Origin of the sequence: Lentzea sp. NPDC102401 (assembly GCF_044765805.1) — a bacterium.
GTDB lineage: Bacteria > Actinomycetota > Actinomycetes > Mycobacteriales > Pseudonocardiaceae > Lentzea > Lentzea sokolovensis.
This window is the reverse complement of sequence record NZ_JBIWKS010000021.1, coordinates 1-55,253: the sequence shown is the minus strand read 5'-3', so window position 1 is coordinate 55,253 and position 55,253 is coordinate 1. Positions and strand designations below refer to the sequence as shown.

Sequence of the window (55,253 nt, the reverse complement as noted above, 5' to 3'; positions counted from 1 at the left end):
AGGCGGGAAAGACGGCGGAGAGCTGCACGCGCCTGCTGATCCCGACCTTGCGGTAGACGCGGGTGAGGTGCAGCTCGACCGCCCGTTGCGTCACGCCGAACCGCGCGGCGATCGCCCGGTTCGTCTCCCCTTCCAGCACCAGCAAGACGATTCGGGACTCGTGCGGCGTCAGCTTGTCCCACGCCGGCCCGCGCGCCGGCCGGTGCCGTGGTTCCGCCAACGCCGCCCGTGCCCGGTCCGCCAGCTCGGTGGCCCCCGCCCGTTCAGCGTCGGCCAGGGCGGCCCGCGCGGCTCCGAGAGCGAGGTGCATGCGGGCGCGCTCGCGCAGCAGCAAGACGCACGCCCAGGCCGGTGACAACGCTCCCGTGTAACCGAGCCGCACCAACATCTCCCGCGCCTCACCCGGACATCCAGCGTCCACACAGGACGCCACGAACGCCGCCGCACCCAACGCCACACAGCCGCGCAACGGTGACGCCTGAGCGAGTTCCCGCATCAGCCGGGAGACTTCGGGGTGATCGCCGTTGGCCCGGTGCGCCCACATCTCCAGCGCCGTCAGCCAGTCCCGTTCCGCGCCGACGAGCCGAGCCCGAAGCTGCGGCGCGAGTTCCAGCACCACCTGCTCGGAACCCTGCCGCAGCAACCCGAGTCCGGCGAAAGCGAGCGACGGGACCACGAGCGGCCCGCTCTCCGGAAGATCGCGCAGCGCCTGTTCGGGATCCTCCGGAACGACCGGATCCCCGCCGGGCAGGTCCTCGTCGCACTGCCAGTCGAGCACCACCGCGTCGAACCAGTCCCCGGCGGCGGCCCGCTGCCGGGCGAGTTCGCCGGCCAGGGGCGCGATCCCGCAACGCAGGTGGAGATCCGCCATCGCCACGGCCACCTCCACGGCGACCTCGCCGGTCAGCGGTTCGCGCAGAGCAGCGCGCAGACACCTCGCCGCCTGCTCCGGCCGTCCCGCCGCCCGATGCAGGCGCGCCGCGGCGTGCAGCACCGGCGCCGTCCACCCCGCCCCGACGGGTTCCGCGCACGCCACCACGTGCTCGGCGACGACGACCGGTGAATCACACCGCCGCCGCAGGACCTGAGCGGCCGCGAGGTGCAGGTGTTCGCGCTCCTCGGGCACCATCTCGTGCCGGATCGCGTGGCTCAGCGCAGGCGTCTGGACGCGCATCGGTTCGTCGACGGCCAGGCGCTCGTCGACAAGCCGTTCGAACGCGGCCAGCGTGCGGAACGAGCCCATTCCGGCGACCTCGCACAGCACGTCCAGCGACGTGCTCCCCAGCACCGCAAGCGCTCGCGCGACCGCCACCGCGTCGGCGTCCAGCACCTGCCGGCTACGGCGTACGGCTCGCAACAGCCGCGGCACTCGCAAAACAGGGAACATGACGCGCAACGCAGAGACTGAAACGTCCGTTACAACCTCTAACACATCGCTCAGCACCCCCGGCGCACCGCCGCTGTACTCCAGGCACAGCGCGGCCAGTTCCGGCGAGACCTCGACGTCGAACCGCCGCCGGATCATTTCCGCCACGGCCTCGGCGCCGATCGGCCGCAACGGCACCCGCACGGCGTCGAAAACCGACAAATCGTCCGGATCGCAGTCACCCGCGAGCAGCACCGCGCCGCGGAAACGCGCCAGCCGGTCAGCCTCTTCCTCACTCAGGCGCTCGACGTCGTCGACTACCAGCACCGTGTGGCTGTCGACCCCGCTCAACGCCCGCAACCCGCGAACCGGCCGCAACCCGCTGCGCAACGCGATTGACGACGCAACGGTCAACAATGCACTTTTGCCCATACCAGTTGCACCATGCACAACGCACGATCGAGCGCCACTGCTCAACGCGTCCGTCAACAGGGCGATCTCCCGCTCACGGCCCACGAGCAGGCCACCTGCCTGGCGCACGGCGGTACCAACCAGACCGTCGAGGCCGGGGCGAAGTGGGGCAACCATGTCAGCCAGCAAATCGTGAGTGCCCCGGCAGGACCATGCAGAAGCACCGGCAGAAGTTCCGCAGGTCTGCCCCTTCGCACAGCATCCCCGGCCGACGCGCCGGCGGAGAACGCGAAAACCATTCAACCAATCAATTGGTAATGGCAACAGGACACGATGAACCAATTCGGTTCCCATTACGTGATGTCTTAAGTACCCATGGCGAACACTTCAGGGAGTCCCGATGCGGGTCGCGTCACGCACCGTCTTCGACTTCGTCCGGCCGAACGGTTCCACCGCCCCGGTCGAGACCGAGCTGCTCTACCGGTCGGAAGACCCCTTCGCGGTCACGATGAAGTTCCGCTCCGGCGGCTCCGTCACCACCTGGGTCATGGGCAGAGACCTGCTCGCCGAGGGCATCAGCAGGAGAGCGGGCGACGGCGACGTGCGGTTGCGGCCGCACTCGAGCCGCGTGCTGGTGCTGGAGCTGGTCTCGGACCGGCACATGACGGTGTTCCGGGTGCCCGCGGGCACACTGCGGAAGTTCCTCGACGCCACCTGGCGGCTCGTGCCGGCCGGGTCCGAGCGGTTCGACGCCGACGCGTTCCTGAGCACCGTCCTACGCTGACCGGATCCCGAGCGCGTCCGCCACGTCCTGCTGCAGCCTGGTCATGCCGGGCGACTCGTAGCCCTCGCACTCGGCCAGCGCGCGCACCCGGTGCCCGATCGCCGCGTCGCTCTCGCCCATGCGGTCGCAGAGCCCGGCGAGCTCCATCAGCACGGACACCCTGAGTTCCGGGTCGGACAGCGACTCCACGGCCCCGGCCAGTTGATCCCGCGCCTCGGCAAGCCGTCCGGCGGCGGCCAACGCGTGACCTCGGGTGTGCCGGGCCATCGACACCAGGTTGGCCGCTCCGCGACCGGTCAGTTCCTCGGCCAGCGCCACCACCCCGAGCGCCTCCGCGTGATCGCCCGCAGCGACCAGCGCGTCCGCCAGGCGCAGCACCAGCTGGGCGGCGTTCTCCAGGGCCACGCCACGCTCGTTGCCTCGCAACACGCGTTCTTCCTCGACGCATGCCCGGTGCGTCTCGACCGCCTCGGCGAAACGGCCCAGCCGTTGCAGCAGAACACCGGAGTAGGACAGCGCGAGCACCACGTTCATCGGCTGACCGGTCTCCCGGAACAGCTCGGCGGCCCGCCGGGCGTGGGTCACTCCGGCCTCGTGGTCGTCGAGCCGGGTCTCGACGGCCGACCGGTAGTAGTGCGCCCAGGCAGTCTCCTGCACCGAGCCGCAGTCCCGCGCGGCCCGCAACGCCTCCTCGTGCCACCGCAGGGCCAGCGGGATGTTGGTGTGGCGCGCGACGTAGACCCAGCAGACGAAGTTCAGCTGTTGCGCCTGCCGCCCCCGTTCGCCCAGTTCCCCCGCCGCGGCGACACCCGCCGTGTAGATCTCCAGCCACAGCTCGCCCGTGCCGCGGTGGTCGGAGTACCAGTGCATCGACGTCGCCAGCGCCAGCACCTGCTCGTGGGCGCCGTCGGCGACGGCCTGCCGGAACGCACCGCGCCAGTTCGCCAGTTCGTCCGACAACCAGCGGCCCGCGCTGACCAGGTCCGACGCGCCCTGGCCCGGCAGGAACGCCGACGCGGACCGGGTCGCGGCGGTCAGCAGCCAGTCGCGCGTGCGCAGGCGGTGCGTCTCCACGTCGGTTTCGTCGCTGTACAAGCGTTCGCGCGCGTAGTCGCGGATCAGGTCGTGGAACGAGTAACGGCCGGGAACATCCGGCCGGAGCAGGCTCGCGTCGACGAGTTCCTCCAGCACCGTCTCGGCGTCGTCGATCCCGGCGGCCACCGCGGCGAGCGCGACGGACGTGTCCGGGCCGGGGATCAGCGCGAGCCTGCGGAACAGCGTCGCGGTCTCGGGCGCGAGCAGCCGGTAGGACAGCTCGAACGCGGTGCGGACCTGGACGTCGCCGGTCGCGAGCACGTCGAGCCGTGCGCGTTCGTCGGAGAGCTGCTCGGCGAGGTGCCGCAACGACGACGTGGTGCGGCCCGCGATGGCGAGCGCCAGCGGAACACCTCCGCACAGGGTCGCGACCCGGTCCGCCGACTCGGGATCGGCCGCGATCCGATCGGTGCCGGCGGTCGCGGCGAGCAACTCGACGGCGCCGTCGTGCCGCAGTGGGCCGAGCTCGACGCGCGAGCGACTGTTCAGGCCCGCCAGGACGTTGCGGCTGGTCACGACCACGAGCGAACCGGGGCTGGCGGCGAGCAGCGGCCGGACCTGGGCCTCGTTGGCGGCGTTGTCGAGCACGAGCAGCACGGTCCGTTCGCGCAGCATCGACCGGTAGAGGCGGAGACCGTCGTTGGGATCGGACGGCATCTTGGCGTCCGGCACGCCGAACGCCCGCAGCAGCAGCGCGATCGCCCGTTCCGCCGACAACGGGAACGTGTCCATGCCGCGCAGGTCGAGATGCAGGCAGCCGTCGGTGAACCGGTCGGCGAACCGGTGCGCCGCGTCGACCGCGAGAGAGGTCTTCCCCACGCCAGGAGGTCCGTGCACGACAACGACGTCCAGCACGGACGACGCGGCCGCACGGCAGATGCACTCCGCCAACTGCTGCTGCTCTGCCTCACGGCCGATGAGCGGTTCAGCCGGAGGTGGCGCGCAGTCCGTGCGTTCGGGGCGTGCTCGCACGGCTTCCGACGACCGTGCGAGTGCCACGAACTCCTGGGCCTCGGCACCGTCCAGGCCGAGCCCGGACACCAGCAGATCGACGGTCTGGGCCTGCGGGGTGTGCACGCGGCCACGTTCGAGATCGCTCAGCGTGCGGACGCCCAGGCCGGCGCGCGCGGCGAGGTTCTCCTGGGTGAGGGCCGCCCGGCGCCGGTAGAACCGCAGGAACTCGCTGAAGGTGGTCGCCCGCATCCCTCACCCTCCGGACAAGCGCTTCCGCACCTCGGCGGCGATCTCGCGCGTGGCGTCGGTGTCCCATCGTTCACACGCCGCGAGCGAGTCTCGCAGATGATGTTGATACGCGCTGTGGTCGCCCCGTGACTCGGCGTTGTCGGCGAGCGCGCGCAGGATCTCGATCTCCCCGAGTCCGTCGCCGATCGCGCGGAACCCGGCGAGCGCCTGACCGAGGTCCTCGTCGGACTCGGTGAGCCGGCCCGCCGCGCGGTGGGCGAGGGCGCGGTGCCACAATGTCCGGGCGAGCCACGACGCCATCTGCGCGCGTTTGTAGACGTCCTCGGCCTCAGTCAGTGCTGCGACGGCGTCATCGGGCCTGTCGACGTCTATCAGGGCGAGGCCGAGCCATCCGAGCGTGCGGCCCAGCGCGGAGAGTTCGTAGATGGTGTTGGCGTAAGCGCGTTGTTCCTTCGCTACCTCTTCGTGTGCGGTCACGGCGGCGATGGGCCGATTCATCGACCGCCACAGCACGCCGAGCACGGACCGTGCGTAGTGCTCGTCCATGGGCTCGTGCATCGAGTCGATCGCTTTGAGGCACACGCGTTCGGCCTCGTCGAAGTGGCCGAGCCCGCTGTGCGCGGCCGACGCGATCAGCCACACCCAGCCGAGGTGCCCGGTCTCCCCCGACTCCTCGGCGACGCGGGCCGCGCGGGTCAGCACCTCCAGCGCCGGTCCTGGCCGGCCGGCGACGTCGAACAGCACCCAGCCGAGCTGGCCGAGCACGACGATCTCCTGCCACGGCTCGCGGGCGGAGGCGAGGGCGAGGCGGAAGACGCGTTCCCAGACGAGGCCCGGTTCGATGGCCGCGTAGTGCGAGAGTGCGATCACCGCGCGGGCCACCTCGTCGTGCAGGTCCCTGGCCTGCGCCCGTTCGACGATCTCGGGCAGCAGGTCGCGGTGCTCGTCCAGCCAGCGCCTTCCCGTTGCCACGTCGGGGAAAGTCCTGCCTCGCGGACGCACCCGCCGCGCGTCGCCCGTCTGTCCGAAGAGGACTCCGGCGGCCACGGTGGTCTCCAGCAGCCAGGCGAGCATCCTGCGGTCGGCGCCGTCGTCGGTGGCGTCGATCAGGCCGGTGGCGAACGTCCGGACGAGGCCGTGGATCGCGTAGCCGTGGTCGTCGGGGTCGAGCAGGCTGACGTCGGCGAGTTCCTCCAGCGCCAGTTCGGCCTCGGCGACCGGGAGGCCGGTCAGTTCGGCCGCGAGCGCCGGGGTGACGTGGGTGCCGACGAGCAGTCCGAGCCGCCGGAACACCAGCCGCGCGGTCTCGGGCAGGTGCGCCAGCGAGACCTCGAAGGCGCCACGCACGTCGAGATCGCCCGCGGTGAGCGCGGCCAGGCGGCGTTCCTCGATCTGCTCCACGAGATGACCGAGGGGCCAGCGCGGACGGCTGGCGAGCCGGTTGCCCGCGATCCTGAGCGCGAGCGGCGACATCCCGCACAGCCGGACGAGCTCCCGCGCGGTCTCGTGGTCCGCCTCGACGCGGTGCGCCCCGATGATCGACGCGAGCAACTCGAGGGCGCACGGCTCGGTGAGCCCGCCGAGCCGGATCCAGGTGGCGTCCGCCAGCCCGGCGAGCCTGCGCCGGGAGGTGACGATCGTGAGGCAGCCCGGATCGGCTTGGAGCGTGCGGATCTCCTCTTCCGTGCGCGCACCGTCGAGCACGAGCAGAAGGCGCTTGTCCGCGAGCAACGACCGGTAGAGCCGCGTCTGGCCGTTCACGTCCTCGGGCACGTGTTCTGCGGGCACTCCCAGGTCTTTGAGCAACCGCTGGAGCGGCTGTGCGGAGCCCTCCAGGTCGATGAGCAGCTGACCGTCCGGAAAGCCGCCCTCCAGCAGATGGGCGGCCCTCACCGCGAGGCTGGTCTTACCGGTTCCCGCGGCGCCGTGGACGACCACGAGTCCGTTGGGCTTGTTCGCGATGGCGTCGAGTTCGGCGTCCCGGCCGACGAGGTCCGCGACGTACATCGGCAACGACCAGACCGGGCTGCTCAACGCGACCCGGCCGGTCCTGGCGAGCCTGCGCAGTTCGGCGCGGCCGGCCTCGTCGAGGTCCAGCGCGTCGAGGAGGGCCTCGGTCGTGCGGCGCTGCGGGGAACGGGCGCGGCCGCGTTCCATGTCGCTGATGGCGCGGACGCTGACACCGGACCGTTCGCTGAGCTCTTCCTGACTGAGCCCGGCGTTCTTGCGGTGCTGCACGAGCCGGGCGCCGAACGTCATGTAACAGAAGTTAGTGGGTCAAACTCGTCAGCATCTGCGCACACACCCGAGAGAGGTGCCTGCGCATCACCGTCGACGCCTTGGCCGCGTCGCCGTCCGCGATCGCCCGCACGAGTTCGTCGTGGTCGTCCATCGACGCGTGCTGGTGCGGCGGGTCGTCCGCCAGCGCACTGCGCAGCAGCACCACGCGCTGCTGCACGAGCCGGACCTGCTCGGAGATGTACGGGCTGCGGGCGGCGTGCAGCAACGTCTGGTGGAACGCCAGATCCAACCGGTACGGGAACGGCTGCCCGGCCTTGTAGTTGCGCCTGCTCTCCGCGCAGACCTCCTGCAGCCGCACGAGATCCACATCGGTCCGGCGCGACGCCGCCAGTTCCGCCGCCGCGCACTCCAGCGCGGTGCGCAGCTCGAACAACGCCCTGACGTCGTCAGGACTGGCGTCGGGCACGAACGCGCCTCGGTGCGGGACCAGCGTCAGGAGGCCCTCGGAGGCCAGGTGCCGGATCGCCTCGCGCAACGGCCCGCGGCTGATGCCGAGCTTCTGCGCCACCTCGACCTCGTTGACCCGCGAGCCTGGAGGGATCTCCCCGGTGAGCACCTGCTCTCGCAGCACGTCCACGGCCTGCCCGGCCAGACTGAGGTGCAGGGGCGTCGGGGGTGTCACCTTCGTCTCCTGATCTGGACGGCACCGGCCGTCCTCCCGCTAAACTAGCGAACATGTCAACTGTCGACAGTTGGCAGTTTCGGATCTGAGCGCGGGAGGGGCGACATGGGACACGAAGTGGTGGCCGAGGTCTGGCGGGGCGACTTCCTGGAGTCCGTGCACCACGGCACCGTCGTCGCGACCGATCCGTCCGGTTCCCCGGTGCTGTCGGTCGGCCGCCCCGGCGACGTCGCGTTCCCGCGCTCGTCGAACAAGCCGCTCCAGGCCCTCGCGATGCTCCGCAGCGGCCTCGACCTCGACGGCGAACTGCTCGCCCTGGCCTGCGCCTCCCACTCGGGCGAGGACTTCCACGTCGACGGCGCCCTGCGGATCCTGGCCTCGGCCGGTCTGACCGAGGACGCGCTGCGGTGCACCCCGGACCTGCCGCTCGGCGAGCAGGCGCGTGCCCAGCACCTCGCGCAGGGCCTCGCCGCCGCCCCGAAGTACATGAACTGCTCCGGCAAGCACGCCGCGATGCTCGCCACCTGCGTCGCCAACGGCTGGCCCACTGACACCTACCTCGACCCGACGCACCCGCTGCAGGTCGCGACCCGTCAGACGATCGAGGACGTGGCCGGCGAGCCCGTCGCCCAGGTCGGTGTGGACGGCTGCGGCGCCCCGATCTTCGCCATCAGCCTCACCGGCCTCGCCCGCGCGTTCGGCCGTCTCGCCGCCGCTGCCCCCGGCACCCTCGAACACCGCGTCGCCACCGCCATGAACACCTTCCCCCAGTGGGTCGGTGGCACCGGCCGCGACGTCACCGTTCTCATGGCCGCCCTGCCCGGCGTCATCGCCAAGGACGGCGCCGAGGGCGTCTACGCGGTCGGCTTGCCCACCGGTGAGGGCGTGGCGCTGAAGATCGCCGACGGCTCGTCGCGCGCCCGTGCGGTCGTCATCGTCGCGGTGCTCAAGCGGCTCGGCGTGGACGTGAGCAAGGTCGAGGACCTCGCCACCGTGCCGGTTCTCGGGCACGGCCGCGCGGTCGGCGCCGTCAAGCCGTCCCTCGCGCTCGCGAGTTGACCGCCACTTCGGCGGTGAACGCCCAGCACACCGGAATCCCCTCCCCCAGCCACTAAGCTGGGAGTTATGGGCGATTCGAAGGACGAGAACGAGAAGTTCCAGGAGGAACTGATCGGCCTCGACCCACACGATCCCGAGACGAAGGCGTTCGCCGACCATCTCGACAAGATGAAGCGGCAACGCCCCGGCTTCACCGTCGAGGGCTACCTGGACGGCGTGCAGGACTTCGCCGACTCGGCGAACCGCACGACCGGGCACCAGCGGCTCGTCGCCGTGATCGTGGTGGGGCTCATCCTGCTGGGCGTGCTCCTCACGATCTGGTTCGCGCTGGGCGACATCCTCGCCATCATCTTCTGATTCCACACGAGGACGAGTCCTTAACGGGGCCTTACGGCGCCGCAGGCCACACCCTCGCCGGGAAGCCCCAGGGGCGCCGCGGAGTTATAAAGAGTCATGGAACCTGTTGTCGGCACCACCCCCAAGGTCGTGCGTTCCGAAGAGGAATGGCGCGCCCAGCTCAACCCCGCCGAGTTCGCGGTGCTGCGCCAGGCCGGCACCGAGCGCCCGTGGACCGGCGAGTACACCGAGACCAAGACCGAGGGCCTCTACGAGTGCCGTGCGTGCGGGGCCGAACTGTTCCGCAGCGACACCAAGTTCGACTCGCACTGCGGCTGGCCGTCGTTCTTCTCGCCGCTGGCCGGAGACTCGGTGATCCTGCGCGAGGACCGGGCGCTCGGCATGAAGCGCGTCGAGGTGCTCTGCGCCACGTGCCACAGCCACCTCGGGCATGTTTTCGAGGGTGAGGGGTATCCCACCCCCACGGACCAGCGCTACTGCATCAACTCCGTCTCCTTGAAACTCGTTCCGTCCGAATAGGAGACTGAGCCTCAGTCCGGTCACCAAGGCCCGGACAGACCTGGGAGGCCATCATGAACGTCCGCATCGTCCTGCGCGGCACCGACGGCGAAGGCTCCAGCGGTGTCGACGGCGGCTCGTCGAGCTAGCCAGAAGCGCGGAACAGTGACAGAAAGCGGCCAACCCTAAGGCTTCGTCAACAAGCCTTGTGAGGCTGTGGCGCGGACCACACCATTGACCCACCGAAGCACTTTCGGGGCAGTCAGGGGGTGGGTCGCATGCAGAGGCCTTGGGGATTGTCCGGACCGGAGTTCCTTCAGCTCTACTGGATCGGGCTGGCGCTCGCCGTGCTGGTCGCGATCGTCGTTCGGGTACGCGTGCGGGCGGGTCACAGCACCCAGCCCGTGCGCTCACTCGACATGGACGAGCTCGCATATCTTGCGGGCGGTCCAAGGCGCGTGGTCGAAACGGCCGTCGCGCGACTGCTCACCGCGGGTGAGCTCAGGACTTCACGGCGTGGCACCGTTCAGGTCACGTCCACCACGAAGTCGCTGAACCAGGTGGACCGCGCCGTCATCACCGACTGCCAGCGCTACACCAACCGCACCGTCAACCTGATGATCCCCGCCGTCGCGGCGGACGGCGTGGTCACGGCGATCGGGCAGCGCCTGCGGGACATGGGCCTCGTGGTCGACCCGGCCGTCGCGAAAAGCGCTCTGCGCAAGGGATCCATCGCTTTGTGGGTGCTGCTCGTGATCGGGTTCGCGCGCTGGATCAACGGCCTCGCGATCGGCGCGAACATCGGCTGGCTCACGCTTCAGCTCGTCCTCGCGGGCCTGCTGATCGTGCTTCTCACGCGGCGCGGCAAGCACGTCCGCACCAGCAAGGGCAACCGCGTGCTCGACGACGCTCGCACCACGAGCACCAGGGCGGCGGGAAGCGTGGACGAGGTCGTGTACGCGGGCGCGGCCGGCGCGGTTCTGTTCGGCGGCCTCCTCGTCTACCCGGATCTGGCGGTGCGCACCTCACTGCTCGCGTCGTCCGGTTCCGGCAGCTACAGCAGCAGCTCCGGCAACAGCACGTGTTCGGTCGGTTCTTCTTCGTGTTCGAGCGGAAGCAGCTGCGGTGGCGGTGGAGGCGGCGGCTGTGGTGGCGGGTGCGGCGGCGGAGGCGGCTGATTCACCATTCGGTCCTTTTCAGGTAACGACAGGAACCCAGGGGTAGATCTCACGTCGAAGATGCACTGACACCAGTGAGGGGAGTGCTGATGTCCAACTCTTCGACACCGCACCAGGCCACGTGGTCCGCGGAGGAGATCGGGTTCCTGGCAGGGGGACCGGGCAGGGCGGCGGAGGCCGTTCTCGCCCGGCTGCTGGACGGCGGTCTCGTGCGCATCTCCCGCGAGGGACTCGTGACCGCCGTCCACCAGAACGGTTACGGCGCCAGGACGGCGCTGGAGGCGTACGTCCTCGCCGGACTCCAGGGCACCGCTCGCCCCATCCAGCAGGTCGTGCAGGTCACGCGAGCGAGCCACGAGATGGGCGCGCTGCACCAGAGCCTCGTCGACCGCGGCATGGTGCACCGCCGGTTCGGCAGGCCCCGCGGCGGCAGGATCGCGTTGCGGGTGGTGCTGTTCGTGCTGGCGTTCGTCTCGGTGTTCGTCGCCTTCGCGATCGACCCGAGACTGTTCCTGCTGACGGCGCTGCTGGTGTTCCTCGCGATCCTGCTGCGGAACCCGGGCAGGCTCACGCGAAACGGCAAGACCGTGTGGATGTACGCGATGAGGACCCGCAGCAGTGCGGACTCGGTGGCGTTGTTCGGGCTGCGCCGGGGCAGGCAGCGCACGACGTCCTCCGCCCCGTACGTCGGCACCAGCGGTTGCAGCTCGTACGACTGGGACCACCACAGCTGCGGCGGCACGTCGAGTTGTGGCGGCAGCAGTTGTTCGACCAGCAGCTGCAACAGTTCCAGCAGCTGCGGCAGTTCCAGTAACTGCAGCAGTTCCAGCAGCAGTTGTTCCAGCAGCAGTTGTTCGAGCAGCAGTAGCAGCTGCAGCAGTTCGAGCAGCAGCTGCAGCAGTTCCAGCAGTTGAGGGGGAATCGATGACGAAACCGACAGACACGCAGGGGGCGTGGCTGTCCGCGGAGGAGGCCGGTTTTCTGACGGCCGGTCCCGGACGGGCCGCGGAGACCGTGCTGGCCCGGCTGATCGACCACGGCCTGCTGCGGGTGTCACGCGACGGACTGGTCTCCGCGGTGCACCAGGACGGCCAGGGCGCCACCACATCGGTCGAAGCGCGGATGCTGAGCTTCGCTCGGACCCCCATCCAGTTCGACGCGATCGTCCTGGCGACCAGGAACTGCACGGAGGTGGCGCAGCTGTACCGGCAGCTGCTCAGCCGCGAGCTCATGCGGGTGCCTCACCGCCGCTACGAAGGCCGGTGGTTCTCACTCGCGGTCGCGGGTGTCTCGGTGGTGCTCGGGTTCATCTCACCCGCGTTCCTCATCGCCGCCGTGATCGCACTGGGTTTCTTCGTCTGGCAGAACGGCAGCGGCCCGATCACCCCGGCAGGCAGAGAAGCCCTGAGCCAGGTGAAGGCGAGCGACCGGGTGCACGTGGTGGCGCTGTACGGGTTCGACGGCAAGGTCCGCGGGAAGGACGTCGGTGCGCTGTTCGACTTCCCGCGTCGTGTTGTGGGGACGGTCCCGCGCAGGCCCGCCAGGGCGAAGCGGAGGTCCATCTGGAACGGTGGCGGGTGCGGTTCGTCGTCGAGCTGCGGCAGTTCCGGTTGTGGCAGTTCCAGTTCCAGTTGTGGCGGCGGAAGCGGCTGCGGTGGCGGCGGAGGGGGAGACTGATGGCGGCACCAACGGCGGCAACGGGCACGCGAGTGTCCCCGGAACAGATCGGCTATCTGACGGAGGGCCCCGGCCGGGCCGCGGAGACCGCGCTGGCGAGGTTGCTGGACGCCGGTCTCGCGCGGGTGTCACGTGACGGGATCGTGTCCGCCGTGCACCAGAACGAGCTGGGCGCCACGACCGCGGTCGAGACGCTCATCCTCATCGGCCTGAGCAAGCCGGTGCGGTTCGACGCGGTCGTGCGGAACGCCGCGAAGAGCTCGGAGATGCGGGCGTTGCACCAGCAGTTGCGTGCACAGCGACTGACCCGGAACCCGCGTCCCCGCCTCGCGGCGTGGTGGGTCTTCCTCGCGATCGGCGTCGTTCTGGGCCTGGCCGCCTTCCTGGAGCCGTGGACGCTCTTCGGGGCAGTGGGGTTCTTGGGCTTCGCGTATTGGACATATGGCGCGAAACCGCTCACCAGGGCAGGGCAGGCGGCGTTGAAGGACGTGACCGCGAGCGACCGGGTTCTCGCCGTGGCGCTGGAAGGCTTCCGCGGCAGGATCGAGAACCGGAGCGTCGGCGAACTCTTCGGGCTGCCGCAGAGCGTCGTCAAGATGCTGCCGCGCAAGAGGAAGAACAAGGCCCGCCGGCGTGGCGGTCGTGCCGCTTCGAGTGCGGCGGCCTGCGGCAGCAGCGCCTGCGGCTCCAGCGGTTGTGGTAGCAGTAGCAGTTGTTCGTCGGGCAGCAGCTGCGGTGGTGGCGGCAGCAGCTGTGGCGGCGGTGGCGGAGGAGGCGGAGGAGGCGACTGATGGCGGGCATCAAGGACCTGGGTGTCGGCATCGGCTGGCGCTCGGAGATCGACCTGACGGTGGAACGGTTGCCCGGCGTGGACTTCGTCGAGGTCGTCGCCGAGAACCTCCACATCGGACACCTGCCGGAGTCGGTGACGCTGTTGCTGGAACGCGGCGTCCCGGTGCTCCCCCACGCCGTGTCGCTGTCACTGGGCGGCGCGGACCAGGTCGATCTGCACCGCGTCGAGCACCTGGGCGCGGTCGCCGAGGCGGTCGGCGCGCCGATGGTCAGCGACCACGTATGCTTCGTGCGGGCGGGCGGCCTCGACTCCGGGCACCTGATGCCGGTGCCGCGCACCAAGGACGCGCTCGACGTGCTCGTCGCGAACGTCAAGCTCGCCCAGCGGAACCTGCCCGTGCCGCTGGCGCTGGAGAACGTGGCCGCATTGCTGGAGTGGCCGGACGGCGAGCTGTCCGAGGGCCAGTTCCTCGCCGAGCTCGTCGAGCGCACGGACTGCTGGCTGCTCGTGGACGTCGCGAACCTCTACGCGAACGCCCGCAACATCGGCACGGACCCGGAGCGGTTCCTGGACGAGATCCCGCTGGAACGGCTGGCGTACGTGCACGTGGCCGGCGGCGAACAGCACGGCGACATCTACCACGACACGCACGCCCACGCGGTTCTGCCGGAAGTCCTGGAAGTGCTGGACGAACTGTGCTCGCGCGTCGCGCCGCCCGGCGTTCTGCTGGAACGCGACGACAACTATCCGTCCGACACCGAAATCGCGAGCGAACTGGCCGCGATCCGCGCCGTCGTGGACAAACACCGTGACTGAAATCGTGAACGAGAATGAAGTTTCGGCGGCACGCGAAAGGCTTGCCACCCAGCAGGCGGAGCTGCTAAACGCATTGCTCGGCAACGGTCCGGCACCGGCGGGATTCGACGAACAACGCCTGGCTGTCGAACGCCGCGCGCTGTTGTCGAAACGGCGCGGCATCGTGCGGATGCTGGGTCCGGCGGTCGCCGACGAGCTCGGCGACCGGTTCCGGCCGCTCTTCGACGCCTACGCCGTCGAACACCCACGTCGTGCGGGCTCACGCGCGCGCGAGGACGCCGCGGCGTTCGCGGAATGGTGCCGCGCTTCCGGAGAACTGTCAGCAAAACGCAAGGCTCGCTGGAAGTTCTGGCAGTCGAACTGACGGGCGAACGAAACGGGGGCCAGAATCGCCCGTTCGGCCCTGTGTTACCCGGTTGTTATATCGATACGTTCGAAGGGTCGGGGGACCTTTTTCGCATTGCCTTCGCATACCCGCGGAAGGCCTTCCGGCCTGCGCGGACCACAGCGCGCAGCAATTCGAACCACGAGGGGATTCGAATGCGCGGAAAATCGAAAGTGCTGGGCGCCGTCACGGCGCTCGCCCTGACAGCGGCCTCCGTGGCGACGGCCACGGCCGCACCACCGGACGACCACGCCCCGCGTCCCGGCCGGACCACCGACGAGGTCACCCTCGTCACCGGGGACAAGGTTCTGCTGGGGCAGGACAAGCAGGTCGTCGCGATCCAGCCCGGCGAGGGCCGCGAGAACATGATGTTCAAGACCGCCCGCACCGCGAACGGCCATACCCTGGTGGTGCCGAAGGACGCCTTCGAGCCCCTGGCGGCGGGCCGGCTCGACCGCAGGCTCTTCGACGTCACCACGTTGCTGGAGTTCGGCTACCGCGACCGCATGCCGTTGATCGTGGACGGCCACGCCAGAGTCGGCGCCAGGTCCTCCGGCGACTGGTCGGCACTCAGGTCGGAGGCCGCGACCGGCGACAAGATCTGGCTCGACGGCATCCGCAAGCCGAGCCTCGACCGCAGCGTCGCCCAGATCGGCGCGCCGGCCGCCCACCAGAAGGGCATCACCGGCAAGGGGGTCAAGGTCGCGATCGTCGACACGGGCGTCGACGAGAAGCACCCCGACCTCGCGGGTCAGCAGATCGCGGAGAAGAACTTCACGACCGACCCCGACAACACCGACAACGTCGGCCACGGCACACACGTCGGGTCGACCGTCGCGAGCCACGACTCGAAGTACGGCGGTGTCGCACCGGGTGCGCAGCTGATCGACGCGAAGGTCTGCGTCGAGTTCGGCTGCCAGGAGTCCTGGATCCTCGACGGCATGCGCTGGGCGGCGGAGCAGGGCGCCCAGGTCGTCAACATGAGCCTCGGCGGCGGTGACACCCCCGAGGTCGACCCGCTGGAGCAGGCCGTCGACGACCTGACGGCCCAGTACGGCACGTTGTTCGTCATCGCGGCGGGCAACTCGGGTTCGCCGGGCACGGTGAGCTCCCCCAGCACGGCCGAGGCCGCGCTGTCGGTCGGCGCCGTCGACCGTGACGACAAACTCGCTCCTTTCTCCAGCAAAGGCCCTCGCGTTGGAGACAGCGGGCTCAAGCCCGAGGTGACCGCACCGGGCGTCGACATCGTCGCCGCCAAGGCAGGCACCTCCGACCACTTCGCGGCCAGCGGCACGTCGATGGCGACGCCGCACGTCGCGGGCGCCGCGGCACTGCTGCGTCAGCAACACCCGGAGTGGACGCCCGCACAGCTCAAGTCGGTGCTCGCGACCACGGCCAAGCCGACCGAGGGCGTCAGCGCGTTCGACCAGGGCGCCGGGCGCATCGACGTGGCCAAGGCGATCGGCCAGGTGCTGACCGCCGACGTCGTCGCGGTGAACCTGGGCCTGCACGAGTGGCCGCACGCCGACGACAAGCCGGTGACCAAGCCGATCACCTACACCAACCCGACGGACGCGGCGATCACGCTCGACCTCGCGTTCAAGGGCAGCGCTCCGGCGGGCATGTTCACGCTGGGCGCGTCGAAGGTGACCGTGCCGGCCAAGGGCACCGCGTCGGTCACCGTCACCGGTGACACCCGCGTCGGCACCAAGGACGCCGCGTACGCCGGCGAGGTCGTCGCCACGTCCGGCACTCACACCGTCCGCACGCTCGTCGGCATCGACCGCGAAGTGGAGAGCTACACCCTCACCATCGACCTGACCGGCCGTGACGGCGCGGACCCCGCGAACTGGTTCACGTTCCTCGTCGGGCTCGACAACGACACGGTCATGCCGATCGGCGGAGCGGGCGACGTGAAGCTCCGCCTGCCCAAGGGCACGTACTTCCTCGACACGTCGGTGCTCGACGCGGGCGGGGGCATGGACCTGCTCTACCAGCCCGAAGTGAAGCTGACCGGCGACCTGACGATCAGGCAGGACGCCCGGCTGGCCAAGCCGGTGTCGGTGAAGGCGCCGGAGGAGACCGGTGACTTCACGATCGGCCTGATCTCCTTCCGCCGCTCGGTGGGCGGCCAGGACCGCCTGCTGGGCACGTCGGTCATCTTCGGCGGTTTCGACGGCGTCGGAACCGCCCAGGCCGGCGGTCCGCTGCCGCCGAGCGACCTGTCGTCGCTCGCGGCGCTGCAGGCCAACACGAAGGCCGACCCGCACACGTTCTACCGGCTCGCCTACCCGGTGCCCGGCGGCTTCCCCGTCGGCCTCACCAAGGCACCGGCCAAGAAGGACCTGGCCAGGGTCGAGTCCACGATCGGCACCCTGAAACCGGACAGCGAGGGACTCAAGGGCGAGCTGCCGTTGTCCCCGCAGGGCCTGAGCGGCGGCACCGCGCTCTACCCGGTGGCCGTGGGCGCGACCGCGGTCGACTACGTGACGACCGAGGACCTGCGCTGGCAGTCCGCGGTCATGACACGGCACGCGAACGGCGCGCAGGAACGCGTCACTTCCGCGTACCGCACGTACCAGCCGGGCAGGACCTACCGGGAACGCGAAGTCCGGCCGGTGTTCTCACCGGGCCTGCCCGAGGCGTCGTACGGGTTCGTCGAACGCTACGGCTCGCAGTTCTACGTCGGCCCGCCGATGACGAGCGACGGCAACCACGGCACCGGTTCGTCCACTGTGGACAGCGCCAGGGCCGCGTTGTACCGCAACGGAGTGCTGATCGGCGAGACCACCACACCGGGCGGGTCGTTCACGAACGTGCCGCTGGCGCAGGGCGACTTCCGCGCCGAGGTGAGCCTCGACCGGAGCTCGCAGTTCGAGTTCAGCACCAAGGTGTCCGCGGTGTGGACCTTCAAGTCGAAGGGCACCGAGGGCAAGATCGACGCGCCGCCGCTGTCGGTGGTGCGCTTCGAACCGAAGCTCGACGACAACGGCGCGGTGCCCGCGGGAACGTTGCAGCGCATCGGTTTGCTGACCCAGACGCAGGGTGACGCGGGCAAGGTGCGCATCACCGGAGTCGAGTACTCGCACGACGACGGCAAGTCGTGGCGCCGCGCGGGTGTGGTCGGCAACAGCGCGTTGGTCTACAACCCGGCGAACGCGCAGTGGACTTCGTTGAAGGCCACTGCGACGGACGCCAAGGGTGGAACCGTTGAACTGACGGTGATTCGGGCCTACCGGGTCACGGGAGGTTAAGCACCAGCTCGGACGCCGGGACGCGGGTGCCCGTGTAGAAGGGGATTTCCTCTCGCACGTGCAGCCGCGCCTCGGTGCCGCGCAGGTGCCGCATGAGGTCGACGATGCGGTGCAGTTCGTCGGCCTCGAACGCGAGCAGCCACTCGTAGTCGCCGAGAGCGAACGACGCGACGGTGTTCGCGCGCACGTCCGGATAGTCGCGGGCTTCCTTGCCGTGGTCCGCCAGCATCTTGCGGCGGTCCTCCTCCGGCAGCAGGTACCACTCGTAGGACCGCACGAACGGGTAGACGCAGATGTACTTGCGCGCCTCTTCCCCCGCGAGGAACGCGGGGATGTGGCTGCGGTTGAACTCGGCCGGGCGGTGCAGGGCGACCTGCGACCAGACCGGCGTGGAGACCTTGCCGAGCGGGGTGCGGCGGAAGCCCGTGTAGGCGGCCTGCACCTGCTCGATCTCCTCGGCATGCCACCAGATCATGAAGTCCGCGTCGGCGCGCAGGCCGGCCACGTCGTAGACGCCGCGCACGACGACGCCCTTGCCCTCCAACGCGTCCAGGTAGTTCTGGGTCTCGCTGGCAGCAGCCGAACGGTCGTCCGGAAGCTTGCCGGGTTCGACCCGGAACACCGACCACATCGTGTAGCGGATGGTGTCGTTGAGCTCGTTGTAGTTCAGGCGCGCCATAGGTCCATCTTGGCACGGGCCTCTCAGCGGCGAACGCGACCCAGCAGGTGTGCTGCGACACGGGCGGCGGCCGAGTCTGCGGTCGCGATGCAGGCCGGCACACCCACGCCGTGCAGGGTGGCGCCCGCCACAGCGAGGCCCGGCACGTCGGCGATGCCGCGTTCGATGGCGTCCACCAGGTCGACGTGACCGACGCCGTACTGCGGCAGCCCGCCGCCCCAGCGCTGGACCACGTAGTCGATCGGCGCGGCCTTGATGCCCGTCAGCTCGTGCAGGTCGTTGCGCACGGCCTTCACCAGGTCGGCGTCGCTGCGCTGCAGGAGCGCCGTCTCACCGTGCCGCCCGACCGAGCCGCGCAGGATGACCGGTTCGCCGTAGTGCGCCCACTTGCGGCTGGAGAACGTGAAGGCCTTGGCGGTGAACGGGGTGATGCGGTCGGAGTACCGCTCCCCCTCCGCGATCAGGACGCCGGAACGCTGCGGCAGTTCGGTGCCCGGCGGCAACGCGAGCGCGACCACGGCCATCGAGGCGACCTCGACCTTGCCGTACGCGGCGGACACCTGCGGCGCGATCTCGTGCAGCAGCTTGCGCGCGGACGGGGCCGGGACCGCGAGCACGACGCCGTCGCACTCCAGGTACTGCGGGGTCGCGGCCGAGCCGATCTCCAGTCGCCAGCCGGCGCCGAGCCACGACAGCACCCGGACCGGCAGACCGAGCCTGACCTCGGGCTTCGCGACCTCGGCGAGCCTGTCGACGAGCGACGAGACGCCGTTGCTCAGGGACGCGAACACCGGCGGCCGTGCGGAGCGGGCCTGCGGTGGGGCGGGCATCATCGTCGCGGCGGCCGCGAGCAGGGAGCCGACGCCCTTGTCCAGCAGCGTCGCGATCTGCGGCATCGTGGCGCGCAGGCCCAGCTCGTCCGCGCGGCCCGCGTAGACGCCGCCCAGCAGCGGGCTGACGAGGCGGTCTCCGACCTCGGGGCCGAACCGCTCCTTCATCAGCGTGCCGACGGCGACGTCGCCGCCCCTGAGCTCGATCGGCGGCAGCGTCGGTTCCATCTCGACGCGCAGCGCGCCCTCGGACGACAGCATGTGCCGCACGGTCTCGACGCTGGCCGGAACGCCCATGAACGTGTGCGCCGGCAGCTGGTGCGTGCGCCCGGCCGCGTGCACGCTCGCCTTCGCGGCCGTCGGGTGCACGACGTGATCGGCGAGCCCGACCTCGTTGATCAGCTCCTGCGCCTCGGGCTTGCGGTGCAGGAACGCCTCGGCGCCCACGTCGAACCGCACACCCGCGAGCTCGGTCGTGCGCAACTTGCCGCCCAGCCGGTCGGACTGCTCGATCACCGTGATCCTGGCCTGCGGGCCGAGCAGCATCCGCAACCGGTGCGCGGCGGCCAGGCCGGAGATGCCTCCCCCGACGACTGCGACGTGCGGCGCTCTTCCGTGCATTACAAGCTGTGGATCAGTTCGACGGTCCGGGTGATGATCTCCGGATCGGTGTCGGGCAGCACGCCGTGGCCGAGGTTGAAGATGTGGCCCGCCGCGGCCCTGCCCTCGGCGTGGATGCGGCGCACCTCGCGTTCGACGGCCTCGAAGCCCGCGAAGAACAGCGCCGGGTCGAGGTTGCCCTGCACGACCGGCTTGGGCAGCTCGGGGTTCGCCTGCTGGAGCCGCGCCACGGCGACGTCCAGGGGAATCCGCCAGTCGACGCCGACGACGTCCGCGCCGGCCTCGCGCATCGCGGGCAGCAGCTCGCCGGTGCCGACGCCGAAGTGGATGCGCGGCACCGTCGTGATCGTCTCGAGGACGCGCTTCGAGTGCGGCAGAACGAACTCGCGGTAGTCGCGCTCGGACAGCGCGCCCGCCCACGAGTCGAACAGCTGGACCGCCTGGACGCCCGCGTCGAGCTGGGCGTGCAGGAACGCCGTCGTGACGCCCGCGATCTTGGCCAGCAGCGCGTGCCACAGCTCGGGGTTGCCGTGCATGAGCGCCTTGGTGCGCTCGTGGTTCTTGCTGGGCCCGCCCTCGACGAGGTAGGAGGCCAGCGTGAAGGGCGCTCCCGCGAACCCGATCAGGGCGACGTCCTGCGGGAGTTCCTTGAGCAGCAACCCGATCGCGTCCGCGACCGGCTGGACCTGCTCGGCGTGCAGCTCGGGCAGCGCCTCGACGTCGGCGAGCGTGCGGACCGGGTTCGCGACCACGGGACCGGTGCCCGCGACGATGTCGAGGTCGACACCGGCGGCCTTGAGCGGCACCACGATGTCGGAGAAGAGGATCGCGCCGTCGACACCGTGCCGCCGGACGGGCTGCATGGTGATCTCGCAGACCATCTCCGGATCCATGCACGCGTCGAGCATCGCGGTGCCCTGGCGGAGCGCCCGGTACTCGGGCAGCGACCGTCCCGCCTGCCTCATGAACCAGACAGGGGTGTGCGACGGGGTGCCGCCACTTGCGGCCACGAGGAGGGGAACTTGAGTGCTCATATCTCTTTCATGGTCCCACGTCTCGGCGTGCCGCCATCACCCGGCCGGATTGCGAGGCATACAGTCAGTTGCGTGACCGAGCCGGAAATCTTCCGCCGGGCGGTGGGGACGCTCAAGTCGGTTCGCCACAGGCCCGAGATCGAACTCACCGAAGTTCGCCCGCCGCAGCGGCTCGCTCCGTGGGCGTACGCGCTGACGGCTGAGGTCACCGGCCCGTCGGACGAACTGTCGACCGGAAGGCTCGTGCTGCTGCACGATCCGGACGGCGACGAGGCGTGGGGCGGTGTCCTGCGCGTCGTGGCGTACGTGCGCGTCGAGCTGGACCACGAGCTCGCGTCCGATCCCCTGCTGCCCGAGGTCGGGTGGTCGTGGCTGACCGAGGCGCTGGAGCAGTCCGGGGCCGGGTTCACCGCTCTGGGCGGGACCGTGACGCAGACGTCGTCGGCCCGGTTCGGCGACATCGCCGGCCCCGCGCGCACCGATGATCTGGAGCTGCGCGCGTCGTGGACCGCGCTCGACGGAGAACTCGCCGAGCACGGCACCGCGTTCTACGAGCTGATGGCGACGGCCGTGGGGCTGCCGCCGGTCGGCGTCACTCTCTTCGGTCAGCGCCAGCCCTAGGCCTCAGCTGGCGTCGGCGTCCCGCAGGACTCGCAGGACGTTCGCGCCGGCGAGCTTGGCGCAGTCGTCCTCGGACCAGCCCTTGTCGAGCAGCGCGCCGAAGAGGTTCGGGTAGGTGGAGACGTCCTCCAGGCCCTGCGGCAGCGTCTGGACGCCGTCGTAGTCGCCGCCCAGTCCGAGGTGGTCGACTCCGACGACCTCACGGGCGTGCTCGAGGTGCAGGACGACGTCGTCGAGCGTGGCGATCGGCTTCGGGTGCTCGACGATCCACTTCTCGCCGAACGCCTTGCGCTCCCCCATGTCGGCGTGGTTCGCGCCGGCGGCCGTCATGGCCGCACGAAGGGCTGCGTCCCATTCAGCGACACGGGGTGAGACGAAGTCCGGCACGAATGTGATCATGGCCACACCGCCATTTGCCTTCAACTTGATCAGCACGTCGTCCGGGATGTTGCGCGGATGGTCCGCGACCCGGCGGCACGACGAGTGGCTGAAGATGACGGGCTTGACGCTCGTCTCGAGCGCGGCATGCATCGTGCTGGGCGCGACGTGGCTCAGGTCGACGAGCATGCCGATTCGGTTCATCTCGCGCACGACATCGCGGCCGAACTCCGTCAGCCCGCCATGTTCTGGCTGGTCAGTGGCACTGTCGGCCCACGGGGTGTTGTCGTTGTGGGTCAGTGTCATGTACCGGACGCCCAGGCGGCGCAACGCGCGCAGAACGCCGAGTGAAGAGTTGATGGAATGTCCGCCCTCGGCCCCGATGAGGGAGGCGACACGCCCGGAGGCGAAAACTTCTTCAGCTTCGGCGGCGGTGGTCGCGAGGCCCAGGTGATCGGAGTACCGCCCGGCCAGCTCGTATACCAGTTCGACCTGCTCCAGCACGGCGGTCACCGCACCGTCACCCGCCAGCCTGCCGGGAATCCAGACGGACCAGAACTGCATCCCCAGGCCGCCCTCGCGCATTTTCACGATGTCCGTGTGCAGGCTGGGATGACGTTCCGTGAGATCGATCTTCGCGGCGGTCGTGTAGACGTCCTCGCCCGTTCCGTCACCGAACTCGCGCAGAGCCCACGGCAGGTCGTTGTGGCCGTCGACGAGGGGTGCGCGCTGCAGCAACGCCCGCGCTCGTTCGAGACCAGAACTGCTAGGCACAACCAACTCCAAGATGTCGTTCTGAGAGGGGCTCGCGTTACACCCCCTATCTAGTTGTCATCCAATCGTGTGACACATGGGGCCATCTGTCACAACTCAATAGGGATAGATACCCGATTGATCGTCCCGTAGACCCGCATGGGCGGCTACGCTGCCCCAGACGACACCACTTTCGGTCGATCAGTGGCGCGGCTGATTGGACGAAAGTCTCCGGTGCCGGTCGGGGGGCACGACCGACTCCAGGGAGGTAGTGACGTGGCTGCCGTCGGCTTAGGTCAGGCCGTTCGTACCACGCCAGCCGGCTCGTTGCCGGCGAACATGGTCCCGCACCCGCGGGAAGAGCTTTTTTCAGTGCTGGTGGTCGACGACCACCCACTGCTGAGGGAGGCGATATCAGCTCGGCTCACCCAAATGGGAGCCGGGACAGTGCATGAGGCCGCATCGGTGGCAGAGGCTCGGGCGCGGGCACTTGCAACCGGTCCTTGCGACCTCGCGATCCTCGATCTGGGCCTGCCGGATGGCACCGGCATCGACCTGGTCACGGAACTCCGTGCTCAGGGCTGGCCCCGCATCGTGGTCCTCGCATCCTCCGACGACCCCTACGCGGTCAGGTCGGCCTTCCAGGCGGGCGCCCAGGCGTACCTCCTGAAGTCCGCCTCTCCGATGGTGGTCACCGACGGGGTGCGCAGGGTTCTCGATGGTGGCGTTTACGCAGATCCGAGCGTGGCACCAGTACTCGCAGCGGGTACTCGGGTGCCGGGCACGGACAACACGCCGCGGGAACTTTCCGCGCGTGAGGTCGAGGTGCTCCAGCTGGTCGCCGATGGCCAGAGCAACAAGGAAATCGGCGAGGCTCTGAGCTTGTCCGCGTTGACGGTGAAGTCTCACCTGTCGCGGATCGGCCGGAAGCTGGGCACAGGAGATCGCGCTCAGATGGTCGCGCTGGCCATGCGTGCCGGCGTGATCCGTTAGATACCGGTTTGAAGCACTGAACCGGCCGAGAACACCTGTGAGTGGTGCGATCGTCGTAGGGTCATCCGCTGTGGATGTACCCGCCGACGAGCCAACCGCACCAACCGGACCAGATCCGGTACCGCTGACGGAACCTGCTGATGGGGTCCCGCCCGTGGTCGCCGATCAAGCTGCGCTCCGGCGAGCCGCTGACGCGCTCGCCGGGGCGAAGGGCCCGGTCGCGGTGGACACCGAGCGAGCCTCGGGCTACCGCTACTCACAGCGTGCCTATCTGGTGCAACTGCGCCGGGAAGGCGCCGGCACATGGTTGGTCGATCCGATCGCCCTAGGCGGACGGCTCGATCCACTGGTGCAGGCGTTGGATGGCACTGAGTGGGTGTTGCACGCGGCGTCTCAGGACCTGCCGTGCCTCGCCGAACTCGGGCTGCGACCCGGCGTGCTGTTCGACACCGAGCTGGCGGGCAGGCTGGCTGGGTTCGAGCGTGTCGCACTGGGCACGCTGGTGGAACGGCTACTCGGTTTTAGGCTCGAGAAGGGGCACGGCGCGGCCGACTGGTCGCGCCGGCCCCTTCCTGCCGACTGGCTGACGTATGCCGCTCTCGACGTGGAGCTGCTCGTGCAGCTGCGCGACGTTCTCGAAACCGAACTGGAGCGCCAGGGCAAACTCGCCTGGGCGCTCGAAGAGTTCGAGGCGGTGCGGATGGCGCCATTGCCGCGTCCCCGTACCGACCCCTGGCGGCGCACGTCAGGTATCCACCGCGTGCGCAACCAGAGGCAACTGGCCCTCGTGCGTGCGCTGTGGGAAGCCCGCGACACCGTGGCCCGCGACCGCGACATAGCCCCAGGCCGAGTCCTCCCGGACTCCGCTCTCATGGAGGCAGCCGCCCGCAACCCGGCCAACGAGGCCGAACTGCTCGCTCTGCCGGTCTTCCGCGGCCGATCCCAGCGCCGCATGTCCAGCGTCTGGATGAACGCCCTGCGCAAGGCGGGCGCGTTGGCCAAGTCGGAGCTCCCGGAACCCGCGGGCCAGCACGACGGCCCACCGCCGCCCAACCGCTGGGCGGACAAGGACCCGGACGCCGCGGCCCGCCTGGCCGCGACCCGTGCGGCACTGGCGACCATCGCCGCGGCCAACACCCTCCCGGTGGAGAACCTGCTGCTGCCCGACCTGGTGCGCCGCACCTGCTGGCAGCCGCCGGCCGACCTCTCCCCCGAATCCGTGGCCACCGTGCTGCGCGACGGAGGGGCCAGGTCGTGGCAGATCGACCTCACGCTGGAAGCCCTCACCAAGGCCCTGGCGGCGACGGCACCTCCGCCTGCGCCTCCGGCACCTGCTCCTGAACCCGCTAACTGATATCCGATATATCAGCTGCCGTGCGTGGTCAGATCACGCACGGCAGCTGATCTCCATGCCGTCCTCGACCGGAAACGCGACGCTGACGTACCCGTTGGCCGGTTCGCGCACGTAGGCGAGGTAGTCGGCCATCGACCCCTGGTCGATGTCGTCGGCGACGACGAGCGCTCCCGGCGCGAGCCGGGACTCCAGATCCCGCAACACCGGCAGGCAGAGCTCCTTCCAACCGTCGAGCAGCACCAGCCCGATCGGCCCCTTGAGATCGGCCAGCGTGCGACGGGCATCTCCCGGCAGGATCGTCGCGACCCCACCGAGCCCGGCCTCGTCGAGGTTCTTCCGCGCGGTGGCGACCTTCGCCTCTGACATCTCGGTCCCGTAAACGTGCCCCTTGCCGTTGTCGGCGACTGCTGCTGCCAGGTAGAGCGTCGAGATGCCGAACGACGTGCCGAACTCGACGACGGTGTCCGGCCGGCTCGCCCGCGCCAGCCCGTAGAGAAGATCTCCCCCGCGTGCGGAGATCGGCATGTAAACGCCTGCCAACGCGTCAGCGCGTTCCTGCGCGCCGGCCGACCGCAGGTCACCCCAGGCCGGCGCGTCGAAGTGGTCATCGTCGGACGCGGCGGCGCCGAAGAGCCGGTCAAGAACCGAACGAACCCGAGGCTCGTGCAATGTGATGGTCATGGCGGCCAGAGTAGACGCAACGTTGCGTCTAGACTAGCCCTGACTAAGGTACGGCTCCTAGGAGGTGGCCGATGGAGAGCAGCACCGCACACCGCGGAAACCGGCACGGACGCAGCGAAGAGGCCAGGCAGGCAGTCCTGGAGGCGGCCGACGACCTGCTGGCCGAACGCGGCTTCGCCGGCGTGACCATCGAGGGCATAGCCGCACGGGCAGGCGTCGCGAAGCAGACGATCTACCGCTGGTGGCCGTCCAAGGTCGACGTGCTGCTCGAAGCCTTCACCGAGGACATGGCCGAACACCTGACCCCGCAGGACCACGGCGACCTCGGAACCGACCTGCGCACCCACCTGGCGAACGTGGCCGAGTTCCTCACCGACTCCGATCCGGGCGCCGTCTTCCGCGCCCTCACGGGCCAGGCCCAGCACGACCCACAACTGGCGACCAGACTCCGCGACGACCACCTGAGCCACCAGCGCACCCGCGACCGCCTCCCCCTGGACCGCGCGATCGAACGCGGCGAACTCCCCGCCGACCTCGACGTCGACGCGGCCCTGGACCACCTGGTCGGCCCCGTCTACTACCGCGTCCTGGTCACCGGCTCACCCGTCCCGCGCACGTTCACCGACGACCTCGTCGCCGCCTTCCTGCACCGCCATCACCACCCCAACTGATATATCGGCCAATCCACAACCTCCTGACCTACCGCTTAGCAATGACTCGTTGGACTTCGACCGCAAAAGACTCGTTGCAAAGGGCCATTCCACGTTGATCAGCACCGCCCGCCTCGACCTGCTGCCGCTGCGACCCGAGCACGCCGCCGAGATGGCGGAGGTGCTGTCCGACCCGGCCCTGCACACCTTCATCGGCGGCATCCCGCTCTCCCCGGAAGCGCTCCTCGCCCGCTACGAACGCCTGGCCGAGGGCTCGCCCGACCCGGCCGTGCGCTGGCTGAACTGGGTGATCCGGCTCCGCGACGAAGACCGCCTGACGGGCACCGTCCAGGCGACCATCACCCTCGCCGACCACACCGCCGAGATCGCGTGGGTCGTCGGCACCTCGTGGCAGGGCCGCGGCATCGCCCGCGAAGCAGCCCAGGGCCTCGTCGCCTGGCTCCGCACCCAGCCGGTCCACACCGTGATCGCCCACGTCCACCCCGACCACCACGCCTCGGCCGCCGTCGCCACCTCCGCGGGCCTCACCGCCACCGACGAGGTCCACGACGGCGAGGCCCGCTGGCTGCTCCACCTGCCCTTGCAATGACTCATTTGCGGACAAAGTCCAAAGAGTCATTGCTAAGCAGCAGGTCACGACCGCACTGAACTGATATATCGGCCGATGTGTCAGTGCGTCACGGGTTCGCTGTGCCTCCGGGCGAGTCGTCCGAACCATTGACAGTTGCCGTTGCGAAATATCGAGGCCGGATGACGGACATATGCCGCCGAGGAGTTGTCCGTCCCTAGGAGAGGCCTCCGTTGAAACCTCATCTCCCCCTCGCCATGGCCAGCTTCGTGCTGGCCACGGCCCTGAGCGGCGCCACCCCCGCCGCCGCGACCACGGCCGGCACCACGAGCACGCCGGCATCGGCCGAGCAGCAGTGGATCACCCTCATCACGGGTGACCAGGTGCTGACCGACGACAAGGGCAAGCCCCGGCAGTTCAAGGCCGCGCCGGGTCGCGAGCACATCATGGTCTCCACGCGAGAGGACGGCACGCACCTCTACGCCGTGCCCGCCGACGTGGAGCCGATGATCACCGAGGGCCGGCTGGACCGGCGCCTGTTCGACCTCGCGTTGCTGAGCAGGCCCGAGTACACGAAGCGCAAGGGTCTCGGCGTGCTCGTGTCGGCGGGGTCCGGGCTGCGGAGCGCGCGCTCGTTCAGCCGCATCGGCGTGGACGCCGTCACGGTGACCGCCGAGACCGCGCCGGACGTGTGGAAGTCGCTGGCCAACGCCCGTCAGGCGCAGAAGCCCACGATCTGGCTGGACGCGGTGCGCAAGGCCGCGCTCGACCGCAGCACCGCCCAGATCGGGGCTCCGCAGGCGTGGCAGGCCGGGTTCGACGGCAAGGGCGTGAAGATCGCCGTACTGGACACCGGTGTCGACAACACGCATCCGGACCTCGCCACGCAGGAGGTCGCGGAGAAGAACTTCTCCGAGTCCCCCGACAACCAGGACCGCGTCGGCCACGGCACGCACGTCGCGTCGATCGCGGCCGGCACCGGGGCGAAGTCGGGCGGGAAGTTCAAGGGTGTGGCGCCTGGCGCGCGCATCCTCGACGGCAAGGTGCTCGGCGACGACGGGTCCGGTTACGACTCCGGGATCCTCGCGGGCATCGAGTGGGCGGTCGAGCAGCAGGCGGACGTCGTCAACATGAGCCTCGGCGGCGAGGACGGCCCGTTGCTGGACCCGATGGAGATCCTGATCAACAGGCTCTCGCAGGAGACCGGCACGCTGTTCGTCATCGCGTCGGGCAACTACGGCCCGAATTCCGTCGGTTCCCCCGGCAGCGCGGACGCGGCGCTCACCGTCGGTGCCGTGGATCGCGACGACAAGCTCGCGAGCTTCTCCAGCACCGGTCCGCGCGAGGGTGACGGCGCGATCAAGCCGGACATCACCGCACCCGGTGTCGGCATCGGCGCCGCGGCGGCGGGCAGGCTCGGCGAGACCATGCCCAAGCCCGCCGAGGGCTACATCTCGCTGAGCGGCACGTCGATGGCGACCCCGCACGTCACGGGTGCGGCGGCGATCCTGGCCCAGGCGCACCCCGACTGGCGCGGCGACCAGATCAAGGCCGCGCTGATGGCGTCGGCGAAGCCCGGCGCGCATGACCCGTTCGAGCAGGGCGCCGGACGCACGGACGTCGCCAAGGCGATCAAGCAGACCGTCTCTTCCGGTTCGGTCTCCTTCGGCACGGCGTTGTGGCCGCACCACGACGACGTCCCGATGACGCGAGATGTCCTCTACCGCAACGAAGGCGACCAGCCGGTCACCCTCACGCTGAAGGTCGACACGGCCGCGCCGCAGGGCTTCTTCACGCTCAAGGACTCCACTGTGACCGTGCCCGCGCACGGCACCGCCACCACCACGCTGACCGCCGATACCAAGGTCGGTGGTGACGCGTCCGGCACGTTCAGCGCGTACATCAACGCGAGCGGCGGCGGTCAGTCCGTGGTGACCCCTGCGGCCGTGACGCGCGAACCCGAGCGTTACACCGTCACGGTCAAGGCGATCGGCAGCGACGGCAAGCCCGCCGCGGACTGGCGCGCGGAACTGCAGGGCGTCACCGGGGACGCGCAGGGCGACTACGTCGGTCTCGGCACCGGACTCGAGTCGTTGCGCGTGCCGAAGGGCCGCTACCTGCTGACCGGCCGCCAGTGGGTCTCACCGGACCAGCCGAACGCGGAGTACAACTGGTTCAACGGCACGAACATCGAGGTCGGCGCCGACACCACGATCACGCTCGACGCCCGCCAGGCCAAGCCCGTCGACATCGGGTGGCCGGGCAACCCGGCGGAGCGCCACTCGTACATCAGGGTCGGCCACAAGATGCCGTCGATGGAGTACGGCTTCGGCCTGCTGGGCCTGCCGCTCAGCGTCCTCAACACGGCGCACGTCGGTCCGGAGGGCAAGCCCGGCGAGATGAACGAACTGGTCGTCGCCTCCTACACCGGCGCCGACCGCGAGGAGTTCCACCTCGCCGACCAGTCCACGACGCTCACGAAGTTCTGGACGGGCTACGGCAAGCAGCTGAAGTCCAAGGACCTCGTGACCATCGAGGCCTCGTCGGGCGCCACCGCCGAGGGCCGCACCGGCTACCTGTTCGCCAGCGCCGCACTCGGTGACAGCCCGCTGTTCGGTGTCGCCTTCGGGTACGCCCTGCCGCACACCAGGAAGATGTACCTCTACTCCCCCAAACACACCTGGGGTTTCCGCTTCGAGCAGGACAACGCCGACGGCACCGAGGCGTACTGGAACGCCGAGGACGAGCAGTTCAAGCCAGGACGCACCTACAAGAAGACGTTCAACACCGGCGTCTTCGGACCGGCGCTCACCACCGAACGCCGCGTCGGCCTGTACCGCGACGGGGACGTCCTCTACGGCAGCCTGCCGTTCTTCGCCGACGGGCAGGGCCGCTCCGGCGGGTCGGTCGTCGAGTCTGGGTCGACGGTGCTGAAGCTCGGCGGCAAGGTGGTCGACTCGACCGACCGGCCGCTCGACCTGGAGACGTTCTTCTCCCTGCCGCAGGCTCCCGGACGCTACGAGCTGACCACCACGGCGAACCGCTCGGGCGTCGCGGCGATCAGCACCTCGGTCACGACGTCGTGGAGCTTCGACTCGGCCACGACCTCGGGCGTCACGCAGGTGCCGTTGTCGATGGTCCGCTTCACGCCCGACCTCGCCCTCGACGGAACCCTGCCCGCGCACCGGTTCCAGCGGATCCCGCTGACGGTGCAGGGCAAGACGAGGTCGCTGACCGCGCAGGTGTCCTACGACAAGGGCGCCACCTGGCAGCGGACCCTGGTCGTCCGCGACTCGATGTTCGTGCTCAACCCGGCCAAGGGTGGAAGCGTCTCGCTGCGGGCCACGGCCGTGGGCAAGGGCGGTGACTCGGTCACCCAGACCGTGATCAACGCCTACCTGACGAAGTAACGACGAAGCGGCGATGCGCCCGCATCGGGCGCATCGCCGCTGTCGTTCAGCGCTTCGGGAACGCCTCGTCGTAGACCGCGCGCAGCTCGGGCTCGTCGAGTCCGCTGTAGCCGCAGCCCATCACCTGCAGGTCGCTTGCCGCGACGAGGTACCTCCGGCCGATCTCGGGCTCGAACCCGGCCAGCACCGGCGAGTTGGTCGTGTTCCGCACCTCGACAAGATCAGCCTCACCGGTCCACGCGCGATGCACCTGCAGCGTCACGACGTTCCCCTCGATCCGCAGGACGGTGGCCTCGAACGCCATCTGCGCGCGTTCCTGAAGAACTGCGGCTTCCGGCTTGCGGCACCGGACCTCCGGATCCACCGGCGCTTCCGTGAGCACGGCGACCGTGGTCTTGCGACCGCTGGACGACGTGGTGGTCGGCGGCGGCGTTTCCGACGTGCTGGTGGTGGGCCGCGGCTGACCGCTGGTCGTGGGCCGTCCGCCGCTGTTGTCGGGCAACCCCGAGCCGTTCGCCAGACCGGGCTGGGTCGAGGTCGGCAACGCGACGTCCGGACCCGGCGCCTGCCTGGAACCACCGCTGCTCGCCACGAGCACCCCGGCGACCACCGCGACCACCGCCGCGGCCCCGACGAGCACCGGCAGCCGTCGCGAGGACACCCGCGGGGCGACGGGAACGTCGAGCGCGGCCCCTACCACCAGCCGCCGCGCCTCGTCGTCGGGCAGCGGGCGCAACGAGGCCGCCGGATCGGCGCGGCGCATCCGGTCGCGCAGGTCGTCGTCCGTCATGGCCGCTCTCCTTCCGCCTGCTCGTCCAGCAGGGACTTCAACTTCCGGCGTGCCCGGTGCAGGCGGATGCTGACCGCGTTGGCACTCATCCCGACGACCTGTGCGATCTCGGCGGGCCCGAGCTCCTCCCACGCCCAGAGCCGCATCAGCTCGGCGTCCGCGGCCGACAACCGCGCGAGTGCCCTGGCCAGCTCCGGATCCGGATCGTCACGGGCCGGCGCGTGCTCTGGCGGTCTGGCGAGCTGCCAGATCCGCACGAGCAACCGGTCCTGTCTGCGCCGCGTCCGTTCCGCGTTGGCGAGACAGTTGCGCGCGACGGCGTACGCCCAGGCCAGCGGTTCGGCCGGCATCTCGGCACGGCGCCGCCAGGCCACCAGCAACGTCTCGGACAGCACGTCGTCCGCGGTCGCGGCATCGGTCCGCCGCGCCAGGTACCGGCGCAGCGGCTCGATCAGCTCCTGCGCGACGGCCTCGAAACCCGTCTGGCGCGGTTCCACGTCCACCTGCTCCACCCCGGGTCATGTCCGGCAGGACGCCCGCTCTTTCACCCCGCGCCCACTTTCCCTTCAGCCCTTTGCAACGAGTCATTTGCGGACGAAGTCCAAAGAGCCATTGCTAAGGCGCAGGTGGGAGGTGTCGCTGAACTGATATATCGGCCGATATATCAGTTCAGGACGTGGGGTCGACGGGTTCGTCGCCGATCACGTCGCGCGACACCTGGACGTGTGCGAGCCGCCGGACGGCCTTGAGGACGGCGTCTCCGATGAGGGTGCCGACGACCATCGCCTCGATGACGTCATCGCGGGACCTTTGCCTCGCGACGTAGGCGACATCGGCCTGCGCGATGATCTTCAGCCCCTCCAGGTAGGGGTCGAGCAGGTCACGGAACTGGCCGTGGCCGACGGAGCGCGCCACGGTCAGGGCCGCGGCGAGCATGTGGGTCACGTTGGACTCGGTGACGTCGACGCACTCGGTCTCGCCCTGCCGCGCGAAGAAGGCCTGGACGTCCTCGATCGCGAGCGGGTCGAGCTCGACCGCGCTCGGCTGGCTGATGGCCTCCTGCACGGCGCCGAGCTTGTTGTGCAGCGACTGGTCGCGGGTGTCGATGGCGGCGAGGACCTCGCGCACCGACGCGATGGAGAGGCCGCCGACGTCCACGAGGGCACGCACCAGGCGGAGTCTGCGCAGGTGCTCCTCGTCGTAGTGGGCCTGGTTCGGGCTGGTCAGCACGCCGGCGGGCAGCAGTCCCTCGCGCAGGTAGTACTTGATCGTCGGCACCGCGACGCCGCTTCTCTTCGAAAGCTCGCCAACACGCATATGGATAGTGTAGCTTCCGGATAGTAGAGAGTGCCGCTATCCATACGGGGGGTAAAGAGATGCTTCGCACGTGGCACCGGCCGTTAGTTCTCTTCGGCTGGTCGATGGCGCTGCTGATCCCGATCTCGCTCATCGGGCTGCTCGTCGACGACCGGATGCTGGTCAACTCGCCGATCTGGCTCAAGCCGTTCAAGTTCGCCGTGTCGCTGGCGCTCTACGCGTTCACGCTGGCGTGGCTGCTCACGTTCCTGAAGAGGTTCCAGCGCGTCGGCTGGTGGGCCGGCACCGTGCTGGCGGCGGCCGGAGCGGCCGAGATGGTCGTCATCGTCGGGCAGGTCGTGCGCGGCAGGCGCAGCCACTTCAACTTCGAGACGCCGCTCGACGCGACACTGTTCTCGATCATGGGCGTGACGATCGTCGTGTTGTGGGTGACGCACGCGATCGTCGCGATCCTGCTGTGGCGCACGAAGATCGAGAACCAGGCCCTGTCGTGGTCGATCCGGCTCGGGCTCGTCATCTCATTCCTGGGACTCGGCGTCGGATTCCTGATGACGCAGCCGAAGCCCGGCCAGGCCCTCGACGGCGGCACCCTCGGGTCGCACACGATCGGCGCGGCCGACGGCGGCGCGTACATGGCGCTCACCGGGTGGAGCACCGAGCACGGCGACCTGAGGGTCGGGCACTTCGTGGGCATGCACGCCCTGCAGGTGCTGCCGCTGCTCATCGCGCTGCTCGGCACCCGCGCCAACACCAAGCTCGCGTGGGTCCTCAGCGGGTCGTTCCTGGGGATCTTCCTGCTCGTGACCTGGCAGGCGTTGCGCGGCCAGTCCCTGATCCAGCCCGACGGCACGACGTTGCTCGCGCTCGCCGGGATCATCGTCGCGACCGCGCTCGGCGTGGTGTGGGCGCGCGCACCGAAGAAGGAGCTCGTGAACGCATGACCGCAACCCTGTTCGAGCTGACGTTCCTGGTAGTAGCGCCGTTCTGGGCGCTCATGATCTTCGCGCCGAAGTGGTCGTGGACGCGGAAGATCGCCGAGTCGTACCTGATCGTGCTGCCGCCGGTCGTGATCTACGTCGTGCTGATGATCCCCGTGCTGCCGGAGCTGCTGCCGCTGGTCACGAGGCCCGAACTCGGCGCGCTGGCCGAGTTCATGAGCACGCCGACCGGCGCGGCGCTGGTGTGGGCGCACATGATCGCGTGGGACCTGTTCGTCGGACGCTGGATGTACCTCGAAGGGCGCCGGCTCGACGTCAACCCGCTGATCATGGCACCCGTTCTGGTGATCACGATCCTGCTGGCCCCGGTCGGGTTGCCGCTGTTCCTGATCGTGCGCAAGGTGTGTGACACAACGAACAGGGGCACGGCAGTGGTTACTCACCAGTAACTAGGGTTAGAGTTGGCGTTACCGACCGGTAGGGATGTCGCGCAACCCCGCCGGTAGTGGACAGAGTTGTCACCACAAGTGGAGGAGACGCCGTGGCCGCACCAGCAGCGCCGGCACGCGTTCGGAACGTGGTCTTCGTCGACGGCGTCCGCACGCCGTTCGGCAAGGCCGGCCCCAAGGGGATTTTCGCCGAGACCCGTGCAGACGACCTCATCGTGAAGGTCATCCGTGAGCTGCTGCGCAGGCACCCCGAGCTGCCGCCGGAGCGGGTCGACGAGGTCGCCATCGCCGCGACCACGCAGATCGGCGACCAGGGCCTCACGCTCGGCCGCACCGCGGCACTGCTCGCGGGCCTGCCGAAGTCGGTCCCCGGTTACTCGATCGACCGCATGTGCGCGGGCGCGATGACCGCCGTGACCACGGCCGCGAGCGGCATCGCGTTCGGCGCGTACGACGTCGCCATCGCGGGCGGTGTCGAGCACATGGGCCGGCACCCGATGGGCGAGGGCGTCGACCCGAACCCGCGCTTCCTGTCGGACAAGATCGTCGACACCAGCGCGCTCGTGATGGGGCAGACCGCGGAGAACCTGCACGACCGGTTCCCGCACATCACCAAGGACCGCACCGACGCCTACGCGGCCGCATCCCAGGCCAAGTACGCCGACGCGATCAAGAACGGCAAGATCGGGCCGGAGCTCGTGCCCGTCGCGACCCGCTCCGCGGAGAACGGCTGGGGCCTCGCGACGGCCGACGAGCCGCCGCGTCCGGGCACCACGGTCGAGGACCTGGGCAAGCTCAAGACGCCGTTCCGCCCGCACGGCCGGATCACCGCGGGCAACGCGGCCGGTCTGAACGACGGCGCGACCGGCTGCATCCTCGCCGAGGAGGAGACCGCGCGCGAGCTCGGCCTGCCCGTCGGCATGCGGATGGTCGGCTACTCGTTCCTGGGTGTCGAGCCCGAGGTCATGGGCATCGGCCCGGTTCCCGCCACCGAGAAGGCTCTCCAGCGCGCCGGTCTGTCCATTGAGGACATCGGCCTGTTCGAGGTCAACGAGGCGTTCGCCATCCAGGTGCTCGCGTTCCTCGACCACTTCGGCATCGCCGACGACGACGCCCGCGTGAACCAGTGGGGCGGCGCGATCGCGACCGGCCACCCGCTGGCGTCCTCGGGCGTTCGCCTCATGACGCAGCTGTCGCGTCAGTTCGCCGAGCGTCCGGACGTGCGCTACGGCCTCACCACCATGTGCATCGGCATCGGCATGGGCGGGACCGTCATCTGGGAGAACCCGAACTGGAGTGGCAAGTGACCATCACCGCTGAGGAAGCAAAGGCGATCTTCCCCGACGAGGTCGTCACCGTTGCCAAGACTCGTCTGATCTCGGTGCCGGGCCTGGACAAGCCGGTCGCGTTCATCACGATCGACAACGGCCTGGACCACACCCGCCCGTCGACGTTCGGCCCGCAGTCGCTGGTGTCGCTCGGCGCCGCGTTCGACGAGGCCCACGCCGCGAGCCCGGCCGCGATCGCCGTCACCGGCAAGCCGTTCATCTTCGCGGTGGGCGCGGACCTGACGGCCGTGGAGCAGGCGACGGACCGCTCGCAGGGCGTCACGATCGGCCAGCTGGGTCACGAGGTCTTCAAGAAGTTCACCGACTCGGACATCCCGACCTTCGCCTTCGTCAACGGCGCGGTCATGGGTGGCGGCCTGGAGCTCGCGCTGTCGTGCCACTACCGCACGCTGGCGTCGAACGCGGCCGCCATCGCGCTGCCCGAGGTGTTCCTGGGCTTGTTCCCGGGCTGGGGCGGCACGCAGCTGCTGCCGAACCTGATCGGCGCCAACGACGCCGTGACGGTGATCTTCGAGAACGCGTTGAACCAGAACAAGATGCTCAAGCCGAAGGACGCTCTCGGCCTGGGCATCGCGGACGTGCTGTTCGACTCCGCCGACTACCTGGAGCAGTCGCTGCTGTGGCTGTCCGGCGTCGTGCGCGGCGAGATCACGGTGCCGCGCAAGGAGATCGACCGCGGTGAGGCGTGGGACGCCGCCGTCGCGCGGGCCAAGGCCATCGTGCACGGCAAGACCAAGGGCGCGGCGCCCGGCGCGTTGAAGGCGCTGGAACTGCTGGAGCTGGCGCGCGAGAACGACCTGGACAAGGGCTACGCCGCCGAGACCGAGGGCCTCGCGGACCTCGTCATGAGCGACGAGCTGCGCGCGGGTCTGTACTCGTTCAACCTGGTGCAGAAGCGCGCGAAGCGTCCGGCCGGTGCTCCCGACAAGTCGCTGGCGCGCAAGGTCACCAAGGTCGGTGTCGTCGGCGCGGGCCTGATGGCCTCGCAGATGGCGCTGCTGTTCATCCGCCGCCTGCACGTGCCGGTCGTGCTGACCGACATCGACCAGGCGCGCGTGGACAAGGGCGTCGGCTACGTCCACAGCGAGATCGACAAGCTGGCGGGCAAGAAGCGGATCTCGCCGGACGAGGCGAACCGCCTCAAGGCGCTGGTCTCCGGCTCGCTGGACAAGTCCGCGTTCTCCGACGCCGACTTCGTGATCGAGGCCGTGTTCGAGGACCTCGCCGTGAAGCAGCAGGTGTTCGCCGAGGTCGAGGAGCACGTCTCCGCCGAGGCGATCCTGGCCACGAACACGTCGTCGCTGTCCATCACGGACATGGCGTCGAAGCTCAAGCACCCCGAGCGGGTCGTGGGCTTCCACTTCTTCAACCCGGTCGCGGTCATGCCGCTGCTGGAGATCGTGCGCGCCGAGCAGACCGACGACGCGACTTTGGCGACGGCGTTCTCGATCGGCAAGCAGCTCAAGAAGTCCTCGGTACTCGTGAAGGACGCGCCCGCGTTCGTCGTGAACCGCCTGCTGACCCGCTTCATGGGCGAGGTCATCAAGTCGGTCGACGAAGGCACGTCGTTCGAGGTCGCCGACAAGGCCACCGAGCCGCTGGGCCTGCCGATGTCGCCGATGATCCTGCTGCAGCTGGTCGGTTCCGCCGTCGCGCTGCACGTGTCGGAGACGATGCACGGCGCGTTCCCCGACCGCTTCACGGTGTCGGAGAACATGAAGAAGTTCGTCGCCGCCGGCAAGGGCGCTGTCTGGCAGTGGGACTCGACGGGCAAGCAGACCGTCGACCCCGAGGTCCAGGCCCTGTGGGAGTTCGGCTCCTCGCCCCTCACGGGTGACGAGGTGAAGTCCCGCGCGCTGGAGGCGCTGGCCGAGGAGATCCGGATCATGCTCGACGAGGGCGTGGTCGCGGAGGCGCAGGACATCGACCTGTGCATGCTCCTGGGCGCCGGGTGGCCGTTCTGGCTGGGCGGCATCACGCCGTACCTGGACCGCACCGGCATCTCGGAGAAGGTCACGGGCAAGCGTTTCCTGGCACCGGGCGTGGCGTCCGTGCCTGCCTAGTGTGTGTGGTGGTTCTGAAGCCCCGGCTCTCTCGACGGAGCCGGGGCTTCACTCCGTTTCGGGCACGTACTGCTCGGCGCTGCCGTCCTCGCGGATGAAGTAGGCGTCGATGTTCGTCGCGCGCAACGTCACCTCGGAGCCCGCCACCAGGTCCCGGTAACGCAGCAGGTCCGGCATGCCGATCGCGACGACGTCGAACGGGTTCTTCTGGCGCAGCATCAACGACCTGCGCAGCGCCTCGCTGAACGCCCAGCGGGGTGAGTCGTCGTCGTGGGGAACCTCTACCAGCGCGCCTTCGAGCTGACGTTCGAGCGCGGCCCGCACGTGGTCCGCCGTCCCCCACGTCGCGATGTCCGTGACAGTCATGTGTCACGTATCGGGATGAATCGCGGGATCATTAGCCGTTCGGATGTTTCGATCAGGTCATGTTCTCGCGTCCCGCGATCCTGTTGGACGTCGACGGCCCGCTGAACCCGTTCATGGCGAAGCCGACCCGACGCCCGCCCGGCTACACCACGCATCGAATCCGTCCGTACGGTTTTTTCCGGCCTCTGCGCGTGTGGCTGGACCCGTCGCACGGGCCGTGGCTGCTCTCGCTCGCCGCTGCCGCCGGCGCGGACCTGGTCTGGGCGACAACGTGGGAGCACGAGGCGAACGAGTTCATCGGGCCGCGCATCGGACTGCCCGAGCTGGAGTGGATCGACTTCGGCGGGCGCGGCGCGGACCACCGGGACGGCCACCACGGCAAGGTTCCCGCCATCACCGAGTGGGCGGGGACGCGTCCGATCGCGTGGCTGGACGACGACTTCCAGCCACGCGACCAGGAATAGGCGTGGAGCAACTGGAACGGGTCCGGGTGTTCCTCACGCTGAAACGCCTGACGACGGGCGGTCAGACCTGACGGATCGGCACGACCTTCACGAGCCGTTCGACGTCCTTGAAGTCCTTGACGTTCATCGTCAGCACCGGCAGTCCCGCGACCGCCGCCGTGGCCGCGATCTGCAGGTCCATCCGCCGCGGCCGCGGTGACCGTCCCGCCCGCCGCACCAGCGAGGCCATCTGCCCGTAGACCTTGGCCTCCTCGACGCCGAACGGCAGCACCTCGAACTTCTGCACCGCCGCGTAGTACCGCTCGGAGCGGGCGAACCGCTCGACGGGATCATCGATGTCCAGCCCGAACGCCAGCTCCGCGATCGTGACGGCGCTCAGGAACGGCCGGGCGTTCACGTACTCGCCCAGGTTCGCCCGCTCGAGCCTGATCAGCACGCAGGTGTCGAGCAGACAGCTCAGCTCTGCCACGGGTCTTCCAGCGGGTCGTCCGCGCCGAACACCTCGTCGGCGGCACGGCGGTCGGCGTCCCAGCGGTCCGCGTCGACGGACGGCAGGGTCCCGAACAGCACCTGCACCTCGCCGAGCGAAGGCTTCGAGACGACCTCCGCGCGGTAGGGCGAGAGCTGGGCGACAGGCTTGTTGTTGCGGGTGACGACGAAGCTCTCACCCGCCTCGACGCGCCGCATGATCTCCGCGTTGTCGTTGCGGAGCTCACGCTGGCCGATGGCTTTGAGCTGCTGCATGCCACCACTGTAGCTCAAACCATCAATAAGTGCTACGGAGTAGCTACACCCGTGCCGGGTTACCCGGAGGGTGTGATCAGGATCGGCACGTCCGGCTGGCGCTACCCGGAGTGGCGCGACGGCTTCTACCGCGGCATCCCCCAGCGACGCTGGCTTGCCCACCTGGCCGAGCACGTCGGCACCATCGAGATCAACAGCTCCTTCTACCACCCGCAACCGCCGTCGAACTACCGCAAGTGGGTCGCCGAGACTCCTCCGGACTTCACGTTCGCCGTCAAGGGCCCGAAGCTGATCACGCACGTCAAACGCCTGCGGAACGTCGAAGAGCCGCTCAAAGCCTTCCTCGGTTCGATCGCGCTCGGCACCAAGCAGGGCCCGATCCTCTGGCAGTTGCCCCCCACCCTCCGGTTCGATCGCGCGGTCCTGCGGGACTTCGTCGCGGTACTCCCAGCGGGCAGGCACGCCCTGGAACCGCGTCACGAGTCGTTCCGCACAGACGCCTACTTCGACCTGCTCCACGCGCACAACGTCGCGCACGTCGTGTCGGACGCACCGACGTTCCCCTGCATCGAAGCCGTCACCGCCGACTTCGCCTACGTCCGCCTGCACGGCCACGACGAGCTGTACATCAGCTCCTACGACGACCGGCAACTGGACGAATGGGCGCACAAGATCCGCGACTGGGACCGCGACACCTACGTCTACTTCGACAACACCATGAAAGGCGCGGCACCGTACAACGCACTGGCCCTAGCGCAACGCCTTGGAACGCCGATACGGTCACATATGTGAAACCCATTCGCGTCTTGGCTCCCCTGCTCCTGGCCGCGAGTCTCGTGGCTCCCGTGCAAGCGCACGCGGACGAGGCGGCCTGGACCGGCCCCCTCAGCACCCGAGGCCGGTGGATCGTCGACGCACACGGCGACCGCTTCAAGCTCAAGTCCGGCAACTGGCACGGTGCGAGCGGCACCTACACCGGTTCCGGCGACATCAACGACCCCGCCAACCACCACTCCGGCGAGAAGGCCGACCAGGTCCCTCTCGGACTCGACCGCGCGACCATGGCCACGATCATCAGTGGTTTCAAGGAGATCGGCGTCAACAGCATCCGGCTGCCGTTCTCCAACCAGATGATCAAGGACACGAACCCCGTCAACGGCCTGAAAGACGCGCAGCTCAACGGAAAGCGGCCGCTCGAGGTCTACGACGCGGTCGTGGCAGAGCTGACCCGCAACAACCTCGCCGTCATCCTCAACAACCACACGACGACGTCCCGCTGGTGTTGCGGCGTCGACGGCAACGAGCGGTGGAACACCAGCCAGAGCACCGACCAGTGGATCAACGACTGGGCGTTCATGACGGACCGCTTCAAGGCGAACAAGCGCGTCGTCGGTGCCGACCTCTACAACGAGGTGCGCCGCAACGTCTGGGACGACCCGAACTGGGGCTGGGGCAACGACCACGACTGGCACAAGGCCTCGCAGCAGGCCGCGGACCGCATCCAGCAGACCGCACCGGACCTGCTGGTGGTCGTCGAGGGCATCAACTGGACCGGCATCCCCGTCGACGGCTTCGCGCACGGCCGCCCGACGCTGGAGCCGGCGCGGTTCCTCAGCCACACGCTCGCCAACCCCGACAAGCTCGTCTACTCCGCCCACTTCTACGGCTACACGGGCCCGAACCACAGCGGCGCCTCGGGAATCGGCGAGACGAGCGACCCGCGTTACCAGGACCTCTCGCCGCAGGACCACATCAACGTCCTGCAACGCCAGGCGTTCTTCATCACCGAGGCGCAGAAGCACTTCACCGCACCGCTGTGGATCAGCGAGTTCGGCGTCGGCGGCCGCGACGAGAACAACCCCGTGGCGCGCGACTGGTTCGAGCGGTTCGTGAACCAGCTGATCGCGAACGACACCGACTTCGCGTACTGGCCGCTGGTCGGCTTCCACACCAATCGGGGCGGCAACGGATGGGCGCTGCTGCACTGGGACGCCGCCGGAAACCGCATGGGCGTCAACGACGGCGACGACTGGCGGGCCGGCGCGTGGAACCGTCTCGTCAACGCCTCCAGCCGCACCGGGCAGATCCCGCGCGAGACCCGCTGGAACCAGCTCATCAAGGAATCGTGCCCGCAGAGCGAAAAGCTCGTCGGCATCAGCCACACCGGCAACCGCGGCCTGTGCGTCAGCGGTCCACAGTGGAGCAACACGACCAGGGTCACCAACGAGCAGCACGTGACCAACGACTGGGCGTCCGGCTACACGAAGCTCCAGTGCCCGAACGGAAACGCGGCCGTCGGCTACGCGAACTTCACATTGGTCTGCGCACCCGTCGCACAGGGATCGCAGACGCGGGTGCTGTGGTTCGACCGGGGTGACAACCGGCCGGACCAGGGCGGCGACTGGGCCAACGGGCACTACAAGGGCCAGTGCGCGCAGGACGAGCACATCGCCGGCGTCGCCTACAACTGGCGCAGGACACCGGACGCGTTGCTCTGCAGGAAGTGAATTCCAAAGTAGTCAAGGAAAGCGGCCGCGGGATCCTCGATGTCGGTCGAGGTCCTGTGGCCGTTCTCCGTCAGCACGAGCTTCTTGTCCGTCACGGTGATCCGCCCGACCGGCAACGCGCGGGTCGCCATCGGACCCTTGCGGAAGTGCGACTCCGGCGAGGTCTGCTGCCACCAGCAGGTCGGCACGAACTCCACCAGCTCACGCGGTCTGCGCTCCAGCCGGTAAACAGGCGTTCCGTCGTGGAACACGTCCACGTCGTCGCCGTTGTCCGCCAGCCGGAACACGCCGCCAGGGTCCTTCTGGTCCTCCCGCGACGTCCACGACAGCGGATGCAATGAGAAGGACCCGAACCCGACGTCCGCCAGCCAGGCGCCGTCCACGAGCAACGCCATGTGGTCGAACGGCGGCCCGAGCCGCTGCCCCTCGCCGTACACCCGCGCCGCGAGCAGGTCGACCTCATGTCCCAAGTCGCGCAACAACTCCGCGAACATCCCGTTGAGCTCGTAGCAGAACCCGCCACGGCGCCGCACCACGATCTTGTCGTGCAGCCACGGGATCTCCAGCACGATCCGGGTGTCCATGTGGGTGTCGAGGTTCTCGAACGGGACGCTGAGCAGGTGCCGTTCGTGCAGCTCCGCCAACGACGACGTGCGTGAGGCGCCGATGCGCTGTAGGTAGTCGTCCACCGTGCCACGATAACCACATGGGCGAGGTCAGGATCGGCACTTCGGGATGGGTGTACCCGCCCTGGCGCGGCGTGTTCTACCCCAAGGGCGTCACGCAGAAGCGCGAGCTGGCCTACCTGAGCGAGCAGCTCGGCTCGGTCGAGATCAACGGCTCCTTCTACTCGCTGCAACGCCCGTCGAGCTACCGGAAGTGGGCCGCCGAAACGCCCGACGACTTCGTGTTCTCGGTCAAGGGCAGCCGTTTCATCACGCACATGAAGCGCCTCAAGGACGGCCACGAACTCCTCGCGAACTACCTGGCGTCCGGAGTGCTCGCGCTGGGCCCGAAACTCGGCCCGATCCTCTGGCAGCTCCCTCCGACGCTCCAGTTCGACGCGGACCTGCTCACCGCCTTCTTCGAGGCTCTCCCCCGCACCACCACCGAGGCCGCCGAGATCGCGAAACGGCACGACCACCGCGTAGACCCGGCGCACACCACCACGGACGCCGAACGGCCGATGCGCCACGCCCTCGAAGTCCGCCACGACAGCTACCGGACACAGGAGTTCGTCGACCTGCTCCGGCGCCACGACATCGCGCTGGTGGTCGCGGACGCCGCCGGCAAGTACCCGTACATCGAGGAGGTGACGAGCGACTTCGTCTACGTCCGGCTGCACGGCCACGACGAGCTCTACGTCAGCGGCTACACCGACGAGGGTCTGGAGGCGTGGGCCGAGAAGGTCGAGGCGTGGCAGAAGCAGGGCGACGTGTTCGTCTACTTCGACAACGACGCGAAGGCCTACGCCCCGCGCGACGCGATGACGCTGCAGGGGCTGGTCCAAGATCGTCTAGCCGATTGATCCGAACGGACGCACACTCGTTCGCAACGGAGGTGCGCCCATGTCGTCGAAGAGCCTCATCGCCGCCCTGGCGATCACTGCGGGCGCGGTTGCCTCCAGTGGGATCGCTGTTGCGCAGAGTGACAAGACCTGCGACAAGGGCGAGTTCTGCGTGTGGGCGGGGCCGGACTACACAGGGGCCGTGCAGCGCCTCGACCTGGAAACCGCGAACCCCAACGAGTGCATCACGCTGACCGTCGTGGGCCGGTCGTTCGCGAACCGCCTGAGCAGGGACGCGAGCGTGTACCAGCGGGAGAACTGCTCGACCGAGGCCGAGTTCACCACCTACCCGAAGCACGGCACCTACGTGCCGGACGCGTACTTCGTGATCAGGGGCCTGCAGGTGTGGGGGCCATAACGACACCGACGTACTTTAGTCACCCTATGTAACACCACTCGATCGTGTGAGTACTCGTCAGTAGCTCCACTTTCGTGCCTAAGTTGCCGCCCTATCGAGTGGTGGCAGCTGGAGGAAATGTGACCGTGGCGGGTGAAGCCGGGTTACTCGAACTGATGGCCGGGAGACTGGCCAAGGACGATCTCACCCCACGAGCGGCAGAACTGGTGCTGGCGGCGTGCCGGGGCGATGGTGCGCTGGACCGCGCCCTCGCCGGCGTGCCCGATCAGGAGGGCGCCCCGCGGGAGCAGACGGACGGCCCCGGTCACGGGATCTACCTGTCGGAGATCCGGGTGCGCGGTTTCCGGGGCATCGGCCCCCAGGCACGCCTGCCGCTCGCACCGGGTCCTGGCCTGACCGTCGTCACCGGCCGCAACGGATCCGGCAAGTCGAGCTTCGCCGAGGCCGCGGAACTGGCACTGACCGGCTACAACGCCCGCTGGACCCGTGCGCGGCACGACGTGTGGCTGCAGGGCTGGCGCAACCTGCACCGGCCCGACACCGCCGTCGAGCTGGACCTCGTCCAGGCCGCGCGACCGGGCAGGACGACGATCCGAAGACGCTGGGCGCCGGAGGAGGACCCGGCACAGGGCGAGTGGACGCAGGACGGCGAGCCGTTCGACGACCGCAGGTGGCACGACGCACTGGAGACCTACCGGCCGTTTCTGCCGTACAGCGAACTGGGGACCGTTCTCGACGCACAGCCAGAGGACCTCTACGAGGCGATGCACCGCCTTCTGGGTCTGGAGGCGATCACCGAGGCGCAGCAGTCGCTCGCCGAGCACCGCAAGCGCCTCGCTGAGATCGTCGCCCGCCCCTACGACCGGCGGGAACGGGTGCGCGCCGCACTCGCGGCCTCTGCGGACGAACGCGCCCGCCGTGCCGCCGAACTGCTCGGCAGCGACTCCCCCGACCTCGACGCGATCGCGGACCTCGCGCTCAGGGCCGACGTCGGCAGCGGAACCAGCCTGCTGCACCAGATCGTGGACATCACGCTGCCGCCCGACGACGAGATCGACCGGGTCCGTGAGACGCTCGACCTGGCGCTCGGCGCGGTGACCGCGGTGGCGACGGCCAACGCGCAGGACTCGTTGCGCTGCAGCGAGATACTGCGGCTCGCGATCCAGCTGCAGGAGTCCGGCGGCACCGAGTCGTGCCCGGTGTGCGACCTCGGCCGGCTCGACAACCTGTGGCTCGGCAAGGCCAAGCAACGCGCCGAGCACCTCGCCAAGGCCGCCGCGGACCTGCACGAGGCCGCGGACCGGCTGGACGTGGCGGTCGCGGCGACCCGCGCGTTGTGCCAACCGGCGCCGGACGTGCTGGTCGAAGCCCAGGACATGCTCGACACGACGGCGGTGCTGCAGGCGTGGCACGCGTGGGAGGCCTGCGTCTCGTTCGACGACCCGGTGCGGCTGCGCCAGGAGATGTTCGACCGCTACGCGGAGCTCGTGCTGGCCGTGGAACAGCTGAAGTCCGTGGCCCGCGAGCAGATCGACCGGCGCGACCTGGTGTGGCGGCCGATGGCGATCGCGTTGTTCGAGTGGCATTCCCAGGCGCAGCAGGCGTTGGAGGACTCCGAGGGGCTCGCCGACGTGACGGAGGCGGAGAACTGGATCCGCAAGACCGCGGCCACCCTGCGGTCCGAGCGCATCGCGCCGTTCGCCAAGGAGTCACAGCGGATCTGGCAGAGGTTGCGCCAGCAGAGCAACGTCGACCTGGGCGCGGTGCGCATGGGCGGCGCCCGCAACGTCGAGCTGGACGTGTCGGTCGACGGCGCCTCCAACTCGGCGCTGGCGGTGATGAGCCAGGGAGAGCTGCACTCGCTGGGGCTGGCGCTGTTCCTGCCGCGCGCGATGGTGGACGAGAGCCCGTTCCGGTTCGTGCTGATCGACGACCCCGTGCAGGCGATGGACGCGTCCAAAGTAGACGGTCTGGCGCAGGTGCTCGCGGACGTCGGGCTCACCCGCCAGGTCGTGGTCTTCACGCACGACGAACGACTGGTGGAGGCGCTGCGGCGGTTGCGGCTGAGCGGCACTGTCTGGGAGGTCTGCCGAAGCGAGGGATCCGTCGTGCAGGTGCGGATGTCCGACGACGCCGTCGGCCGGTGCCTGAACGACGCCCGTGCGATGCGCACCGACGAGGACCTGCCGGAGACGCTGCGGGCGGAACTGGTGGCGTCGTGCTGCCGGACGGCCCTGGAAGAGGCGTCGCACGCGCGGTTCCGGCGCGAACGGCTCGGGCGCGGGATGCCGCACGCCGAGGTCGAACGCGTGCTGGAGTGCGCGTTGACGACCAGGCAGAAGCTCGCGCTGGCCGTGCTCGACGACTTCGCGGAGCCGGGGAAGCTGTTGCCACATCTGGAGGACGTCGTCGGATCATGGGCGGTCGACCTGTTGCAGGCGTGCCGCGTGGGTGGGGAGAGCGGGGATCTGGACGTGCTGATCCGCGACACGGAACTGCTCGCGGGGTGGTTGCAGCGATGAACCTTCCCTCGGACGTGCAGGACCGGCTGACCTGCGTCGCGAACCTGCTGGCACGCCCGGATCAGCTCGACGGCGTGCGGATCCGTTGCTGCGCAGAACTGTTGCGCACGGCCGTGGAACGGTCGGTGGCGCGCGCTTGCGGCGCCGAGAACACCGATCAGCCGGTGCACGCGCTGCTGGTCAGCCTTCCGTTCCACGCAGACCCCGACGTGGCGTACGACGCTTCACAGCTGTGGCACGCGCTGAGCCGCACGATCCGGCACCACGGCTACGAACTCACCCCCACCGTCGCGGAACTGGTCGGCTGGCACGCCGACACCGCGGCCGTGAGCGAGGCGCTCGGCCTGCACCTGACCCTGTCCGGCACCATCGAACTCACCTGAAGGCACCGGTGAAACTGCTGCTGTTCGCGGACCTGCACCTGGACACGCGCTTTCCCAGCGCGGGCCCGGAGCGGCGTCAAGCCCTGCGCGACACCCTGGGTCACATCGTGGACCTCGCCCGGGAAACCGGCGCCGACGCGATGCTCTGCGCCGGCGACCTGTACGAACACGATCGCTGTTCCCCTTCCACCGCCGCGTTCCTGCGGTCGGCGTTCGACTGCTCGCTGCCGGTGTTCCTGGCGCCGGGCAACGACGACTGGTACGGGCCGCAGTCGGTCTACCAGCAGGTGGACTGGACGCCGAACGTGCACGTGTTCTCGTCGGAGTCGCTGACTCCGGTGGAACTCACCGACGGCGTCACGCTGTGGGGCTCCGCGCACGTCGGACCCGGCCCCGCGCGGGACGTCCTCGACGGCTTCGCGGTGAACCGCAGTGGCGTGAACCTGGCCCTGTGCCACGGTTCCACGCCCGGCGACGTCGCGATCACCGGGCTGGACCACGCGTTCCTCGGACACGTGCACACACCGGAGCACGCCGCCGACTACACGTTCCCGGGCAATCCGGATCCGCTGACGCCGGGTGAGACCGGCGAGCGCGGGGCCGTTCTGTGCACGGTGCGCGAGGACGGTTCGGTGTCGCGCGAGGTGTTCGACGTGTCGGCGTCGCGGTCGCTCGGCTGGCTGGACGCCGAGCGGACGTTCCCGTTGCTGGACTTCGACACCGTCGCCGCGGAACGGACCGTGCGCGGCCAGTTCGTGCGCGACGTGCTCGCGGATCCCTCTTTGGACGTGGCCCTGCGCGGCCGCGTGCTGTCGACCGGCCTGCGGGCGTTGGAGGAACGTTGAGGATCGAGTCCGTCACCGCGCACGCGTTCGGGCCGCTGCACGATCGCACGCTGCCGTTGGCGCCCGGTCTGACCGTGGTGTCGGGCGTGAACGAGTCCGCGAAGTCGTCCTGGCACGCCGCCATCCGCGCGGCTTTGTGCGGTGAACCGTTGTCGCGGCACCGTCCGTGGACCGGCGAGTCCTGGCGGGTGGCGGCCATGGTGTCGCTGGAGTCCGGTGAAGTCGTCGCGGTGGACCGTGATCTGAACGACGACGCGGCCCCGGACGTCTCGCTCCGGCTCGGCCTGGACCGCACGTCGTTCGCCGCCACCGCGTGCGTGGACCAGGCACAGCTGCTGACCGTGCTGGACGCGGCGAACGGCCTGCAGGACCACCTGCGGCGCGCGGCGGCCACCGCGGGCACTGACGGCACGGTGGAGCAGGCGTTGCAACGGCTGACCGCCCCCGTGGACGCGTTGCGGGACGCGCGAAACCACTTGCGTGAAGCCGAAACCGACCTCTCCATGGCTCGCCGGGAGCACGCCCGTTATCTGGAACTGAGCACTCAGGCCCGTTCCGCCGCCGCGGCTCGTGCTCGCCTGGCCGTGCAGGAACACACGGCGTCGCTCGACGCGCTTTCCGCTCGGGTGGCGCGGCTCAGCGAACTGCAGGAGCGCTTCGGCGACTCGCCGCCGTCCGGACTGGCCGCGCAGGAAGAGCTGACCCAGGTGGTGAACCGCGCGCTGGCCGCGTGGCGGGCCGCACCGACCCCGCGCGCGCTGACGGGCCCGTCCGCGGCGGCGCTGGAGGCCGAACTCCGGGCCCTGCCGGACTTCCCGGTCGGCGAGACCGCGCTGGACGACGAACTTCGCGTCGTGGCCTCGGCCTACGCGACCGCGTCCGCCGTCGCCGCCGCGCACAACGAACGCCGGCCGTCACCGCGGACCACCGCCGAACCGTCCGTGCTGCGCGGCCTGGCCACGCGTCTGGACCCGGCCGCCGGCGCCCGCCTCACCACCGCGTCGATCGACGTCGACACCGCCCGCGGTCACCAGGACGAGGCCGCCGCCTGCGCGGCCCGCACCCAGGTCGAAGCGGACGTGGCGGCGACCCGCGTGCAGGAGATCGCGGTGCCGAACCCGTTCCTGCGCAGCGCTTTGCTGGCCCTGAGCTGCCTCACGAGCCTGGTGGGCGTGCTGCTCTTCCTGACCGGCCAGCAACTCGCCTCGATCGGCGTCCTCATCGCCGCGCTCGTGGCGGGCGTCGGCGGTGCGATGTCCCGCGGCAACGCGGCCCAGCGCGAGATCGCCATCGCCTTCGCCGCCGACCGCGCGACCGCCGCCGCCCAGGCACGAAGCGTGCTGTTCACCGCGGACCGCACCCTGGCCGAGGCCGAGGGCCAGCGAGCGGTGGCCGTGGAAGCCGCCCGCGTCCACGACTCGGCCGTCGCCCAGTGCGCGTCGCTGGGCGTGCCCGCGGACCGCGAAACGTTGTGGCGCCTGGCGAATCGCCCCGCCTGGGAGGCCGAGCACGCCGACCTGGTGTCCGAGGTGGCCCGCACCGAGAAGGCGATCCGCGTGGAACTCGCCGCACGCGGCAAGGTGGACGCCGCGATGCCCGTGCCGGACCTGCTGGTGGACTACGAGACCGACTGCAAGGTGCGCGCCCGCCAGGCGTTGATGGCGGCGCATCGCCCCCAGTTGTCCCAGACCCTGGCAGACCGCCGCCAGGCCGAGGCCACCGTCGCCGAAGCGACCGCGGCCCACACCCGAGCCCTGGTCCTGCTGCGCGAGGCCGTGACCGCGATCGGCCGCACCGGCGAACGCCCCGAGGACCTCCTGCGCGCGATCGCCGAGTGGCAACGCGGCTGGGACGACCTCCTGCGCGAGGCCGAGGACGAACGCAAGGCGTGGGCCGAACTCCAGTCACTGCTGGCCTCGGGCACCCAGGACGACCTGGAAGCCACCCTCTCCGCGGCCCAGACCCACCACGCCACCCTGCTGGAAGCGGCCCTCCGCTACGCGGCCTGCGCCCCGGTGGACCCGTCCCTGGCCGCGTCCGCGGACTCGCTGGCCGCGACCGTCGCGGAGATGGCCCGCTCACTGCCGAGCGTCCCGGAAGCCGAGGAAGCCGTGCAGGTCGCCACGGCCGCACTGGCCGAGGTGACCGCCGAGGTGGAGGCCATCGACCTGGCCTCCCGCTACCTGACCGCGGCCCGCGAGAAGGTGCACAGCACCATCGCCCCGGCCCTCGAAGACACACTCCGGACCTGGCTGCCCGCGATCACCGACGGCCGGTACGTCGACGCCGCCGTGGACCCGTCAACCCTGACCGTGCGCGTGTGCGCGGCCTCCGAGTCGTGGCACCAGGCCGCACACCTGTCCCTCGGCACAGCCGAACAGATCTACCTGCTGCTGCGCGTCGCTCTGGCCCAACACCTCGCCTCCGAGCCGTGCCCGCTACTGCTGGACGACGTCACCGTGCAAGCCGACGACTCCCGCACACGCGCATTGCTCGACCTGCTGCTGCAGCTGTCCGCGGACCGGCAGATCGTGCTGTTCGCGCAGGAGGCCTCGGTCGTCGAGTGGGCCCAGGAACGGCTGGGTGAGCGGGACGTGCTGCACCAGCTCATGCCGGTGGCGGCCTGACCAGGAGAAGGCCGCGGGTGCGGTGCTCTGGGCGACATCGCCCGGGGCACCGCACTTTCATGTCTTGGCGGGACTCGCGGACACGAGCGCGATGATCCGGTCGGCGACGGCTTCCGCGTCCTCGTGCTCCCACACGCGGACGACGAGCCAGCCCGCGGACGTGAGCTGCACATCGGTGTCCCGGTCGCGAACGACCACTCCGTGCAGCTTCACCGCCACCATTCGCGGTTCGCCTTCGGCAGTTGACCGTGCTCCGGGCACGAGTGCCAGAAGCATCCGTCGACGAACAACGCGATCCGCGCCCCTCGCAGCAGCACGTCGACACGTCTGCGGCGGTTGGTGCCCGGCGGGGCGACGTCGACGAGGTAGCGCAGCCCCCGGCGGTGCAGCGCCCGCCTGACCGCCAGTTCCGGCGCGGTGCCGACGCGGCGAGTGCGGCGCATGACCTTCGACGTGGCCTCGGACGTGGCGGGCGGAGCAGGACCCGCGCCGACATAGCGGTACATGACCAGCGGTTTCCCGGAAATGTCAGACCCCGTCGCTACCGTCGGCCCATGACCAACGCCGCCTTCCGCAAGCTCACCCCCACCACCGGCGAGAAGCTCGCCGACCTGGGCCTGCGCCTCGCGATTCTGGACCGCGCGATCGCCGCGGGTATCGACGCGCGCGCCGCCTCGCCGCCGTTCGGGCCGACCAACGCGCCGGGCCTGCTCGACTGGATCCACCGGGTGGGCACGCTGCGCCAACTCCTCGCGGCCGAGGGGTGGCAGCGGCTCGACCACTGGAACGCGGGCCTCATCCAGCACCCGTCCCGGCCGATCCTGCTCGGCACGCTGCAGGGCAATCGCGGCACGGGATCGCCGGACGCGCCGTTGCGCAGTGACTACGCGAAGGGGCCCGCCATCGCGGCGATGATGCGGGACAACGACCACGACCAGTTCGCGCTGTTCGAGAACATGCGCAGCGAGGGGCTGAAGTTGTGGTTCCTGGTGACGTATCCGCTGCAGCTGGAGGATCGGCTCGTCGTGTTGCGCGAGGTGTCGCAGCCGGAGCCGACGCCGCAGAACCAGGTCATCGAGCGCTGGGCGCATCGGATCCCGTTGCCGCCGATGGAGTTCCCGCAGCGCAGGACGCCCAATGTGGATGGCCCGGAGGAGGTGGACTTCCCCATCGCGCTGCGGCGCTGAGCCACGGCGGGAAGCTCGACGGTGGCGAGGCCTCCGAACCCCGGCCCACGCGCTGCCAGAGGACTTCGCCCGGCTGATACACGTCGACCACCAGCGCGACGAGCCCGTGACCAGGTAGAACGGTCGCGGAGCGCTGATCTGACCGGTGCACCAGGACCCGCGTGGCATCGCGACGGTCCAAGAGCGACAATGGCCGGATCATGTTCACGCCCTCGCGACTCACGCTCGCCCGCACCCGGCGCGGACTCACCGCGGCCGAGCTGGCGCGGAAGTCGGGCGTGCAGGCGCGGGCCATCGGCGAGTACGAGCGCGGGCTGCGCAGTCCCAAGCCTGCCGCGGTCGAGTCGCTGGCGGGAGCGCTCGGTTTTCCGGCCGAGTTCCTGACCGCGCCGGAGCCTCCGCGGCCGCAGAACGCGCCGCATGACGCCCAGGCAACGGCCGCAGCGCAGCTCGCGATCGAGTTCAACGGCTGGCTGGAGCGGTTGTTCGTGCTTCCCCAGCCCTCACTGCCGCCGCCGCGGACGTCGCCCCAGGGCACGCGCGACGCGTGGCGGCTCGCCGCCGGGCCGGCGCCGAACATGGTTCAGCTGCTGGAGTCTCGCGGTGTGCGGGTGTTCTCGCTGCCGGTCGACTGCGTCGAGCAGGAAGCCTTCTCCTGCTGGCACAACGGAACTCCGTTCCTGTTCCTCACGCCGACGGCGACGCCGGAGCAGGCGCGGTTCGACGCGGCCGTCCAGCTCGCCGTGCTCCTCGGGCACGACGAGCCGCACGAGTTCGCCGCCGAGTTCCTGATGCCCCAGCGGCAACTGCCCGGCACCGACCACCGGCACTGGCACGTGGGCAGGGACCAGTTCACGAAATGGGCGAACGTCCACAGCCTGGTCCAGGGCGGCATGACGCGCCGCGAGACCTCGAAACTGCTCACCAAGGTGTTCAGGGTCCTCCGCGAGAACGGCACGCCGCCGTTGCACGTGGCCAAGGAACTGAATCTGGGCCTCGAAGAACTCAACGGGCTGGTGTTCGGGCTCGTGCTGACCGCATTGCCGGGTGGCGGAGAACCGGGGCCGCGGGGACGCGCGCGCCTCACGCTGGTCCACTGATCGATTCTGGTCACGGGCTGGAGTTCCCAGTTCGTCGTACTAGGCCAAATGAGCGAACTGTGAAACGCATCGTCTGGCATCCCCGACACTGAGAGTGACGGGAAGCCGAGTCGTGAGGATGCCCCATGACGATGCAGCAACGCACAGAACCTTCGCCTGCCGCAGTCCTGATAGCCGTTGCCGTGCTCGCGCTGGTTCTGACCGTTGCTTTCGGCCCACTGGGCTTCATCCTCGGACTCGCGCTGTTCGCGTTGATGTTCATCGGCACCAAGCACAGCTCGGCCGAGCAGATCGCACCATCGCGCACCCGCTCACGCCTCCGTCGCCTGTCCACGGCCGGACGGGTGGCCATCGTCGGCGAGGCGCACCACCAGGACGCCATCGCTGAGATCGCGAGGCACTCCGCACTCGATCTCAACGACGACAACTCCGTCCCGGCGACCGCGGTGCTGGTGCCGGAGTCCGCCAGCCGGTACGACCGCGCGGCGGTGCGGGTCGACCTGCTGCGCGGCGACGGCACCGCGACCACCGCCGGTTATCTGCGCAGTGAGCAGGCCCTCGAATACCAGCCACTTCTGCTCGAACTGGCCGAGCGCGGCGAGATCGGCTCGTGCCCGGCCCGCATCATCGGTGACAGCCAGCCCTACGGCGTGCACCTGCATCTCGGCGTGCCGCGGCTACTGCTGCTCGACCACGAGGCACTCGGCACGGCTCCGACGCTGCCCGCTGAACAACAGGTCGCCGTCATGGGCGAGAGGGCCCATCAGCACGTGCTGCACCGTGTCGTGAACGGCCGCACTCCCGTGCACGTGATCGCCGAACTCCGCGACTGCCGGATCGCTAGAGGCTCGCACACCGGTGAACACACACTTGAGGTGCTGCTCGAAGGCGAGAGCATCGGCCAACTCACGTATGCGATGGGACTTCGCTACTGCGACATGGCGCAGGAGTGGCGCGCCCGCACGGGGCGCGCGCTCTGCGAAGCCGTCATCACCAACGAGGGCACGCGCGGTCTTCAGGCGAACTTGCTGCTGCCCAGGTAGTCGGCGAACGTCCGCGGCGCACGGCCGAGGACCCGCTGCACACCGTCGGAGAAGTGCGCTTCTTCTCCCGTGCGGATGCGGACGAGCAGCATCGTGACGAGGTCCGCGATCTCGTCCGGGTAGCCGAGCCCCCGCAACGCGGCGGCGAACTCGTCCGGCTCGATGTCGTTGTACAGAACGGGCTTGCCCGTCACCGCGACGATCCGCGCCAGCATCTCGGCGAACGACAACGCCTCGGGCCCGCTCAGGTCGTAGGTCTGCCCGTGGTGACCGGGTTCGGTCAGGGCGACGACGGCGACCTCGGCGATGTCCGCGACGTCGATGAACGGGTGGACGCCCTGGCCGGCGGGAACGGCGAGTTCACCGTGCTGCACGGGCTCGGCGAACATGTCCTCGTCGAAGTTCTGCATGAACCAGGTGGGCCGCAGGATCGTCCACTCGGCACCTGAGTCTTTGATCGCCGCCTCGAACGGGTCGTCCTCGGGTGCGCCGCGCATCGACAGCAGCACGAGCCGGGTGACGCCGGCCTTCACCGCGACGGTCACGAACTCCGCGAGCTGCGAGGGGTTGTCCGGCGGCACGACGTAGACGGCGGTGGTGCCGGCGACCGCTGGTTCCCAGGTGTCCGGGGCTGACCAGTCGAACGTCGTCGACGCGGAGCGTGACGCCGGACGGGCTGCGGGGCCGAGCAGAGCGGTGACGCGGCGGCCGGTCTTGCCGGTGGCGCCGAGCACGAGGATGGACGAGGTGTTGATTGCGCTCGATGTTGACATGACTAGAGCTAATCAACGTTGACGCGGACGATCCATGCCTCACAAGCCGCCATCCTTGCTCGTTCGTCCACATGATAGTTAGTGGGTTATGAGTCAGCGTGATCTCGTGGACCTGAGGGACGCCTTGCGCGCGTTCGCCGCTGCCCGCGACTGGGACAGCTACCACACGCCCAAGAACCTGGTGATGGCGTTGTCCGGGGAGGTCGGTGAGCTGACCGACCTCTTCCAGTGGCTGACGCCGGAAGAGGCGGAGGACGCCATGAAAGACCCAGAACTCGCGTGGAACGTGCGAGACGAGCTCGCGGACGTGATGCACTACCTCACCAGGCTCGCGGACAAGCTCGGCGTCGATCTGATCGAGGCCTCGTTCGCCAAGATCGAGCGCAACGAGCGACGGTTCCCGACCGGGAGCCTGACCCCCGTGCCTGTCGAGAAGGGGGAGTTGTGAGTCTGCAGAACGTGCACGTCTTACACGTGCACCAGAAGGTCACGTTCATGGTCAACCGGTACGAGGTCTTCATCGACGACAACGGTCAACCGGGTCAGCTGGTTGGCTTCGCCGAGCAGAAGAGGCTCAAGATCAAGGAACGCGTCACGATCTACACCGACTCGTCGAAGAACCAGGTGCTGTTCGAGTTCAACGCCCGCAAGGCGATCGATCTGGGCAGCGGCTACGACGTGACCGACGAGCAGGGCAGGTCGATCGGGTTGTTCCGCAAGGACTTCACCAAGTCGCTGCTGCGGTCGACCTGGCACCTGGAACAGCCGGGCTGGGGACAAACGACCGGTGCCGAGCGGAACAAGTGGCTCGCGGGCTTTCGCCGGCTGTGGGGGTGGATCCCGTACATCGGAGACGCGCCGTTCCCCATGCGCTATCACTTCGACTTCGTCGCGGAGAACGGCGCTCCCGTGTTCAGCGTCGACAAGAAGACCTGGGTTCGTGACCACTACCTGGTCACCGTCCAGGATCCTGGCGTCGATCGCCGGCTGGTCATCGCCCAGGCCGTGGCGCTCGACGCGCTGCAGTCCCGCTAGAGGTACGTGAGCAGGAGGAGGATCAGGCACACCAGCAGCACGACGCCGAGCACCGCGGGCAGGACCGACTGCGAGGACGGCGCGGGCTCGCGGGCGTGCCTGCCCCGCCTCCTGCGCGCTCGCCACCGCAAAGGTGCCTCCCCTGCCCACTGCTCGTTCATGACGATCACGGTAGGGATCGGGAAGCCGGGCTTGACTCGTGTCACCCGCTCGCCGGGGCGTCATCACCCGGACAGCCGCTCAATGAACACGGCACCACTTGCACGAACGCATGGAAAAGAACGCAAAAAAAAAGGCCCTGCGGGGAGCGCTCAATGGCGCTCGACCCGCAGGGCAAATTAAGTTCGGCGGCGACCTACTCTCCCACACCGTAACCAGTGCAGTACCATCGGCGCAGAAGGGCTTAACTACCGGGTTCGGAATGGGACCGGGTG

General features: G+C 69.4%; 55 protein-coding genes, 1 rRNA gene and 1 pseudogene (2 of these 57 only partly in view). 36 read left to right on the top strand and 21 right to left on the bottom strand.

Annotated elements, in window-relative coordinates; translation table 11 throughout:
* Positions 1-2 carry a 2-nt sliver of a LuxR C-terminal-related transcriptional regulator gene (locus ACIRG5_RS44930; RefSeq protein ID WP_402916985.1) on the top strand. 559 nt of this gene lie to the left of the window's left edge, so only 2 of the gene's 561 nt are visible here; the start codon falls outside the window, past its left edge; its stop codon straddles the left edge of the window (only 2 of its three bases are visible, at positions 1-2).
* Here the strand turns inward: ACIRG5_RS44930 and ACIRG5_RS44925 are convergent.
* Positions 1-1,780 carry the 5' portion of a LuxR C-terminal-related transcriptional regulator gene (locus tag ACIRG5_RS44925; RefSeq protein ID WP_402916983.1) on the bottom strand. Its footprint begins 2 nt before the window's first position, so only the first 1,780 of its 1,782 coding nucleotides appear in the window; its start codon is at positions 1,778-1,780; its stop codon straddles the left edge of the window (only 1 of its three bases is visible, at position 1). The genes ACIRG5_RS44930 and ACIRG5_RS44925 overlap by 4 nt on opposite strands.
* Before the next feature lie 397 nt (positions 1,781-2,177).
* Here ACIRG5_RS44925 and ACIRG5_RS44920 point away from each other — a divergent pair, with 397 nt between their 5' ends.
* Positions 2,178-2,561 (top strand): SsgA family sporulation/cell division regulator, encoded by a 384-nt coding sequence (locus ACIRG5_RS44920; RefSeq protein ID WP_402916981.1) that lies wholly within the window; start codon positions 2,178-2,180, stop codon positions 2,559-2,561.
* Here ACIRG5_RS44920 and ACIRG5_RS44915 read toward each other — a convergent pair.
* Genes ACIRG5_RS44915 through ACIRG5_RS44905 form a run of 3 tightly spaced genes read right to left on the bottom strand, consistent with a single transcriptional unit; the run spans position 2,553 to position 7,782 of the window.
* Positions 2,553-4,859, bottom strand: a complete 2,307-nt coding sequence (locus ACIRG5_RS44915; RefSeq protein WP_402916979.1) for an ATP-binding protein — start codon at positions 4,857-4,859, stop codon at positions 2,553-2,555. The two genes, ACIRG5_RS44920 and ACIRG5_RS44915, sit on opposite strands and share 9 nt — an antisense overlap.
* Before the next feature lie 3 nt (positions 4,860-4,862).
* Positions 4,863-7,118 carry a helix-turn-helix domain-containing protein gene (locus ACIRG5_RS44910; protein ID WP_402916977.1) on the bottom strand — a complete coding sequence of 752 codons (2,256 nt, stop codon included), beginning with the start codon at positions 7,116-7,118 and terminating at the stop codon, positions 4,863-4,865.
* Between the two features lie 10 nt (positions 7,119-7,128).
* The gene (locus ACIRG5_RS44905; RefSeq protein WP_402916975.1) at positions 7,129-7,782 is read right to left on the bottom strand and encodes a GntR family transcriptional regulator; all 654 of its coding nucleotides are present in this window, start codon (positions 7,780-7,782) and stop codon (positions 7,129-7,131) included.
* 105 nt (positions 7,783-7,887) lie between these two features.
* Between ACIRG5_RS44905 and ACIRG5_RS44900 the strand changes: the two genes are divergently transcribed.
* The 10 genes and pseudogenes from ACIRG5_RS44900 to ACIRG5_RS44855 all read left to right on the top strand — a co-directional run bounded on the left by ACIRG5_RS44900 (position 7,888) and on the right by ACIRG5_RS44855 (position 17,799).
* On the top strand, positions 7,888-8,841 hold the full coding sequence (locus ACIRG5_RS44900; RefSeq protein ID WP_402916973.1) for an asparaginase: 954 nt from the start codon (positions 7,888-7,890) through the stop codon (positions 8,839-8,841).
* A gap of 66 nt (positions 8,842-8,907) precedes the next feature.
* Complete coding sequence (locus ACIRG5_RS44895) at positions 8,908-9,198, top strand: hypothetical protein (RefSeq protein WP_319981593.1); 291 nt, start codon at positions 8,908-8,910, stop codon at positions 9,196-9,198.
* Positions 9,199-9,294: 96 nt separating this feature from the next.
* A complete protein-coding gene (gene msrB, locus ACIRG5_RS44890; protein ID WP_319981594.1) occupies positions 9,295-9,717 on the top strand; it encodes a peptide-methionine (R)-S-oxide reductase MsrB in 423 nt (140 codons plus the stop codon).
* Positions 9,718-9,974: 257 nt separating this feature from the next.
* Entirely contained in the window at positions 9,975-10,874 is a 900-nt protein-coding gene (locus ACIRG5_RS44885; RefSeq protein WP_402916971.1) for a TIGR04222 domain-containing membrane protein, read from the top strand.
* Between the two features lie 89 nt (positions 10,875-10,963).
* Positions 10,964-11,788, top strand: coding sequence for a TIGR04222 domain-containing membrane protein (locus ACIRG5_RS44880; protein WP_402916969.1), 825 nt, complete (start codon positions 10,964-10,966; stop codon positions 11,786-11,788).
* 7 nt (positions 11,789-11,795) lie between these two features.
* Positions 11,796-12,551: pseudogene (locus tag ACIRG5_RS44875) on the top strand (TIGR04222 domain-containing membrane protein); the annotation flags it as partial.
* Positions 12,551-13,342, top strand: coding sequence for a TIGR04222 domain-containing membrane protein (locus ACIRG5_RS44870; protein WP_402916967.1), 792 nt, complete (start codon positions 12,551-12,553; stop codon positions 13,340-13,342). The pseudogene ACIRG5_RS44875 and the gene ACIRG5_RS44870, both read left to right, overlap by 1 nt.
* Entirely contained in the window at positions 13,342-14,160 is an 819-nt protein-coding gene (locus ACIRG5_RS44865) for a DUF692 domain-containing protein (protein WP_330277937.1), read from the top strand. Before ACIRG5_RS44870 ends, ACIRG5_RS44865 begins: the two co-directional genes overlap by 1 nt.
* 4 nt (positions 14,161-14,164) lie before the next feature.
* Entirely contained in the window at positions 14,165-14,524 is a 360-nt protein-coding gene (locus ACIRG5_RS44860) for a hypothetical protein (RefSeq protein WP_402916964.1), read from the top strand.
* A gap of 176 nt (positions 14,525-14,700) precedes the next feature.
* Complete coding sequence (locus ACIRG5_RS44855) at positions 14,701-17,799, top strand: S8 family peptidase (RefSeq protein ID WP_402916962.1); 3,099 nt, start codon at positions 14,701-14,703, stop codon at positions 17,797-17,799.
* Here ACIRG5_RS44855 and hemQ read toward each other — a convergent pair.
* From hemQ to hemE, 3 genes are read right to left on the bottom strand one after another with little or no spacing between them, the layout of a single operon-like run.
* Positions 17,786-18,478 carry a hydrogen peroxide-dependent heme synthase gene (hemQ, locus tag ACIRG5_RS44850; protein WP_402916960.1) on the bottom strand — a complete coding sequence of 231 codons (693 nt, stop codon included), beginning with the start codon at positions 18,476-18,478 and terminating at the stop codon, positions 17,786-17,788. The two genes, ACIRG5_RS44855 and hemQ, sit on opposite strands and share 14 nt — an antisense overlap.
* Before the next feature lie 23 nt (positions 18,479-18,501).
* Positions 18,502-19,929 carry a protoporphyrinogen oxidase gene (hemG, locus tag ACIRG5_RS44845; protein WP_402916959.1) on the bottom strand — a complete coding sequence of 476 codons (1,428 nt, stop codon included), beginning with the start codon at positions 19,927-19,929 and terminating at the stop codon, positions 18,502-18,504.
* Positions 19,929-20,963 (bottom strand): uroporphyrinogen decarboxylase, encoded by a 1,035-nt coding sequence (gene hemE / locus ACIRG5_RS44840; RefSeq protein ID WP_402916957.1) that lies wholly within the window; start codon positions 20,961-20,963, stop codon positions 19,929-19,931. Before hemE ends, hemG begins: the two co-directional genes overlap by 1 nt.
* A gap of 72 nt (positions 20,964-21,035) precedes the next feature.
* Here hemE and ACIRG5_RS44835 point away from each other — a divergent pair, with 72 nt between their 5' ends.
* Positions 21,036-21,584 (top strand): DUF3000 domain-containing protein, encoded by a 549-nt coding sequence (locus ACIRG5_RS44835; protein ID WP_229905701.1) that lies wholly within the window; start codon positions 21,036-21,038, stop codon positions 21,582-21,584.
* Positions 21,585-21,587: 3 nt separating this feature from the next.
* On the opposite strand, the gene ACIRG5_RS44830 is transcribed toward ACIRG5_RS44835, so the two are convergent.
* Positions 21,588-22,736, bottom strand: coding sequence for a dipeptidase (locus ACIRG5_RS44830; protein ID WP_402916954.1), 1,149 nt, complete (start codon positions 22,734-22,736; stop codon positions 21,588-21,590).
* A gap of 318 nt (positions 22,737-23,054) precedes the next feature.
* On the opposite strand from ACIRG5_RS44830, the gene ACIRG5_RS44825 reads away from it, so the two are divergent.
* Both ACIRG5_RS44825 and ACIRG5_RS44820 read left to right on the top strand, forming a co-directional pair.
* Positions 23,055-23,708, top strand: a complete 654-nt coding sequence (locus tag ACIRG5_RS44825) for a response regulator transcription factor (protein WP_181320591.1) — start codon at positions 23,055-23,057, stop codon at positions 23,706-23,708.
* 70 nt (positions 23,709-23,778) lie between these two features.
* The gene (locus ACIRG5_RS44820; RefSeq protein ID WP_402916952.1) at positions 23,779-25,062 is read left to right on the top strand and encodes an HRDC domain-containing protein; all 1,284 of its coding nucleotides are present in this window, start codon (positions 23,779-23,781) and stop codon (positions 25,060-25,062) included.
* A gap of 33 nt (positions 25,063-25,095) precedes the next feature.
* Here the strand turns inward: ACIRG5_RS44820 and ACIRG5_RS44815 are convergent, their stop codons facing one another.
* Positions 25,096-25,743, bottom strand: a complete 648-nt coding sequence (locus tag ACIRG5_RS44815; protein ID WP_402916950.1) for an O-methyltransferase — start codon at positions 25,741-25,743, stop codon at positions 25,096-25,098.
* A 71-nt stretch (positions 25,744-25,814) separates the two neighbouring features.
* Here ACIRG5_RS44815 and ACIRG5_RS44810 point away from each other — a divergent pair, with 71 nt between their 5' ends.
* From ACIRG5_RS44810 to ACIRG5_RS44800, 3 genes are all read left to right on the top strand, one after another.
* Entirely contained in the window at positions 25,815-26,414 is a 600-nt protein-coding gene (locus tag ACIRG5_RS44810; RefSeq protein WP_402916948.1) for a TetR/AcrR family transcriptional regulator, read from the top strand.
* 94 nt (positions 26,415-26,508) lie between these two features.
* A complete protein-coding gene (locus ACIRG5_RS44805) occupies positions 26,509-27,003 on the top strand; it encodes a GNAT family N-acetyltransferase (RefSeq protein ID WP_402916946.1) in 495 nt (164 codons plus the stop codon).
* 236 nt (positions 27,004-27,239) lie between these two features.
* Positions 27,240-30,392, top strand: a complete 3,153-nt coding sequence (locus tag ACIRG5_RS44800) for a S8 family peptidase (RefSeq protein WP_402916944.1) — start codon at positions 27,240-27,242, stop codon at positions 30,390-30,392.
* A gap of 46 nt (positions 30,393-30,438) precedes the next feature.
* On the opposite strand, the gene ACIRG5_RS44795 is transcribed toward ACIRG5_RS44800, so the two are convergent.
* From ACIRG5_RS44795 to ACIRG5_RS44785, 3 genes are all read right to left on the bottom strand, one after another.
* Positions 30,439-31,182, bottom strand: coding sequence for a hypothetical protein (locus ACIRG5_RS44795; protein ID WP_402916942.1), 744 nt, complete (start codon positions 31,180-31,182; stop codon positions 30,439-30,441).
* Positions 31,179-31,685 carry an RNA polymerase sigma factor gene (locus ACIRG5_RS44790; RefSeq protein ID WP_402916940.1) on the bottom strand — a complete coding sequence of 169 codons (507 nt, stop codon included), beginning with the start codon at positions 31,683-31,685 and terminating at the stop codon, positions 31,179-31,181. The genes ACIRG5_RS44795 and ACIRG5_RS44790 overlap by 4 nt, the downstream gene beginning before the upstream one ends.
* A 166-nt stretch (positions 31,686-31,851) precedes the next feature.
* Positions 31,852-32,499 (bottom strand): MerR family transcriptional regulator, encoded by a 648-nt coding sequence (locus ACIRG5_RS44785; protein ID WP_402916939.1) that lies wholly within the window; start codon positions 32,497-32,499, stop codon positions 31,852-31,854.
* Between the two features lie 59 nt (positions 32,500-32,558).
* Here ACIRG5_RS44785 and ACIRG5_RS44780 point away from each other — a divergent pair, with 59 nt between their 5' ends.
* From ACIRG5_RS44780 to ACIRG5_RS44765, 4 genes are all read left to right on the top strand, one after another.
* Complete coding sequence (locus ACIRG5_RS44780; RefSeq protein WP_402916938.1) at positions 32,559-33,440, top strand: hypothetical protein; 882 nt, start codon at positions 32,559-32,561, stop codon at positions 33,438-33,440.
* On the top strand, positions 33,437-33,886 hold the full coding sequence (locus tag ACIRG5_RS44775) for an ABA4-like family protein (RefSeq protein WP_402916936.1): 450 nt from the start codon (positions 33,437-33,439) through the stop codon (positions 33,884-33,886). Before ACIRG5_RS44780 ends, ACIRG5_RS44775 begins: the two co-directional genes overlap by 4 nt.
* Before the next feature lie 92 nt (positions 33,887-33,978).
* The gene (locus ACIRG5_RS44770) at positions 33,979-35,193 is read left to right on the top strand and encodes a thiolase family protein (RefSeq protein WP_330277954.1); all 1,215 of its coding nucleotides are present in this window, start codon (positions 33,979-33,981) and stop codon (positions 35,191-35,193) included.
* A complete protein-coding gene (locus ACIRG5_RS44765; RefSeq protein ID WP_402916933.1) occupies positions 35,190-37,298 on the top strand; it encodes a 3-hydroxyacyl-CoA dehydrogenase NAD-binding domain-containing protein in 2,109 nt (702 codons plus the stop codon). The genes ACIRG5_RS44770 and ACIRG5_RS44765 overlap by 4 nt, the downstream gene beginning before the upstream one ends.
* Positions 37,299-37,346: 48 nt before the next feature.
* Here the strand turns inward: ACIRG5_RS44765 and ACIRG5_RS44760 are convergent, their stop codons facing one another.
* Entirely contained in the window at positions 37,347-37,664 is a 318-nt protein-coding gene (locus tag ACIRG5_RS44760; protein ID WP_319981617.1) for a hypothetical protein, read from the bottom strand.
* 59 nt (positions 37,665-37,723) lie between these two features.
* On the opposite strand from ACIRG5_RS44760, the gene ACIRG5_RS44755 reads away from it, so the two are divergent.
* Positions 37,724-38,128, top strand: a complete 405-nt coding sequence (locus ACIRG5_RS44755) for an HAD domain-containing protein (RefSeq protein WP_402916931.1) — start codon at positions 37,724-37,726, stop codon at positions 38,126-38,128.
* 61 nt (positions 38,129-38,189) lie between these two features.
* Here ACIRG5_RS44755 and ACIRG5_RS44750 read toward each other — a convergent pair whose 3' ends face one another.
* Together ACIRG5_RS44750 and ACIRG5_RS44745 are read right to left on the bottom strand one after the other, a co-directional pair.
* Positions 38,190-38,597 (bottom strand): type II toxin-antitoxin system VapC family toxin, encoded by a 408-nt coding sequence (locus ACIRG5_RS44750; RefSeq protein WP_402916929.1) that lies wholly within the window; start codon positions 38,595-38,597, stop codon positions 38,190-38,192.
* Positions 38,585-38,872 (bottom strand): type II toxin-antitoxin system prevent-host-death family antitoxin, encoded by a 288-nt coding sequence (locus tag ACIRG5_RS44745; RefSeq protein ID WP_319981621.1) that lies wholly within the window; start codon positions 38,870-38,872, stop codon positions 38,585-38,587. The genes ACIRG5_RS44750 and ACIRG5_RS44745 overlap by 13 nt, the downstream gene beginning before the upstream one ends.
* A 51-nt stretch (positions 38,873-38,923) precedes the next feature.
* On the opposite strand from ACIRG5_RS44745, the gene ACIRG5_RS44740 reads away from it, so the two are divergent.
* Entirely contained in the window at positions 38,924-39,664 is a 741-nt protein-coding gene (locus ACIRG5_RS44740) for a DUF72 domain-containing protein (protein ID WP_402916926.1), read from the top strand.
* A complete protein-coding gene (locus ACIRG5_RS44735; protein ID WP_402916924.1) occupies positions 39,661-41,379 on the top strand; it encodes a glycoside hydrolase family 5 protein in 1,719 nt (572 codons plus the stop codon). The genes ACIRG5_RS44740 and ACIRG5_RS44735 overlap by 4 nt, the downstream gene beginning before the upstream one ends.
* Here ACIRG5_RS44735 and ACIRG5_RS44730 read toward each other — a convergent pair.
* On the bottom strand, positions 41,334-42,068 hold the full coding sequence (locus ACIRG5_RS44730; protein WP_402916922.1) for an arylamine N-acetyltransferase: 735 nt from the start codon (positions 42,066-42,068) through the stop codon (positions 41,334-41,336). The two genes, ACIRG5_RS44735 and ACIRG5_RS44730, sit on opposite strands and share 46 nt — an antisense overlap.
* 17 nt (positions 42,069-42,085) lie before the next feature.
* On the opposite strand from ACIRG5_RS44730, the gene ACIRG5_RS44725 reads away from it, so the two are divergent.
* The 6 genes from ACIRG5_RS44725 (at position 42,086) to ACIRG5_RS44700 (ending at position 49,681) form a co-directional block, all read left to right on the top strand.
* A complete protein-coding gene (locus tag ACIRG5_RS44725; RefSeq protein WP_402916920.1) occupies positions 42,086-42,907 on the top strand; it encodes a DUF72 domain-containing protein in 822 nt (273 codons plus the stop codon).
* Positions 42,908-42,947: 40 nt separating this feature from the next.
* The gene (locus tag ACIRG5_RS44720; RefSeq protein WP_402916918.1) at positions 42,948-43,304 is read left to right on the top strand and encodes a peptidase inhibitor family I36 protein; all 357 of its coding nucleotides are present in this window, start codon (positions 42,948-42,950) and stop codon (positions 43,302-43,304) included.
* Between the two features lie 155 nt (positions 43,305-43,459).
* Positions 43,460-45,826: an AAA family ATPase gene (locus ACIRG5_RS44715; protein ID WP_402916916.1), complete on the top strand. Its 2,367-nt coding sequence runs from the start codon at positions 43,460-43,462 to the stop codon at positions 45,824-45,826.
* Positions 45,823-46,209, top strand: a complete 387-nt coding sequence (locus ACIRG5_RS44710; RefSeq protein WP_402916914.1) for a hypothetical protein — start codon at positions 45,823-45,825, stop codon at positions 46,207-46,209. The genes ACIRG5_RS44715 and ACIRG5_RS44710 overlap by 4 nt, the downstream gene beginning before the upstream one ends.
* Positions 46,210-46,217: 8 nt before the next feature.
* On the top strand, positions 46,218-47,054 hold the full coding sequence (locus ACIRG5_RS44705; RefSeq protein ID WP_402916912.1) for an exonuclease SbcCD subunit D: 837 nt from the start codon (positions 46,218-46,220) through the stop codon (positions 47,052-47,054).
* On the top strand, positions 47,051-49,681 hold the full coding sequence (locus tag ACIRG5_RS44700) for an AAA family ATPase (RefSeq protein ID WP_402916910.1): 2,631 nt from the start codon (positions 47,051-47,053) through the stop codon (positions 49,679-49,681). The genes ACIRG5_RS44705 and ACIRG5_RS44700 overlap by 4 nt, the downstream gene beginning before the upstream one ends.
* Positions 49,682-49,738: 57 nt before the next feature.
* On the opposite strand, the gene ACIRG5_RS44695 is transcribed toward ACIRG5_RS44700, so the two are convergent.
* Together ACIRG5_RS44695 and ACIRG5_RS44690 are read right to left on the bottom strand one after the other, a co-directional pair.
* On the bottom strand, positions 49,739-49,894 hold the full coding sequence (locus ACIRG5_RS44695; RefSeq protein ID WP_402916908.1) for a hypothetical protein: 156 nt from the start codon (positions 49,892-49,894) through the stop codon (positions 49,739-49,741).
* Positions 49,891-50,187, bottom strand: a complete 297-nt coding sequence (locus ACIRG5_RS44690; RefSeq protein WP_402916906.1) for a hypothetical protein — start codon at positions 50,185-50,187, stop codon at positions 49,891-49,893. The genes ACIRG5_RS44695 and ACIRG5_RS44690 overlap by 4 nt, the downstream gene beginning before the upstream one ends.
* 48 nt (positions 50,188-50,235) lie before the next feature.
* On the opposite strand from ACIRG5_RS44690, the gene ACIRG5_RS44685 reads away from it, so the two are divergent.
* The 3 genes from ACIRG5_RS44685 (at position 50,236) to ACIRG5_RS44675 (ending at position 53,011) form a co-directional block, all read left to right on the top strand.
* Positions 50,236-50,868 carry a hypothetical protein gene (locus ACIRG5_RS44685; RefSeq protein ID WP_402916904.1) on the top strand — a complete coding sequence of 211 codons (633 nt, stop codon included), beginning with the start codon at positions 50,236-50,238 and terminating at the stop codon, positions 50,866-50,868.
* A 200-nt stretch (positions 50,869-51,068) separates the two neighbouring features.
* The gene (locus ACIRG5_RS44680) at positions 51,069-51,968 is read left to right on the top strand and encodes a helix-turn-helix domain-containing protein (RefSeq protein WP_402916902.1); all 900 of its coding nucleotides are present in this window, start codon (positions 51,069-51,071) and stop codon (positions 51,966-51,968) included.
* A 125-nt stretch (positions 51,969-52,093) separates the two neighbouring features.
* On the top strand, positions 52,094-53,011 hold the full coding sequence (locus ACIRG5_RS44675) for a hypothetical protein (protein ID WP_402916900.1): 918 nt from the start codon (positions 52,094-52,096) through the stop codon (positions 53,009-53,011).
* On the opposite strand, the gene ACIRG5_RS44670 is transcribed toward ACIRG5_RS44675, so the two are convergent.
* Positions 52,984-53,784: an NAD(P)H-binding protein gene (locus ACIRG5_RS44670; protein WP_402916898.1), complete on the bottom strand. Its 801-nt coding sequence runs from the start codon at positions 53,782-53,784 to the stop codon at positions 52,984-52,986. The two genes, ACIRG5_RS44675 and ACIRG5_RS44670, sit on opposite strands and share 28 nt — an antisense overlap.
* An 88-nt stretch (positions 53,785-53,872) precedes the next feature.
* Here ACIRG5_RS44670 and ACIRG5_RS44665 point away from each other — a divergent pair, with 88 nt between their 5' ends.
* Positions 53,873-54,232, top strand: a complete 360-nt coding sequence (locus ACIRG5_RS44665; protein WP_319981637.1) for a nucleotide pyrophosphohydrolase — start codon at positions 53,873-53,875, stop codon at positions 54,230-54,232.
* Between the two features lie 11 nt (positions 54,233-54,243).
* Positions 54,244-54,819: a hypothetical protein gene (locus ACIRG5_RS44660; RefSeq protein ID WP_402916896.1), complete on the top strand. Its 576-nt coding sequence runs from the start codon at positions 54,244-54,246 to the stop codon at positions 54,817-54,819.
* Here the strand turns inward: ACIRG5_RS44660 and ACIRG5_RS44655 are convergent.
* Together ACIRG5_RS44655 and rrf are read right to left on the bottom strand one after the other, a co-directional pair.
* On the bottom strand, positions 54,816-54,980 hold the full coding sequence (locus ACIRG5_RS44655; RefSeq protein ID WP_177230081.1) for a hypothetical protein: 165 nt from the start codon (positions 54,978-54,980) through the stop codon (positions 54,816-54,818). The two genes, ACIRG5_RS44660 and ACIRG5_RS44655, sit on opposite strands and share 4 nt — an antisense overlap.
* Positions 54,981-55,161: 181 nt before the next feature.
* Positions 55,162-55,253: ribosomal RNA gene (rrf, locus tag ACIRG5_RS44650) — 5S ribosomal RNA — on the bottom strand; the annotation flags it as partial.

Excerpts from the sequence above, each read along its gene's own strand:
- hemE (WP_402916957.1), bottom strand. The coding sequence starts at position 20,963 with ATGAGCACTCAAGTTCCCCTCCTCGTGGCCGCAAGTGGCGGCACCCCG.
- ACIRG5_RS44665 (WP_319981637.1), top strand. The coding sequence starts at position 53,873 with ATGAGTCAGCGTGATCTCGTGGACCTGAGGGACGCCTTGCGCGCGTTC.
- ACIRG5_RS44800 (WP_402916944.1), top strand. The coding sequence starts at position 27,240 with ATGGCCAGCTTCGTGCTGGCCACGGCCCTGAGCGGCGCCACCCCCGCC.
- ACIRG5_RS44910 (WP_402916977.1), bottom strand. The coding sequence starts at position 7,118 with ATGACGTTCGGCGCCCGGCTCGTGCAGCACCGCAAGAACGCCGGGCTC.
- ACIRG5_RS44900 (WP_402916973.1), top strand. The coding sequence starts at position 7,888 with ATGGGACACGAAGTGGTGGCCGAGGTCTGGCGGGGCGACTTCCTGGAG.
- ACIRG5_RS44780 (WP_402916938.1), top strand. The coding sequence starts at position 32,559 with ATGCTTCGCACGTGGCACCGGCCGTTAGTTCTCTTCGGCTGGTCGATG.
- ACIRG5_RS44785 (WP_402916939.1), bottom strand. The coding sequence starts at position 32,499 with ATGCGTGTTGGCGAGCTTTCGAAGAGAAGCGGCGTCGCGGTGCCGACG.
- ACIRG5_RS44855 (WP_402916962.1), top strand. The coding sequence starts at position 14,701 with ATGCGCGGAAAATCGAAAGTGCTGGGCGCCGTCACGGCGCTCGCCCTG.
- ACIRG5_RS44685 (WP_402916904.1), top strand. The coding sequence starts at position 50,236 with ATGACCAACGCCGCCTTCCGCAAGCTCACCCCCACCACCGGCGAGAAG.
- ACIRG5_RS44655 (WP_177230081.1), bottom strand. The coding sequence starts at position 54,980 with ATGAACGAGCAGTGGGCAGGGGAGGCACCTTTGCGGTGGCGAGCGCGC.
- ACIRG5_RS44710 (WP_402916914.1), top strand. The coding sequence starts at position 45,823 with ATGAACCTTCCCTCGGACGTGCAGGACCGGCTGACCTGCGTCGCGAAC.
- msrB (WP_319981594.1), top strand. The coding sequence starts at position 9,295 with ATGGAACCTGTTGTCGGCACCACCCCCAAGGTCGTGCGTTCCGAAGAG.
- ACIRG5_RS44745 (WP_319981621.1), bottom strand. The coding sequence starts at position 38,872 with ATGCAGCAGCTCAAAGCCATCGGCCAGCGTGAGCTCCGCAACGACAAC.
- ACIRG5_RS44815 (WP_402916950.1), bottom strand. The coding sequence starts at position 25,743 with ATGACCATCACATTGCACGAGCCTCGGGTTCGTTCGGTTCTTGACCGG.
- ACIRG5_RS44870 (WP_402916967.1), top strand. The coding sequence starts at position 12,551 with ATGGCGGCACCAACGGCGGCAACGGGCACGCGAGTGTCCCCGGAACAG.
- ACIRG5_RS44915 (WP_402916979.1), bottom strand. The coding sequence starts at position 4,859 with ATGCGGGCGACCACCTTCAGCGAGTTCCTGCGGTTCTACCGGCGCCGG.
- ACIRG5_RS44725 (WP_402916920.1), top strand. The coding sequence starts at position 42,086 with ATGGGCGAGGTCAGGATCGGCACTTCGGGATGGGTGTACCCGCCCTGG.
- ACIRG5_RS44690 (WP_402916906.1), bottom strand. The coding sequence starts at position 50,187 with ATGTACCGCTATGTCGGCGCGGGTCCTGCTCCGCCCGCCACGTCCGAG.
- ACIRG5_RS44715 (WP_402916916.1), top strand. The coding sequence starts at position 43,460 with ATGGCCGGGAGACTGGCCAAGGACGATCTCACCCCACGAGCGGCAGAA.
- ACIRG5_RS44755 (WP_402916931.1), top strand. The coding sequence starts at position 37,724 with ATGTTCTCGCGTCCCGCGATCCTGTTGGACGTCGACGGCCCGCTGAAC.
- ACIRG5_RS44880 (WP_402916969.1), top strand. The coding sequence starts at position 10,964 with ATGTCCAACTCTTCGACACCGCACCAGGCCACGTGGTCCGCGGAGGAG.
- ACIRG5_RS44810 (WP_402916948.1), top strand. The coding sequence starts at position 25,815 with ATGGAGAGCAGCACCGCACACCGCGGAAACCGGCACGGACGCAGCGAA.
- ACIRG5_RS44885 (WP_402916971.1), top strand. The coding sequence starts at position 9,975 with ATGCAGAGGCCTTGGGGATTGTCCGGACCGGAGTTCCTTCAGCTCTAC.
- ACIRG5_RS44720 (WP_402916918.1), top strand. The coding sequence starts at position 42,948 with ATGTCGTCGAAGAGCCTCATCGCCGCCCTGGCGATCACTGCGGGCGCG.
- ACIRG5_RS44680 (WP_402916902.1), top strand. The coding sequence starts at position 51,069 with ATGTTCACGCCCTCGCGACTCACGCTCGCCCGCACCCGGCGCGGACTC.
- ACIRG5_RS44895 (WP_319981593.1), top strand. The coding sequence starts at position 8,908 with ATGGGCGATTCGAAGGACGAGAACGAGAAGTTCCAGGAGGAACTGATC.
- hemQ (WP_402916960.1), bottom strand. The coding sequence starts at position 18,478 with ATGGCGCGCCTGAACTACAACGAGCTCAACGACACCATCCGCTACACG.
- ACIRG5_RS44920 (WP_402916981.1), top strand. The coding sequence starts at position 2,178 with ATGCGGGTCGCGTCACGCACCGTCTTCGACTTCGTCCGGCCGAACGGT.
- ACIRG5_RS44825 (WP_181320591.1), top strand. The coding sequence starts at position 23,055 with ATGGTCCCGCACCCGCGGGAAGAGCTTTTTTCAGTGCTGGTGGTCGAC.
- ACIRG5_RS44795 (WP_402916942.1), bottom strand. The coding sequence starts at position 31,182 with ATGACGGACGACGACCTGCGCGACCGGATGCGCCGCGCCGATCCGGCG.
- ACIRG5_RS44865 (WP_330277937.1), top strand. The coding sequence starts at position 13,342 with ATGGCGGGCATCAAGGACCTGGGTGTCGGCATCGGCTGGCGCTCGGAG.
- ACIRG5_RS44670 (WP_402916898.1), bottom strand. The coding sequence starts at position 53,784 with ATGTCAACATCGAGCGCAATCAACACCTCGTCCATCCTCGTGCTCGGC.
- ACIRG5_RS44675 (WP_402916900.1), top strand. The coding sequence starts at position 52,094 with ATGACGATGCAGCAACGCACAGAACCTTCGCCTGCCGCAGTCCTGATA.
- ACIRG5_RS44760 (WP_319981617.1), bottom strand. The coding sequence starts at position 37,664 with ATGACTGTCACGGACATCGCGACGTGGGGGACGGCGGACCACGTGCGG.
- hemG (WP_402916959.1), bottom strand. The coding sequence starts at position 19,929 with ATGCACGGAAGAGCGCCGCACGTCGCAGTCGTCGGGGGAGGCATCTCC.
- ACIRG5_RS44775 (WP_402916936.1), top strand. The coding sequence starts at position 33,437 with ATGACCGCAACCCTGTTCGAGCTGACGTTCCTGGTAGTAGCGCCGTTC.